Source organism: Streptomyces sp. NPDC006435 (assembly GCF_040612315.1).
GTDB lineage: Bacteria > Actinomycetota > Actinomycetes > Streptomycetales > Streptomycetaceae > Streptomyces.
In genome coordinates, this window is the sequence record NZ_JBEXPY010000020.1 from 1 (window position 1) to 57,671 (window position 57,671).

Consider the following 57,671-nt stretch of genomic DNA (forward strand, 5'->3'; position numbering starts at 1 on the left):
ATGACCTACATCGCCAAGGGCGCAGGCACCGGCCTGTCCAAGATCGGCGACATCACCAAGGGCCTCAAGGGCATCGGCAACATCGAAATCCCCAAGCTGCCGGACAATGCCGTGACGCTGCCCGACGGCTCGACGATGCTGCCCGACGGTACCTTCCACCTGCCCGACGGCACCAAGGTCCCCGACGGGGGCATCGAGCTGCCCAACGGGAGCGTCAAGTTCCCCGACGACGCCCCCGTGCTGCCCGAGGGCACCACCAAGCTCCCCACCGCCGCCGACGACCTCATCCAGTACGTCGACCGCGAGGGCAACCTCCTGGACAAGAACGGCGACGTCGTCCAGTCCGGCAAGGACGCCCTCGAGGAGCCCTCGCCCGACATCAACAACCCCGCCCCGCACACCGACAGCCCCGTCAACAGCCCCGTGAGGGAACCCGTCCCGGCCGGTGTCGGCGCCCGCAACGGCGACGACGTCATCCGCCTGGGCAGCGACCCCGCCGGCCTCGGCGACCTCGGCCGCATCGGCGACGACCTCCCCGGCGGCCAGATCGGCGACAACCTCCCCGGCGGCAACGCGGGCAACAACATCCCCACCGGGCACATCGGCGACAACCTGCCCCGCGGACAGGTCGGCGACAACCTCCCCGGCGGCCGCGCCGACGACCTCGGCCACACCCCCTCCAACAGCCACGAACCCCCCACCGGCGGACACGGCAACGACGGACCCGGCGGACACAACGACGGACCCAACACCCACCCCTCCGACGGCAGCCACAACAACGGCGGCCACCAGGACCCGCCCAACACCGGCGGCCACGGCAACGACGGACCCGGCAACCACAACGACGGACCCGGCGGAGGCGGACACAACGACGGCCCCGGCGACGGCCCCGGCAGCGGCGGCGACCACACCCCGGACAACACCGGCGGCCACGGCGACGGACCCGGCGCGCCCGACGAGCACGTCAGCAGCCTCGACCGTCCGCCGTCGGAACCGTTGTCCGCGGTCAGGCCGGACGGCGCGCGCTACGTCGACGAGCCCACCCCGCACGCGGGACGGGTCTACGACGAGATCCGGGCCACCCCCGACTCGGTGGACATTCCGGCGATCTCCAGGAACACCGGCATCGACCCGTCCGTGTTGCAGCGGGTCAAGACGCATCTGTTCCGCACCGAGCACGTGGTCGTCGCGGAGAAGGGCGTGGCCAGGGAGGGGCTCTTCACCCCGCGCGACGACATCGGCGATCTCTGGCAGGCGGCCGGGCAGCGTAGCCTGGAGCCGGACGAGGCGCTCAAACTCCAGCGCCTCATCGCTCACGAGTACATGGAAAGCCACCTCATGGAGGCAGGTCTCCCCTACGTGTTCGACAACGCGAATTCGTGGGAGGTCGACATGGTGAACGGTGTCGCCGACGGCCATTACCGCGCCTGGCCCGAGAGCTGGGCGGACGCGGGGGCCCACGAGCTCACGGTGAGTGAGCGCAGGGGCGGGTTCGCCCAGTGGGAGGGGCTGGGGCTCGATGCGCCGAAGATCGAACTGGCCACCGACCTCTCGAACATCGACGAGGTGATGGAGGCTGCCTTCCAGGAGCTCCGTTCGAAGGGACTGGACCTTTAAATGACCGATGGATCGACGCTCGCCCTGCTGGAGAGGTTGCGCGCGGCCGACTGGTCCGGCGACTGGGACCACGCCTTCGAGCACGCGCAGTCCCGCCGGCTGCTGATGCACGAGTACCTTCGACGGGCCGCGCTGTGGGCCCAGGCGTACGGTGCCGAGGCCGAATGGCCCTTCTTCGACGTCGCGCAATACGCCGACAAGGACTTCCGGCTCCCGCCGGAGCTCGCCGCGGAGCTCGACGCGTGCCTCAAGAAGGTCGCGTACGGCGCCCGGAAGACCTGTGGGGCCGCGGTGCGGCTCGCGGCGCTCCGCGAGCGGGGCGATGCCGCGCTGCCGGACCTGCCCGACCTCTACGAGCCCCTGGTCCTCTTCTACGAGCGGGGGGGCGAGTTCCTCCGGGACGGGGCCGGGCTCCTCGACCTGACCGGTGTGTCCGTCAGGCCCCGCGGTCTGCAGAACCACCTCGCGGACCGGCCCTTCCTCACGTTCGACGGGCATGTGCTGGACGCCCTGGACGCCAAGGGCCGGATCTCCTACCACGTGGCGGCCGACCGTTCGGGGCCCGTCCTGCGACGGCGTCTGCTCAGGTCGGAGCAGCACGACGAGGCGTTCACGCCGGAGTTGCGCTGGGAGCCGACGGATCTGCTCCGGCTCGCCGACGAGAAGCGGACCGACACCGTCTACGCGCAGATCGGTGACATCGAGGCGGCGGAGCTCCTCCAGGCGGCTTTCCGGGGCGTCTCGGGATCCTGACGACGGCGCCGTGGTGAAGGCTGTTCGTCAGGGCCCGCGACGCGCGACGCCCCCTCGCCCTGCTCGGCCTCACATGATCACGAAACGGACGTCACTCGACTTCGCCGAAGCCCTGGCGGTTGGGTGACCTCCGAAGAACCGGAATTCCTGGCTAGATCATGTTGAAGAACGAGCACGACGGCCACGCCTACGACGAGGACCAGGCCTACCAGGGTGGTGAGGGCCCTGTCGACGACATGCCCCGTCATGAACGACGAGCGTGTGATGTTCATGGTGCGGAAGCGGTTGATGATGCCCTCGGTCATGTCCTGGCAGACCGCGATCGAGGTCGACATGGCCCCGGCGGCCACGCCCATGGTGATGACGCCGGGCGTCGGATACCCCAGATACGCGTTCGGGCCGAGCAGCGCGAACACGGATCCGGCCAGACCCCGAAGATCTTCGGTGGAGGATACTGGCGAACGTTCCTTCCCTCGGCCCGCCAGCAGAGGACCTCCATGCAGATCGCCGACTTCTTTCAGGAACTCTGGCCCCCCTCGTTCGGGACCCCGAGGGGAAGCCTGCGGGATTTCCTCGCGCCGGACCCGTACGAGGACTCCGAGCGGATCACGGGATATCTGATCGGGGGGTACGAGGTCCTCAACATCATGGGGTCCTCCAAGGATGTGCTCGGCACCGGCAGGACCGTGCTCGGTGGCGACTCGGTCTTCTCCGACGGGGAGTGGATCTGGCGGGGGGACCTCTGGTTCTACGTCCGGACACATCACGTGGAGCTTCCCGAGGAGTTCCTCGCCCGCATCCGGCAGCACGGCTGTCTGGTGCCCGCCAAGGACCGGCACCGGGTGATCGAGATCGCCAGGTACGTCGCCGCCAATCTCTGACCGGTCGCTCCGGCCACCGGGTGCCGGAATCCCCGGCACCCGGCCGCGAACGGACTGCGGCGGTCGGCTGTCGCCGGGATCGGGGCCGTCGCGTTCATCAGGAGCTGCATCTGAAGGGATTCGATCTGAAGTGAGTACTGAGCTGCCGCGCGCGGTCCTGGAGCGGTTGCGCGCGGTCGACTGGTACGGCGACTGGGACGCGGCCAGCGGTCACTCGCGTTCCCGCGCCCTGCTGATGCGGGAGTACATGCGTCGCGCCGCGCTGTGGGCCCAGGCATGCGGCGCCGAGGAGAAGTGGCCCTTCTTCGACGTCACCGAGTTCGTCGACCCGGCGTTCCGGCCGGCCCCGGAGGTCGAGTCCGAGCTGGAGGATTACGTGGCGCACAACGTCGGCACGCCGTCCACGGCGAGGACGTGCCGAGGTGCCGTGCACTGGGCCGCGCTGCGGGAGCGGGGCGGGGTCGGCCTCCCGGACCTGCCGGACCCGTACGAGCCGTTGCTGCTCATGTACGAGCGGGGCGGCGGCTACTCGATCGAGGAGTTCATCGACCTGTACGGAGTGATGATCCCGTACGGCAACTTCGAGTCCAACCTCAACGCCGAGCCGTTCCTCACCCTGGCCCCGAGCACACTCGACACCCTCGATACCGAAGCGGCCGGCAGGATCACGTACTACGCGAGGGTCGGTGAGGGATATCCGCGCAGCAGCCCACGCGGCATCCTGCGGCGGCGTCTCGTCGGCCGGGAGGCGGAGACGCACGACGAGGCCTTCACCCGTGATCTCCGCTGGGAGCCGACCGAATACCTCCGACTGTACGAACTCGGACACAACGACATCGACCACGTGCAGATCTCCGAGCGGGAGGCTGCCGCGTTCATCGAATCGACGGTGGAGAAGCTCACCGGCCCCCGGTGAGCCGACGGCCTGCCGGTGACACTGCCGGGCCGTCGACCGGGGCGCCCAGGGATCCTGGCGGAGGGTCATGTCATGGTCGGGGGCTCCCTCGTGGGGGCGGAGCCCCCGGGAACGCGAAACGGGGTCCGGCCGAATCGGCCGGACCCCCCTCGTTTTCCCCCTCCGTCAGGGCTTCCCGATCCCCCCAGATCCCTCCCCGGAAGCACCCGACGCCAGATACGACTCGGCGGGGTGCCGAACGGTTGCACGCCTTGACGATCTCTTTACCCAGGGGACAAAAAACGCCTGTCGGCAGGCGTTTTCGGTGTATCGGGCGGCCGCTTCGGCGAGGACCTCGGCGCCGTCGCGGGCCCAGAGAGCCTCGTTCCGAGGGCCGGCGGTCGCGGGGCACCGCGCCGCCACTCGACGGGCCGGGTCCTGAGTGCTGTCCTCCGTCTGTGCGGCGCCTGTACGGTGTGCGTTCCGCCAGATCGCCAGAAAGGTGCCGAACGTGTCCCGTTCCCGTGTCCTCGCCTTCCCCCTCATAGCCCTCGCGGGAGCCGCGTTCGCCCTGGCCGGTTGTTCGTCGGACGGCGGCAGCTCCGGAAAGGAAGCAGTGTCCGATGGTACGGCGGGTGCGTCGGCCGATGCCGGTAAGGGCGACGGCGATGCCGGGGCGGGCAAGGGTTCCGCGCGCCTCACCTACACCGGGGGCGCCAGCGGCGAGGCGTCCATCGGGGAGGTGAGCTGCGCGGTACTGGGCGGGAAGCTGACCGCCGTCAACGCGCCTGACAACACCGGGAGTTCCGACCCGGCGAAGCCGTCCTTCAGTGCCCTCCTGAGCGACGGCAAGGCGATGACCACGTTTGTCACGGCGGACGGCAAGACGTATCTGCACGCCTCCTCGCCCGGGATCACCAGCCGGCAGAGCGGCGGGACCTGGGTCGTCACGGTGGCCGGGCTGAGTATGGGGCCGACCGACCTGAAGGGTGACTCGATCACCGTCGACGGCAGCATCACCTGCGGGTCCGTCGCCGGGATGTAGAGCCGCCGCCCCGTCCCCGGGGCCCGGACCGCACAGCCGGGCCCCGGGAGGAAACACGTTCAGCAGGCGTGTTCGGCGTACCGGGCCGCCACCTCGGCGAGGACCTCGGCGCCGTCGCGGGCCCAGAGGCCCTCGTTGAAGATCTCCACCTCGATCGGACCGTCGAAGCCGGTGGCCCCGACCAGCGAGCGGAAGGACCGGAAGTCCACCGCGCCGTCGCCGAGTTGGCCCCGGCCCAGCAGGACACCGGCCGGGAGCGGGGTGATCCAGTCGGCCAGCTGGAAGGAGTGGATGCGGCCGCCCGCACCCGCGCGGGCGATCTGCGCGGGCGCCTGGTCGTCCCACCAGATGTGGTACGTGTCGACGACCACGCCGACCTGTTCGGCGGGGAAGCGTTCCGCGATGTCCAGCGCCTGGGACAGGGTGGAGACGACGCAGCGGTCCGAGGCGAACATCGGGTGCAGCGGTTCGATCGCGAGGCGCACGCCGCGTTCGGCCGCGTACGGGGCCAGTTCCCCCAGTGCGTCCGCGACGCGTTCGCGGGCGCCGTTCAGGTCCTTGCTGCCTGCCGGGAGTCCGCCGGAGACCAGGACCAGGGTGTCCGTGGACAGGGCCGCCGCCTCGTCGATCGCGGCGCGGTTGTCGTCCAGGGCGCGGGCCCGTTCCGCCGGGTCGAGCGCGGTGAAGAAGCCGCCCCGGCAGAGGCTGGTGACGGCGAGGCCGTGGTCGGCGAGGAGGGCGGCGGCGCGCTCGACGCCGTACTCCTGGACGGGGCCCCGCCACAGGCCGACCTTGTCGATGCCCGCCTTCGCGCACCCCTCGGCCAGTTCGGGCAGGGACCACTGCTTGATGGTCTCCTGGTTGATGGAGAGACGGCCGTCGCTCATCGGGTGCCTCCGTTGACCGTGAGAAGTGCGCGCATCCGGGATTCGGCCAGTTCCGGGTCGGGGAACAGGCCCAGCCGGTCGGCGAGTTCGTACGCCTTCGCCAGGTGCGGCAGCGAGCGGGCGGACTGGAGCCCGCCGACCATGGTGAAGTGGTCCTGGTGGCCGGCCAGCCAGGCCAGGAACACGACACCCGTCTTGTAGAAGCGGGTGGGTGCCTGGAAGAGGTGGCGGGACAGTTCGACCGTGGGGTCGAGGAGGTTCCGGAACCCCTGGACGTCGCCGGTGTCCAGCACCCGTACCGCGTGGGCGGCCAGCGGGCCCAGCGGGTCGAAGATGCCGAGCAGGGCGTGGCTGAAGCCCTGCTCGTCGCCCGCGATCAGTTCGGGGTAGTTGAAGTCGTCGCCGGTGTAGCAGCGCACCCCGCCCGGGAGGCGGCGGCGGACGTCGATCTCGCGCTCCGCGTCGAGCAGGGAGATCTTGATGCCGTCGACCTTGTCCGGGTGCTCCGCGATGACCTTCAGGAACGTGTCGGTGGCGGCGTCGAGGTCCGAGGAGCCCCAGTAGCCGTCCAGCGCGGGGTCGAACATCGGGCCCAGCCAGTGCAGGACGACCGGTTCGGACGCCTGGCGCAGCAGGTGCGCGTACGTCTCCAGGTAGTCCTCGGGCCCCTTCGCCGCCGCGGCGAGCGCGCGGGAGGCCATCAGGATGGCCTGGGCGCCGCTCTCCTCGACGAGGGCGAGCTGCTCCTCGTACGCGGCGCGGACCTCGGCGAGGGTCGCGGGGCCGGTGAGCTGGTCGGTGCCGACGCCGCAGGCGATGCGGCCGCCGACGGCCTTCGCCTCGGCGGCGGAGCGGCGGATCAGTTCGGCCGCGCCGGCCCAGTCCAGGCCCATGCCGCGCTGGGCGGTGTCCATCGCCTCGGCGACGCCGAGGCCGTGCGACCAGAGGTGACGGCGGAAGGCGAGGGTGGCGTCCCAGTCGACGGCCGCCGGGGAGTCGGGGCTGATGTCGGCGTACGGGTCGGCGACGACGTGGGCCGCCGAGAAGACCGTGCGGGAGGCGAGCGGGCCGGCGCCGGGGGCCAGGTCGAGCGGTGTGGTGCGGGGCTCGTACGGGCCCTGCGGGAGGTGGATGGTCATACGCGGATCAGCTCCGGTGCGCGGTGCGGGAGGCGGGTCGTCGCGGGGAAGGCCCCGGGTTCCGGGTCGGGCGGGCGGCCGTCCCGGAGGCGGATCCGGGACGGCCGTGCGGGAGGGCGGACGTCACAGGGACAGCTCGGGGACGTCGAGGCGGCGGCCCTCCGCGTGGGACTTCAGGCCCAGCTCGGCGAGCTGCACGCCGCGGGCACCGGCCATCAGGTCCCAGCCGTACGGCTCGTCGAGCACGACGTGGCGCAGGAAGAGCTCCCACTGGGCCTTGAAGCCGTTGTCGAAGACGGCGTTGTCGGGGACTTCCTGCCACTGGTCGCGGAAGGACTCGGTGACCGGGAGGTCGGGGTTCCAGACCGGCTTGGGGGTGGCCGAGCGGTGCTGGACGCGGCAGTTGCGCAGGCCGGCGACGGCGGAGCCGTGCGTGCCGTCCACCTGGAACTCGACGAGCTCGTCGCGGTTGACGCGGACCGCCCAGGAGGAGTTGATCTGCGCGACCGCGCCGCTCTCCAGCTGGAAGACGCCGTACGCGGCGTCGTCGGCGGTGGCGGCGTACGGCTTGCCCTGCTCGTCCCAGCGCTGCGGGATGTGCGTCTGGACGTGCGCCTGGACGGTGGTGACCCGGCCGAACAGCTCGTGGAGCACGTACTCCCAGTGCGGGAACATGTCGACGACGATGCCGCCGCCGTCCTCCGCGCGGTAGTTCCAGGAGGGGCGCTGGGCCTCCTGCCAGTCGCCCTCGAAGACCCAGTAGCCGAACTCGCCGCGCACGGAGAGGATCTCGCCGAAGAAGCCGCCGTCGATGAGGCGCTTCAGCTTCAGCAGGCCCGGCAGGAAGATCTTGTCCTGGACGACGCCGTGCTTGATGCCGGCGTCGCGGGCGATGCGGGCCAGTTCCAGGGCGCCCTCGACGTCCGTGGCGGTGGGCTTCTCGGTGTAGACGTGCTTGCCCGCCGCGATCGCCTTCTTGATCGCCTCGACGCGGGCCGAGGTGACCTGGGCGTCGAAGTAGATGTCGATGCTGTCGTCGGCGAGCACCGCGTCGAGGTCGGTGGACCACTCGGTCAGGCCGTGCTTCGCGGCCAGCTCCTCCAGCGCGTGGGCGCGGCGGCCGACCAGCACGGGCTCGGGCCACAGCACGTCCCCGTCGCCGAGATCGAGGCCGCCCTGCTCGCGGATCGCGAGGATCGAGCGCACCAGGTGCTGCCGGTACCCCATGCGACCCGTGACGCCGTTCATGGCGATGCGCACTGTCCTGCGTGTCACGAAACTTCCTCCATGCAACCGTAGCAAGCGCTTTCTATCGGGGATGACGCTAGCCTGCCGACAGCAATCCGGACAAGAGGGGGCTCCCCGGCAGCTCCTCCCGCTCCCCGTCCCCCCACGTCACTCCTCGGAGGAAAGCGATGACAGTCACCCTGGCGGATGTGGCGGCCCGCGCCCGGGTGTCCCCGGCGACCGTCTCCCGCGTGCTGAACGGCAACTACCCCGTGGCCGCGTCCACCCGGGAGCGGGTGCTGCGCGCGGTGGACGACCTGGACTACGTGCTCAACGGCCCGGCGAGCTCGCTCGCGGCGGCCACGTCCGACCTGGTCGGCATCCTGGTCAACGACATCGCCGACCCGTTCTTCGGGATCATGGCGGGGGCGGCGCAGACCGAGATCGGCGGGCCGGGGGACGGTTCGGGCCGGGCGGGCGGCGAGAAGCTCGCCGTGGTCTGCAACACCGGCGGCTCGCCCGAGCGCGAGCTCACCTACCTCACCCTGCTCCAGCGCCAGCGCGCCGCGGCCGTGGTGCTGACCGGGGGCGCCGTGGAGGACCCGGCGCACCGGGCCGCGATGTCCGCCAAGCTGACCCGGCTCGCGGACGCGGGCACCCGGGTGGTGCTGTGCGGGCGGCCCCCGCTGCCGGACAACGAGGCGGTCGTGGCCACACTGGCCTTCGACAACCGGGGCGGGGGCCGTCGCCTCACCGAGCACCTGCTCGCGCTGGGCCACCGGCGGATCGGCTACGTCGCGGGCCCCTCGGAGCGCACGACGACCCGCCACCGCCTGGAGGGACACCTGGAGGCGATGCGCGCGGCGGGACTCGTCGGCGCCGCCGCGGACACGGGGACGCCCCCGCCCGGCGGGTACGAGGACCGGCTCGTCGTCCACGGCCCCTACGACCGGCGGTCGGGCTACGACGCCACGGTCGAACTCCTGCGCCGTGAACCGGAGGTGACGGCCGTCGTCGCCGCGAACGACACGGTGGCGCTGGGCGCGAGCGCGGCGATCCGGGACCGCGGGCTGCGCATCCCCGAGGACGTCTCGGTGGCGGGCTTCGACGACCTGCCGTTCTCGGTGGACGCGGTGCCGGCGCTGACGACGGTACGGCTGCCGCTCTTCGAGGCGGGGGCGCGGGCGGGGCGGCTGGCCATGGGCAAGGAGAACCCGCCGCCCGGCGGGATCGCCACGATCCCGGCCGAGCTGATGGTCCGCGGCTCGACGGCACCGCCCCGGGGGCGGTGAGCGCGCGAATTCCGGTGAGCGGGCGGGGAGTTCCGGTGAGTTCACGCGGATTCCGGTGAGCGGGCGGGGAGTTCCGGTGAGTTCACGCGGATTCCGGTGAGCGGGTGGGGAGTTCTGGTGAGTTCACGCGGATTCTGGTGAGTGGGTGGGGGGGTTCTGGTCTTCCGGTACCAGCCCCCGCCCCGGTGACAGGCCCGCCACGGCACCCGCAACGGCCCCGGACCCGCCCCCGCGACGGCGCCCGCAACGCTCCTGACACGCCCTCGACCAGGGCTTTTCCGGAGCTCTTCCAGTACTCGACCGGTACTCGACCGGTGTTGTACCGGGGCCCGTCCCGGTCTCCGTCCGGGTTCCGGCAGAAAGATGGGGGCGTTGCCCCCATGCCTTGCGGAGCCTCCACCGGAAGTATGGGGTTCGGCGGACCGGTCGGTGCCGGCGCCGGACCGAGGAGGTGCGATGACGGAGATCGATACGGGCGGCAACGAACGGCTGTGCGTCTCTTCCGCGTCACGCCCGTCCGCGGCAGCGGGACACCCCGCCGATGCGGTCGGCCTGCTGGAGGCCGAGCGGCCCGCGACGCCCGAGGTCTCCGAGGCCCCCGGGGCCCCCGGGGCCTCCTGGGCGGACGGCCCGTGGTGGCAGCCCGCGCTGACCGGGGAGCAGTCCCGCACCCGCATCCCTGACTGGGCGCTGTTCGTCCGGGACGCGGTATCCGCCGCCCCCGAGAGGGCGGAGATCTCCGACGAGGAGGACCGGCCGGGGCTGCGCGGGTTCGAGTGCGTCCTCGCCCCGTTCACCGCCTGCGCGGCGCGGCGGATGCTGGACGGGTTACCCCCGCGGGTGGGCAGGTGCGCCGATCTGGACGCCGTGCGCGACGACTTCGAGCGCCATCTGGCCCGGCGGCTCGCCCGGCTCGCCGCCCGGACCCTGGTCCTGGAGCTGCACACGGCGCGGCGGGACGGCCGGCTCACCGGGGCGGCCTCCGAGGACCGGTTCACGGACTTCCTGCGGCTGACCGGTTCCCGGTCCGGGCTGGCCGCGCTCTGCACCGCGTACCCCGTACTGGCCCGGATCCTGGCGCGTGCCGCGCTCGACGCCGCCGCCGCGCTGGCCGAGATGCTCGTACGGTTCGCCGCGGACCGTCCGGCGCTGCCGGGCGTCCGCATCGTCCCCGGAGGAACCCCGTCCCAGGGGGATTCCTCCGGGGCGGGCACGGACGCCGGGCGGCTGGTGGGGGTCGTGCCGGGGGCCGGGGACGGCCACCGGGGCGGGCGCACCGTGATGCTGCTCCGGTTCGAGGACGGCACCCGGCTGGTCTACAAGCCGCGCCCGCTCGCCGCGCACCGGCATTTCAACGAGCTGGTCCAGTGGTTCAACGCGCTGCCCGGCACGCCCGGCCTGCGTACGCTCGCCCTGCTGGACCGGGGGCCGTACGGCTGGGTGGAGTTCGTCGCGGAACGGCCCTGCCGCTCGGCCCGTCAGATCGAGGTCTTCTACCGGCGCCAGGGGGCCCTGCTGGCCCTGCTGCACGTGCTGGACGGCACCGACCTGCACCACGAGAACCTGATCGCGGACGGGGAGCACCCGGTGCTCGTCGACGTCGAGACGCTGTTCCACCCGCCGCTGCCCGCCGCGGCCTCGGACGACCCGGCGGCCCGCGCCCTGCACGACTCGGTGCACCGGGTGGGGCTGCTGCCGCAACTGCTCGTCGGGGACGAGACGGCGCTCGACATGTCCGGGATCGGCGGCGGACAGGCGGCCGACTCCCCGGTCCGCAGCGCCGACTGGGCCGACGCGGGGACCGACCGGATGCGGCTGGTGCGCCGGACCGCCCGGTTCGGCGAGTCGGCCAACCGGCCCCGGCTGACCGGAACGCCCGCCGACCCGTCCGCCTTCACCCGCGCACTGTGCACCGGATTCCGCGCCGGATACACCGCGATCAAGGCGGCCCGTGCCGAACTCCTGCGCCCCGGCAGCCTGTTGGAACGTTTCGCGCACGACGAGGTGCGGGTGGTGGCACGGCCCACCTGGGTGTACTCCTCGCTCCTGGACGAATCCACGCACCCGGACCTGATGAGGGACGCCACCGAACGGCACGAGGTGCTCGCGCTGCTGGGCACCGACGCACTGGGCTCCTCCGCGCTGCCCGACCTGCTGGACGAGGAGATCGCCCAGCTCTGGGCGGGGGACGTGCCCCTGTTCACCGCCGTGCCCGAACGCACCGACCTGTGGAGCGGGAACGGCCGGCTGCTGCCCGGGACGCTCGCCCGGACGGGACTGTCCCTGGTCCGGGAGAAGCTGACGGCCATGGACACGGTGGACCGGCAGGACCAGGAGCGGATCATCCGCGCCGCGATGGTGACCACCTCCCGCGAACCCGCCCACATCGCCGGTCCCGGCCCGCGCCGGGCCCGTACGGCCGCGACCGCGCCGGAACCGGAGCAACTGCTCGCGGCGGCCCGCTCGGTCGGCGACCAACTGGTCTCCCAGGCCTACTCAGGGCCCACCCGGCTGAACTGGATCGGCCTGGAACTGCTCGGCGAGCGCTACTGGCGGCTGGGCCCGATGGCCGCCGACGTGGCGGGCGGCTACACCGGTACGGCGTGCTTCCTCGCCCAGCTCGCCTCGCTCACCGGGGCGGACCGGTACGCGGCGGCGGCCCGGGACGCGCTGGCGCCCCTCGCCGGGCTGCTGGACGCGCTGCACTCCCGCCCGGACGACCTGGGCCCGGTGGGCTCGGGCGCGTTCGCCGGGCTCGGCGGCATCGCGTACGTACTGGCCCAGGTCTCGGACACGCTGGACGACCCACACCTCGGCGAACTGGTGCTGCCCGCACTGCGGTTGACCGGTGCCGCGGCGAGTGCCGAGAGCGAGTACGGGGTGCGCGGGGGCACGGCCGGCGGGCTGGTCGGTCTGCTCGCCGGGTACCGGACCACCGGACGGGCCGATGTGTGGCGCGGGGCGGAACGCTGCGCCGGGCTGCTGCGCGAGGCGCCGTTGCCGGACGCGCCGGGGTTCGCCGACGGGTCCGCCGGGATCGGCTGGGCGCTGCTGCGCTTCGCCGAGGCGGGCGGCGGCGAACCGTACCGCACCTCGGGGCTCGCCGCGCTGCGGGCCGCGACCGGTGCGGTGGGCCCGGACGTCTCCTGGTGCCGGGGCCGGACCGGCGTGGCACTGGCCGTGCTGGACAGCCCGGCGGCGCGGACCGACCCGACGCTGTCCGCCTGGGCGCGCGAGGCGGCGGCGGACATCGCGCGGTCCGAGCCGCCGCCGGACGACAGCCTGTGCCACGGCGAGCTCGGCGTCCTCGAACTGCTGCGCCTCGGCGAGCCCTCGGGCGCGCGCACCCGCTGGGTGGAGCGGGCCGGGGCACTGCTCGCGGCGGCCGACCGGGCGAAGCCGCGCTGCGGCACCCCCGGCCAGGTACCGCACCCGGGGCTGCTGACCGGTCTCGCGGGCATCGGGCACGGGCTGCTGCGGGCGGGCTTCCCCGACCGGGTGCCGTCGCTGCTGCTGCTCGCCGGACCCACCGCACCCGCCGCACCCCACTGACCACCCTCACGCCCTTCCTCCCCCGTCCCTCCCCTCCGTTCCTCCCCTCCGTTCCCTCTCTCCCGTTCCTTCTCCTCCGTTCCTCCTCCCTCGCACCGCTCACCACCGCACGGTTCACGGAACGACAACCCCCTACAGAAGAGGCAGAGATCATGCAGAGCACCGAAGCTTCCGCCATCCTCTCCAGCGACTCCATGGACGACTTCGCCGACGAGCACCCCGCCGGCAGGATCACCCTGGGTGCGAGCGGCAGACTCGCTCTGCGCAGCAGCATCCTCAGCTCCACGGACGGCAACAACGGCTGCACCACGGACCTGCCGTGGACCACCATGACCTGGAACTGACTTAACTCCTTTTCAGATCAAGAGATTTGACGCGCTGACCGGCGGGCAGTGCCTCGAGTAGCCTGCGTACATGCGTGCCACTTCGTCGGTGATTGTCGGGCGAGCCGCTGAGACCGGCCTGCTGAGCGACGCCCTGGACACCACATCCCGGTGTTCGGGGCGTGCGGTCTTCTTCGTGGGGGACGCGGGCATCGGCAAATCACGGCTGGCGGGCGAGTGCGCCTACCGGGCGTACGAGCGCGGCATGCCGGTGCTGCGCGGCAGGGCCACGTCGACCGGGCTCGTGGTGCCGTTCCGCCCGTTGATCGAGGCGCTGTCCTCACGGTTCCGGGCGGCCGGCACGCCCACCGACCCGGAGCTGGACCCGTACCGTCCGGCGCTGGCCCGGCTGGTGCCGGAGTGGCGCCAGGGCTCCTCCCCCGGCTATCCGGAGACGGTGGTCGAGCTGGCGGAGGCGCTGCTGCGGCTGCTGTCGGTGCTCGGCCAGGAACGCGGCTGCGTGATCCTGCTGGAGGACCTGCACGACTCCGACACCGAGACGATCGCGGTGGTGGAGTACGTCATCGACAACGTGGCGGACCTGCCGGTACTGCTGCTGGGGACCCTGCGTCCGGAGCCCGGCGTCGCCCTGGACCTGGTGCGTTCGGCGGAGCAGCGGCAGGTCGCCACCGTGCGCGAGCTGGCCCCGCTCGGCGACGCGGACGTGCGGGAGATGGCCGCCTCGTGCCTGGAGGCCGACCCGGACGAGGTGCCGCGGACCACCCACGAACGGCTGGCCGGGCGGGCGGGCGGCAATCCGTACCTGGTCGAGGTGCTGCTCGCCGACCTGCTCGACTCCGGCCAGCTGCGCCGCGCCGGGGACCGGTGGGAGGAGCACGTCAACCCGGACGCCTCGGTGCCGACCGGGGTGGTGCGCAGCTGGTCGCGGCGGCTGGACCGGTTCGACGAACCGGTGCGCGAACTGCTCCTGTGCGCGGCCACGCTGGGCAGCCGGTTCTCGGTGACCGTGCTCCAGACCGTCACCGGTTTCGACGACCGCACGCTCTTCAGCCATCTGCGTTCCGCCGTCGAGGCGAACATCATCGCCCCCGACGGGGCGGACCCCGACCGCTACACCTTCCGGCACGCGCTGACCGCCGAGGCCCTGGTGGCCTCGCTGGCACCGGCCGAGCGGGCCGCCACGGCCCGTCGCGCGGCCCTGTCGCTGGCCGCCGTGGTGCATGAACTCGGTGATGAGCAGCGGCAGTTGATGGCGACCTTGCAACTCGCCGGGGGCGACCGGCACGGTGCCGCCCGGCAGTTCGCCGCCGTCGGCCGCCGGATGCTGACGGCGGGTGCGTCCGGTTCCGCCGTCATCCTGCTGGAGCGGGCCCGTTCGCTCGCCCACGAGAGCGATCTGCGGAGCGTCACGGAGTCGCTCGCGGTCGCCCATGCCGAGGCCGGTGAGCTCGACACGGCCCTGGCGCTGACCGGGGAGCTCCCGCCGGTGCCCCCGCGCTCGGACGCCTCCGAGCAGCGCGGGGAGACCCACATCAAGATCGCCTGGGCGGCCGTGATGGCGGAGCGGATGGAGGAGGCGGCCGGGCAGATCCGGGCCGCGCGGGGCGTTCTCGGTACGGCCGTCCGCCCCGAGCAGCAGGCGGCGCTCGACGTGGTGGACGGCCATCTGGCCCTGCTGCCCGGCCATGCCGACCACGGACAGCAGGGGCGCGCGCAGGACGCGGCGCGCCGGGCCGCTGCCGTCGCGGAGGAACGCAGCCTTCCCGTGGTGGCCTGCCAGGCGTGGCAGTTACTGGCACTGCTGTCGCGGGAGCGCGGCTTCGACGAGGCCGACGCGTGCCTGGAACGGATGCTCGCGGTGTCCGAGCAGCACTCCCTGCCGGTGTGGCGGGTGGAGGCGCTGGTCCGGCTCGGCGCCAACACGTTCATGCGCACCGGTGACCCGGCCCGGCTGGAGACGGCCCGCACCGCCGCCCAGTCGCTGGGTGCGCTGGTGCCGACCCAGACCGTGGACGGGCTGCTCGCCATGAACGCGGTGATGCGCGGCGAGTGGGACGGGGCGCACGAGATCATCGAGCGTTCGGTGGCCGCCAGCGCGCGGGTCCGCAATCTGGGGGCGCACCGCTACCTGCTGCTGGCCTCGGCGACGCTCGCCGCGCACCGGGGCCGAAGACGGGACCTGGACCGGGCCATGGTCCGGTTCCGCCGGGCGGGCGGCGAGGAGTCCTTGCTCGTACCGCTGCAACTGGGGCTCTGCCGTGCCTTCGCTGCGCTGCTGGAGGAGGACCGCGAGCGTGCGCTGGCCGATCTCGACACCTCGCTGGCCTGGGAGCGCGAGAACCCCAGTTTCTTCTATCTGAGCGGGCGTTACGGCCTGCGTCCGCTGCTGCGGGTCCTCGACGGGCGGGACGGCCGGGCGGAGCTCGGCACGATTCTGGAGAGCCCCGGCGCGGACCTGGCGTGGAACCAGCTGTTCCTGCGGCTGGCCGACGGTGTCCTGCACGGCCGGGAGGGCGACACGGAGCGCGCCGCCCGGACGGTCCGCTCCGCCGTCGCCGATGCCGTCGCCTTCCCCCTCGCCCGCCACCTGGGGCTGCGGCTGGTCGCCGGCGCGGCGCTCGCCGAGAAGTGGGGCGAGCCGGTGAGCTGGCTGCGGGCGTCGGAGGAGTACTTCTACGGGGCGGGCATCCAGCCGGTCGCGGCGGCGTGCCGGGCGGAACTGCGGCAGGCGGGGGCCAGCGTCGGGCAGCACCGGGGCGGCTGGGACCGCATCCCGGCCGCCCTGCGGACGAGCGGTGTGACGCCGCGCGAGTACGAGGTCTTCGTCCTGCTGGCGGAGCGTCCGGGCAACCAGCAGATAGCCCGACGGCTGTCCATCTCGCCACGCACGGTGGAGAAGCACATGGCGAGCCTGCTGAACAAGACGGGGCGCGCGGACCGGGCGGCCCTGTGCGAGTTCTCCGCCGAGTGCGCGGCGGAACGCGACTGAGCGGCGGAGCACACCCGGACGACGGGGGCCGACGGGGTGGCGGACGGAGTGCCGGGCGGGGCGACGGGATACGGGACGGCGAGGCGGTGGGCGGGGTGACGGGGTGACGGGGTGACGGGCGGTGCTTCGAGGGGCCCGTGATGTCCCTGTCAGGTACGGAGTACGGGCGTGCGGGCCCAACATGGGGGTGCGGAGCGGTTTTGGTCGGGCGCCGTTACGGAACATGCGGGTCCGGCCCCGATGTGGGGGTCGCCGTTCCCGGCGGACCATCCAGGGACATGCCCGGCAAGCCACCCAGTCCCCCGTTCTTCGGAGGCCCGTCCATGACCCGACACCCCACCCGCACCCCGTCGTCCGGTGCGCTGAGTCTCTCGGTCCTCGGACCGCTCTCCGGGTACCGGGACGGGCGGCCGCTGCTCCTCGGGCCGCGCAAGCAGCGGCTGGTCCTGGCCATGCTGCTCAGCCGGCCCAACACTCCGGTACCGGTGGACGTGCTCACCGACGCGGTGTGGCCGGACGCGCCGCCCCGTACGGCGCGCAAGAACCTCCAGGTGTACATCAGTTCCGCGCGGGCGCTGCTCGGCGCGCGATGTCCCGGCGGGCCGGACGGCGACGGCGACGGCGGGGAGCGGCTGGTGCACTCCTTCGGCGGTTATCTGCTGCGGGTCGGCGAGGACGAGCTGGACACCCTGCGGTTCCGTTCACTGGCCGCGGCCGGCCGGCGGGCCGCCGACGACGGCGATCCGCGGGCCGCCGCCGGTCTGCTGCGCCGGGCGCTGGACCTGTGGCAGGGGCCGCCGATGCACGATCTGCGGGACTCGCCGGAGGTGGCCGCGGAGGCGGAGCGGCTGGAGGCCCGGTGCCTGACCGTGCACGAGGACTGGGCCGAGACGGAGATCTCGCTTGGGCGGGCGCCCGCCGTCGTGGACGGGCTGCGGGACCTCGCCGAACAGCACCCCCTGCGCGAACGCGTCCGGGCCGCGTGGATGGACGCCCTGCACCGGACCGGCCGCCGGGCCGAGGCGCTCGCCGTGTACGACGACTACCGCCAGTTGCTGGCGAGGGAGTTGGGCCTGGAGCCGGGGGCGGCCATCGCCGCCCGGCACCGTGCGATGCTGACCGGCCGGGACGGCGCGGACCGGCCGAGGGCGGCGGTCCCGGCGCGCCGGGCCGAGTCGCTGCGGACGGTGCTGCCCGCCGGGACGCCCGACTTCACCGGCCGGGGCGAGCAGTTGCGGGAGCTGCTGGACGTCCTGGGCGGGGAGAACGGCCGGGTGGTGGCGGTCACCGGGGCCGCGGGGACCGGGAAGACGGCCCTCGCGGTGCAGGCGGCGCATCTGCTGGCGGAGCGGTTCCCGGACGGCCGGATCCACATCCGGGTCCGTGACGAGCAGGGGGCGGTGCGCCCCGCGTCGGCGCTCGTCGGCGAACTGGCCCGGCTGACCGGCGACCCGCACCGGGCGGAGCCGATGACGGACCCGGAGCACTGGCGGCACTGGCTGGCCACGCACCGTTCGCTGGTCGTGCTCGACGACGTGCCGGACGAGGCGGCGGTACGGGCCCTGCTGCCGGGCACCGGCGGCAGTTCGTTCGTCCTGACGGCGCGCGGTCAGCTGGCCGGGCTCGCGCCGGTGCACCGGATCGCGCTGCCGCCGCTGGCCCCCGCCGAGGCGCTGGCGCTGCTGGGCCGGCTGATCGGGGCGGGGCGGGTGGGCCTGGACCGGGCCGCCGCCCTGCGCATGGCCGACGCCTGCGGGCTGCTTCCGCTGGCGGTGCGGGTGAGCGGGATGCGGCTGGCGGTGCTGCGGCACCTGCCGCTGGCCGAGTACGCGGAACGGCTGGCCGATCCGGCCGGGGCGCTGGACGAGTTGGTGGCCGGTGACATCTCGGTACGGGACCGGCTGGCCTCCGGCTGGCGGGACCTGTCGCCCGGGAGCGGACTGGCGCTGACCCGGCTGGCCTCCGCCGTCCACGAGGGGCCGTTCACCCTGCCGGAGGCCATGACGGCGCTCGGCTGCGGCGAGCGGCAGGCGCTGCGGGTGGTGGAGTCGCTGATCGACGCCGGGGCGGTGACCTCCCCCAGCGGCGAGGTCACCGCGCACTCCGTGCTGTACGAACTGCCGCGCCTGACGGGGCTGTACGCCCGCGAACTCACCGCCGCGGGGCCGGAGCCGGTCCCGGAGCCGGTCCAGGTGTCGGTCCCGGGGGCGGTCCAGGGGCGGACCCAGGGGTCGGTCCCGGGGCCCGTACCGGAGCCCGACGGACCGGCGGCCCGCGCCGCGATACCGGTGGGCTGACCCGGGCCGGATCAGCCCACCGCACCCGGCACACGCCGATCGCCCCGCACCGTACGGTGCGGGGCGATCGGCTCCGTCGCGGCGGTGCGGCGACCGTTCGTCACCCCAGCGTCAACACGTCCAGCAGGTCGGGGCGTTCGTCCGGTGCGGCGAACACCGTGTGGAGGGCGAGGAGGACGCCCGCCGCCCCGGTCGCGAGGTCGGCGGAGAAGCGGCGCAGCCGTGCGCCCGGGACCAGCAGCCGGTCCTGTTCGGCGACCAGGTGCCAGGAGAGGTTGCGCACCGAGTCCAGCACCTCGGGGCCCGGTTCGCCGCCCGCGAGCCGGTGGGCGGTGGCGACCAGACCGCTGCGGCCCCGGAAGAGTCCCGGTTCGCGGACGAACTCCAGGACGCACCCCTGTCCGATGCCCGGCAGCAGCGCGGCGAGCGCCGGGTCCTCCCGGTGGGCCAGGTAGCGCTGCGCGACCAGGGCCACGCCGCTGCTTCCCTGGTCCAGGTAGAGCAGATGGCGCTTGCCGTCCTTCACCTGCACGCTGCCGCCCGGCATGGTCACGCAGTGCCCGGCCTCCTTGGTGAGTGCCGCGCCCGCGGCGTCCAGCAGCCAGCCCTCACCGGTGCGTCCGTACAGTTCGAGCTGGAGGAGCGCGGTTCCGCAGAGGCCGGTCAGCAGTCCGGCGGAGTGCGGGGCGGTCAGGCCGTCGACGTCCTCGCCGCGGACCAGCGAGTCGAGTTCCCAGGCGGTCCGCAGGGCCCGGTCGAGCAGTTCCTGATCGGGCGTTCCGTCGTCGCCTGCGCCTTCGGAGGCGAGCCGCAGGGCCGCCAGTGCCGTTCCCGCCCTGCCGGTGAGCAGGTCGGCCGAGGCGGAGGCGGGGGCCCGCAGCGCCCGGTCGAGCAGTTCGCGTCCTTCCTCGCGGCGGCCGAGCCGGGACAGCACCAGCGCGATGCCGGGCAGCCCGTCGAACAGCCCGCCGGGGGCGTCCGGAGCGCGGCGGGACGCCGTGCGTGCCAGCCAGTCGACGTGCTCCTCGGGGACGGCGGCGCCGACCCGGTCCAGGGCGTACAGCACCCCGGCGGCACCGTGCGCGGCACAGGCGCCGCCGGTGGCGAAGCCCGTCAGGTCGCCGGGGTGGAGCCGGTCGGTGCGGTCCGGGGTGGCCCCGGACCGGATGCCGGCGACGAGCCGTTCGCGAATGCCGGGCCAGTCGGGCACCGGGCCGCGCAGCAGCGCGTCCACGGTCGGTTCGCCGCTGTCGTCCGGGAGGCCGTGGGCGAGTGCGGCCGGTCGTGGCGGCCCCGCGTCGGGGCCCAGCCGGTACCGGGCACGGGCCCAGCGTTCCAGGGTGAGGATCTTGCCCCGGTCGTGTTCGGCCACCTCCAGCAGCGGCATCAGGGTGTGCAGCCAGATCGCCCAGAGCCCGTAGGCGTCCGCCTCGGCCCCGCTCCGGTTGAAGTCGGGCGGCGCCTGGAGCCCGGGGGCACCCGCCAGCGGGGTGTCCGGGTCGTCGAGATCGGTGGCGTACTCGAAGTCGATCAGGACCACCCGGCCGTCGGGGCGGATGATGACGTTGGCGGGGTGCACGTCCGCGAACCGCAGCCCGCGGGCGTGGATGCGGTCGAGGGCCCGGCCGAGCCCGTCCGCGACGGACTGCGCCCAGCGGGAGTAGGCGTCGAGTTCGGCGGGGGTGCGTTCGCCGCGCGCCAGTGCGAAACGTTCGACGATCTCGTTGAACAGGGTGGCGCCCTCGACGTACTCCTCGATCAGGAAGTGGTGCTCCCAGACCGTGCGGACCCCGTACACCTCGGGCACGCAGTCGAGTCCGGCGAGCCGGCTCAGGGCCCGGTGCTCACGGTGCAGCCGGGTGACGGCGTCGTGCCCGGCGGGGTCGAGTCCGGAGTGCGGCCGGGCCTCGCGCAGCACCACCTGCTGCTTGGTGGTGCGGTGCTCGGCCAGGTAGATGCCGCCCGCGCTGGAGAACTGGAGTGCCTTGGTGACCACGTACGGGAAGTCGTCGTCGCGGGCGGCGGCGCGGGCGGCGAGGTGGGGGCGCAGCGGCTCGGGGACGGTGACCCACTCCGGTATCCGGAAGGCCACGCCCCGGGTGTCGGGGACGAGTTCGCCGGACGGGTGGCGCATCGCGCGGACCCGTTCCCCCTCCTCGTCCCGGCACCAGAGTTCGACGAACGCGCCGTAGCGGACGTACACGGGAGAGTTCCCGATCCGCAGGTCGCTGAGGATGTACGGTCCGCTGCGCCCCTCCAGTGCCTCGCTCAGGGCGTCGAGCAGCTTCAGGAGCGCGGGCTCGTCCTCGGGGTAGACGGTGATGAACTTCCCCGCGCTGGACCGGCTCATGTACTTCGCCGACATCAGCCGCAGGGCACGGCTGCTGCGCAGGAACTTGAACGTCACGCCCTGTTCCAGGCAGATGCGGGCGGTGTCGGCGAGGGTGCGCTCGGCCTCCTCCGGCACGGTGGAGATGTGGATCTTCCAGCCCTGCTCGGGCAGTTCGGCGGACGCGGGGTGCAGCACGGTCCACAGGCCGGTGGTGCCGCGCCGCCAGCCGGCGGGCGGTTCGGCGCGGTCGAGCGGGTAGCGGGTCTCCTCGTCGGGCAGCCGGGCCGGGGTCTCGTAGTAGCGGCGGTCGGCGAGGCAGTACAGCTGGGTCTCCTGGATGCCGGGCACGGCATACCTCCTGTGGTTCGTGGTCAGGGGTGGGGGCTGCCGGCCCCGGTGCGGTCCTCGGGGGGCCCGGTGCGGTCCTCGGGGGTTCCGTGCGCGAGGACCTCGTCCGCGGAGGAGTCGCGGGAGTCGCGGGAACCTGACGGCTCGGGCGGCCCTGACGGCTCGGAAGAGCCGGAGCGCCTGGACGCCTCCGCCGCCTCGACCGCCTCCGGGCCGGGCCGGGCGGACGGGGCGAACGTGACGACGGCGGCGGACACGGCGAGAACCCCGGCGATCGCCCCGAACGTCGTCCGGCTGCCGAAGGCGGTGAGGAGCGCGCCCCCGGCCAGCGGACCGAACGGCTGGACCAGTGAGGACAGGAAGCCGGCCGCGCTCTGCACCCTGCCCACCCGATTGCCGGGGGTGACGACCAGCAGGGTGGAGAGGAAGCCGATGCTGGCCACGGTGGACAGGCACATGCAGGCGGCGCAGAGCAGCCCGGCGAACAACGGGACCCGGATCCAGGCCAGGGCGAGGGCGCTCGCCACACAGAGCCAGCAGGTTGCGGTGATCAGCGCCCAGGTGTGCCGTTCGGGGCGAAGCCGGGGCGCGAGGAGCGCGCCGACGAGGGCCCCGGCCGAGATGAAGGTGACCACGGTGCCGCCGCCGAGCCCGGACTTCCCGCCGCCCGAGAAGACGGTCAGCGCAGTGAACGTCAGGGCACCGAAGGCGAAGTTCATGCCGAGTCCGAAGACGAGGAGCACGGTCCGCAGATAGGGCAGCCGCCACAGGAACGAGAGCCCGGCGGTCAACTCGGCCTTGCTGAAAGCCGATCCGGCCTTGGTCTCGGCCCTGGACCGGGTGCGCACCAGGGCCACGCAGATGGTGGACAGCAGGAGCCCGACGGCCTCGGCGAGGAACGGCAGGACCGGGTGCAGCCCGAACAGGGCGCCCCCGACCATCGGCCCCACCAGCCGCGCGGTGGCGGTACGGGCCTGGAGCCGGGCGGTCGCGGTCCCCATGTCGTCGGGGGGCACGACGGCCCGCATCAGCCCGAACGCGGCGGGCCCGTAGAGGCTGCCGATGACGGCGCCCGCGACCGCGACCAGCAGGACCAGGGGCAGCGGTACGTGTCCGGCCCACACGGCCACGACGAGGGCGCCGACGGCGCAGAAACTGCCCAGGTCGCACAGGCGCATCAGCCTGCGTCGCTCCACCCGGTCGGCCATCACCCCGCCGGGCAGCATGGTGATCAGGAGCGCGGCGATGGACACCGTGCCGATCGCACCGGCCTGTACGGCCGATCCGGTCTCGCGGAGCACGAGGAGCGGCAGGGCCAGCGCGGTCATCTGGGTGCCGAGAACGGCGAACAGACCGCTCATCCACAGCAGTCGGAAGTCCCGGTTGGTTCGTAACGAGGCGGCCATCGTCGGCTCCCGGTCGGTGATTCGGGGACAGGGCCCGGCCGGTGGCCCGGCTGAGGCGACGGTCCGGCAGGGGCGGGGCCCGGTGAACGCGGGACCGGTGAATGCGGAGCCCGGCCCGGAAAATCGAGGCGGGGCGGTCTCCTGATCACGGAGCCGCCCCGTTTCGGCCGACCGGGCGCCACCGGGGAAGCTTCCTTCCCCGGGTGGCGCCACGATCCGGTCGTCAGCCCTTACTGGTCCGACATGACGACGCTGACGACGCTGACGCAGCTGCCGGTGCCGGTGCCGGGCTCGATGGTGGCGGCGGTCTCCTGGAGGTCCAGCACGGAGTGCGCCTCGACCTCGGGGGTCTCGTTCTCGTCGCCGGCCGGCTTGGTGTTCTCAGCCATGGTGGTCTCCGTCCACTCGTACGACTCTGTGGTCCGGTCGTTCCGGGGCGGGCCCGGTTCTTCCGGTTGCGGTCGGCGGGTGCCTGCCGCTGACCAGAAAGTTAGGAGCCCCGGCCTGGCAAACGGTTCGACGCCGGTATGGCGGCGGTATCGCGGCAGTTCACCGGCGGTCGGACGGGGTCGTACGGGTGGTTCGCGGTCCTGGTGGCGGTCCGCCGGACCCGGTCCGGCCTGCGGCCATACCGGTTCCGAACCGGTTGTGGACCGGTGCCGAACCGCCCGGCGGGACGCTGTACCCGCGCACGGCGGCCGCGCGCCGCACCCCTACGCCCGAAGGAGGCGGCCGGTGGAACTCGCCGAACTCGTCGGACTGCGGCCGGTCCCGGCCGGTGGAGTGCTGGTCACCCTCACCCGCCGCTGCCCGCTGCGCTGTTCGCACTGCTCGACCGGCTCCGGGCCGTGGGTGCGGGAGGAACCGGAGGCGGACGCGCTGGAGCGCTTCGTCTCCTCGTTCGCCGCCGCCGACCGGCCCGACGTGATGATGCTGACCGGGGGCGAACCGCTGCTCCGGCCAAACCTGGTGGCCTCGCTCGCCCGCTCCGCACGGGCCGCCGGCACCCGGACCGCGCTGCTCAGCGGCATGTTCTTCGCCCGGTCCCGAGGACTTTCGGCGCCGATGCGGCGGGTGGTGCGCACGCTCGACCACTTCTCCGCCAGCCTCGACCTGCCGCACGAGCGGGAGGTGCCCCGGGCCGCGGTGTTCCGCGCGGTGCGCGAGATCCGCGAGCTGGGGGTGGCGGTCAGCTTCCACCTCACCGGGACCGGCGAGGACGACCCGTATCTCGCGGACGTCACCGCGGACATCGACCGGACCTTCGGCGGAACGGTGCCGTCCCTGGTCAACGAGGTGCGGCCGTTCGGCCGGGCGGCGTCCTGGGCCCGTCCGGCGCGGACCGTGCCGGACGGCGGGGGCGCGCTGCCGTGCGCGATGGCCGCTTGGCCGGTGGTCGCCTTCGACGGCACGGTGCTGGCCTGCTGCAACCAGGACACCGTGGACCGCCGCCCCGTACCGCCCCATCTGCGGCTCGGCCACATCGCCCGGGACGACTGGTCCGCCGTACGGACGCGGGCGCTCGGGTCGCCGCTGCTGCGGCTCGTGCGCACGGTCGGCCCGGCCCATCTGCGCCGGCGCTGGTCGCCCGGCACCCCGGCCGGTTCCTACTGCGGGGACTGCCGGAGGCTGGGCGAACTGCCGGAGGTGGTCGCCGCGGCCGACGCCCTGGCCTCGGGCGCCGCGGGCGCGCTCCTCGACCTGACCGCCGCCCGCCGACAGCACGACCAGGGGCCGGTGACGCTGGTGCGCCGCCACGGCTGCGCCGCGTACGCCGACCTGGTGGCGGCCCCGGACGGCGACGACCGGTCCCCGCGCCCCGCGGCGGACGGCGGCCGGCCCCCGTACCCGGCCCCGGACGGCGGCCGGCCCCCGCACCGGGCGGCGGAAGGCGTCGGGACATGAGTCCCGCAGCGCAGCCGCCGGGACGCACCGCGGAACCGGCGGCGGGGCCTCTCGCGGCGTCGGTTCCCGGACGGACCCCACCGGCTCCCGGCCGGGCATCCCGCCCCGCCCGGGACACCGCCCCGTCCGCCGCCGCCCGGACACAGGGGGCGCGCGGCGGCGGGCGCGGGCTCTCGGCCTCCGAACGGCTGCGGGTCAAACTCGCCTTCGCCGAACCGGCGTTGCGCGCATCGGCGGCCGGACTGTGGCGGCCCGAGGGGCTGCTGCCCCGCTACCGGGCCTACCTGTGCGCGATGCACACGGTCATCCGGGCCTCCGTACCTCTGATGGAGCGGGCCGCCGAACGGGCCGGGCTGCTGGCCCGGCGCGGCGACCCGCTGGGCGCGCCGCTGGCCGCCTACCTGGACGGGCACATCCGGGAGGAGGCGGAGCACGACGCCTGGTTGCTGGAGGACCTGACGGCGGCGGGCAGCGGCCCCGGGGCCGCGCTGGACCCGGTCCCGCCGCCGCTCGTCGCCTCCCTGGCGGGGGCCCAGTACTACTGGATCGAGCACCACCACCCGGTGGCGCTGCTCGGTTACATCGCCGTGCTGGAGGGGCACGCCCCGGCGGCGGGGCTCGCGCCCCGGCTGGCCCGGCTGACCGGGCTGCCCGCCGCGGCCTTCCGCACCGTGCACGAGCACGCGCGGCTCGACGACGGCCATGCCGACGAACTGCACGCGCTGCTCGACCGGTTGCCGCTGTCGCGGGGCCAGGAGGCGGCCGTGGCCGTCAGCGCCCTGCACACCACGGACGCGCTCACCCAGTTGTTCGTCCGGCTCGGGCGCACCGGACCGGCGCCGCCGGTGCGGGGAGCCGGGCGGTCCGTCTCGATGGAAGGCCAGACATGACCGAACCACCGGACCGGCTCGCCGTGCTGTACGGCGCCGGGTTCGCCGTCGATCTGCTCACCGACGAACAGCGGCAGGTGCTGAACGACCTCGCACCGGAGGAACTCACCGTGCTGCTCGACATCAAGAGCCGGCTCGACGCCGTGGGGCCCGAGGTGCAGGCGCACGGCGAGATCGCGGGCGGCGCCCTGTTCTGAGGCCGCCCACCTGGCTCCGGGCCGGCCGACGACCGCCGACCGCCCCCGGGGCCGCCCGGGTCCTGCCCGTCGGGACCCGTCGCACGGCGGGCCGGTTCCCGTGACCCGGCCCGCCGCCCCGGCCGGGCCAAGCAGAGAGGAAGCGCTGATGAACTGCACATCGTGCCGGCACGAGCTGCCCGCCGCCGCACGGTTCTGCCCGTCCTGCGGCACCCCGTGCCCGTCGCCCGTCGCCGCGGCACCGGAGGACGAACGCAAACTGGTCACCGCGGTCTTCTGCGACCTGGTGGGCTCCACGGCGCTGTCCGGACTGCTGGACCCGGAGACCCTGCGGACCGTGACGCTGCGCTACTTCGCGGTGATGAGCGAGCAGATCGAGGCGCACGGCGGCACTCCGGAGAAGTTCATCGGCGACGCCGTGATGGCGGTGTTCGGGGTGCCGGTGATGCGTGAGGACGACGCGCGGCGGGCGCTCGCCGCGGCGCTCGGCATGCGGGAGGCGCTGGCGGGGCTGAACACCGAGCTCGAAGCCACCCTGGGCATCCGGCTCGACATCCGGATCGGCGTCAACACCGGTCAGGTGGTGGCGAGTTCGGATGCCAGCACCCGACAGGCGCTGATCTCGGGCGAGACGGTGAACGTGGCGGCCAGGCTGGAGCAGAACGCGGCGGCCGGCGAGATCCTGATCGGCCCGCAGACCCTGGAGGCCGCCGGTCCGACGGTGGTCGTGCAGGAGACGGGCCCGCTGCGGCTCAAGGGCAAGACCGACAGCGTGCACGCGTACCGGCTGATCGCGCTCGGCGCCGACGACCCGGAGCTGCTGCGCCGTTTCGACGTGCCGTTCATCGGCCGGGCCGCGGAACGGGCGGCGCTGGACGAGGCCCTGGAGCACACGGCGCGCGGGGCCGGTCCGGGGCTGATCCGCCTCGTCGGCGACGCCGGGATCGGCAAGACCCGTCTGGCGCGCGAGTGGCTGACCGGCCTGGACGGCCCCGGGCGGCCGGTCGTCGGCACCGGCCGCTGCCGCAGCTACGGGGACCACGGCACCCTGGCGCCGCTGGCCGACGCGGTACGGGAGGTGCTCGGCTCGCCCGTCGCGCAGGAAGCACTGCGGGGGGCGCTTCGGGGAGCACTTCAGGATGCACCGGCCGGGGCGTCCGGACGGTCCGTACGGTCCGGGGCCGCGGTGGCGGACGCATGGGCGCTGCTGCGCGGCGGTCTGCTGCACGACGGCACGCCCAACGCCCCGTTCGAGGACATGTGCGCCGCGCTGGTCACCGTGCTGTCCCGGACGGCGGGGCGGCGGCCGGTGCTGCTGGTCATCGACGACTGGCACTGGGCCGAACCGCTGCTGGTGCGGACGGTGAACCGGCTGGCCGGGCCGCTGGGCCGGGCGGGCGGGCTCATCGTGTGTCCGGGCCGCCCGGACGGACCCCCGGCCGCCGCCGACCCGGCCGCGGGCCCGGCCCGGATCCTGCCGCTGACCGGCCTGCCGCGCGCCGAGGCCGCACTGCTGATCCGTGAACTGACGGGCCCGGCCCCGGGGGTGGCCCCGGACGGCCTGGACTCCCGTGTTCGCATCCCCCGCCCCCGTACCCCGCACTCCTCCGGCTCCGGCTCCGGCTCCGGTGGCCACGACCTGTACGACCGGGCCGAGGGAAACCCCCTCTACCTGGAACAGCTCCTCGTCCCGTCGGGCCCGGCGCCGGAGGGGGCACGGGACGTGGACGTACGGGGCGCGGCCCTGCCGCCGACCCTCCAGGCGCTGCTGGGGGCCAGGATCGGCGCGCTGGAGCGGACCGAACGCACCACCCTGGACCTGGCCGCGGTCGTCGGCCGGGACTTCACCGCGCCGGAACTCGTCCGGCTGACCCGGGCGGCCCGGGAGGCGGAGAGCACGACCCGGCCCGCCCCGGCCGCGCACCCCGACGGGTCCGTCCCGGATGACGACCGGGGCCGGGTGGCCCGCGCGCTGGCCCGGCTGCGCGGACGCCGGCTGGTCGAGACCGCGCCGGGCGGCGAACCGGGCGCGGGCCGGCACCGGTTCAGCAGCGGCCTGGTCCAGGAGGTGGCGTACGCCTCGCTGTCGAAGCGGGCCAAGGCCGAGCGGCACGCCTGGGCGTCCGAGCTGCCCAGCGTGACGGCGGCGGGCGAGGCGGCGGTCGGCGGGCATCTGGAGCGGGCGTACCGGTACCGCACCGAGCTGGGCCTGGCCGACGACCGGGCCGCCGCCCTGCGGGCCCGGGCCGCCGCCGCGCTCGCCTCGGCCGGTGCGCAGGCCCTGGCCCGTTCCGATCTGCACTGGGCGCAGGGCCTGTTGGAGCGTGCCGTGGCCCTGTACCCGTCCGGTGACCCGGCCGCGGCACCGGCGTTGCGGCGGCTCGGCGAGGTGCGTCTGGCGCTCGGCCGTTCCGAGGACGGGGAGCGCCTGTTGCGGCAGGTGCTGGCCATCGGGACCGCGCCGGTGGAGGCCGCGCACGCCCGGCTCGCGCTGGCGGTGCTGGACCCGGCCTCGGTGAGCGTGTCGGCCACGGCCCGGTCGGTGCTGCCGCTCTTCGAGTCCGCCGGGGACTGGGTCGGGCAGGCGCGGGCCCGGTTGCGGCTGGCGCAGCGGCTGCAGCTGGCGGGTCGGCACGAGGAGGCCGACCGCGATCTGACCCTGGCCCTGGACCACGCGGTGCGGGCCGAGGCGGAGCCGGAGCGGGCGGCGGCGCTCGGTGCCATCGGGATCTCGCTGTGGCGCGGCCCGGAGCCGGTACCGGTCGCGGTGACCCGCTGCCGCGACCTGCTCGCCGCGCACGGCGCCGGCCGTCCGGCCGTCCGGACCACGCTGAACTGCCCGCTGGCCGTGCTGTACGCGCTCCACGACCGGGCGGACCGGGCCCGGGAGTGCCTGGCCGAGTCGGAGCAACTGGCCGACGAGCTGGGGTACGCGGAGGCGGAGGTATTCCTCCCGGTGTTCCGGGCGACGGTCGAGTCGCTGCTCGGGTGCACCGGCCCGGCCCTGGACCTGCTCGTCCGGGCGGACCGGGCGGCGGAGCGCGGCGGGGCCCGGTCCATGCGGCCGGCCATCGCGCTGGAGGCGGCCCGGCTGCTGCTCGACGACGACCGGCCCGGCGAGACGGGTCCGTGGCTCGAAGGGGTCGGGGAGGAGGGGTCGTTGCCGCACGCGGACCGGGTGGACCTCGCGGGGCTGCGGGCCCGGCTGGCGGCGGGGGCCGGGAACGCGGAGGCGGCCCTGCGCCACGCGGACCGTGCCGTGCGGGACTCCCTGCTGACCGACTCCCCGCTGGTACGGGCCACCGCGTCGCTGGACCGGGCGCGGACGCTGGCGTCGCTGGGCGACGCGGCGGGGGCCTCGGCGGCGGCGCGGGAGGCCCGGGAGGGGTTCGCGGAGAAGGGACATCTGCCGGGCGAGCGGTGGGCCGCACGGCTCGTCGCCGGACCGGCGGCGGCCACGACGGAGAAGAGCTGAGGATGACGACCACGGACACGGCACCGGGGCCGGGACCGGGACTGACCTGGAGTCTGCGGGGACGCGGACCGGACGACGTGGCGGTCCTGGCGGACCCGGGCCCGGGCCCGGGGAACGGGGCCGTACCGGGCACCGGGCGGGGCGTACGGGTCTGCGTGGTGGACTCGGGCGTCGAACGCGACCATCCGGGCGTCGGCCCGGTCGCGGGCTCATGGGTGGTGCTCAAGGACCCGGAGACCGGCGGGACCGAGGTGCGGCCGACCGACACCGGGGACTCCTGCGGGCACGGCACCGCCTGCGCGGGCATCATCCGGCGGACCGCCCCGGAGTGCGAACTGCACAGCGTACGGGTGCTGGGCGAGCGGTTCTCCGGGACCGGGGACGTGCTGCTGGCCGGGTTGCGCTGGGCGGTCGAGCAGGGCTTCGACGTGGTGAACCTGTCGTTGTCCACCACCCGGGCCCGGTTCGCCGAGGAGCTGCACTCGCTGGCCGACCGCGCCTACTTCAACCGCACGGTCGTCGTCGCCTCGGCGCACAACTCCCCGGTGGAGAGCTACCCGTGGCGGTTCGCCTCGGTGATCTCCGTGGGCAGCCACCAGGAGGAGGACCCGGACCTGCACCTCTACAACCCCGAACCGCCGGTGGAGTTCTTCGCCCCCGGCCAGAACGTGACGGTGCCGTGGCTGGGCGGCACCTCGATCCGCACCACCGGGAACAGCTTCGCGACCCCGTACATCAGCGGACTGTGCGCGCGTCTCCTCTCGTCCCATCCGAGGATGACGGCCTTCCAGCTCAAGAACGCCCTTTATCTCTCCGCGGCCAACGTGCGGTTCGGTCCGCGGCTTCCCACCCCGGCAGGAGAGGTCTGCGATGACTCCGAGAACTGAACCAGCGTCCGCGTCAGGGTCCGCCGCGGAAACGGTCCCGCCGGTCGACCCGCACCGGCGCGAGCTCCTCCAGTCCATCGTCGACGTGGCCCGCGCGATCTTCGGCGCGGAGGCCAGTTCGGTCTTCCTGCTGGACGAGGAGGCCGACGAGCTGGTCTTCCAGGCGGTGTCGGGCCGGGGCGAGGAGTTCCTGGTGGGCCGCAGGTTCCCGGCCGGCCGCGGGATCGCGGGCTGGGTGGCGACGTCCGGCGAGCCGATGGTGGTGGACGACCTCACCAGGGACACCTCGTTCGACCGTTCGCTCGCCGAGTCCACCGAGTTCGTGCCCGACTCCCTGATGGCGGCCCCGCTGATCAGCGACGGGCGGGTGCTCGGCGTACTGGAGGTGCTCGACCCGTCGCCGCGCGCCCGGACGGACATGCGGGAACTGGACCTGCTCGCCATGTTCGCCCGGCAGGCCGCGGCGGCGCTGCGGATGGCGTCGTACGCCCCGGCCGCCACCGGCGCGCAGGGGCTCGGCACGGGGCTGGGGCCGCGTCAGCGTGCGGACGCGCTGAGGCTGCTGGGTAGTCTGGAGCAGCTGCTCCGGGAGCCCTGCTGAGCCCCGGGGGCAGGACGCCGCCGACGGAAGGACCATGCAGGTGAAGTTCGCCTTCTCCACCCTCGGAGTGCCGGGGCTGCCCATCGCCGACGTCGTCCGCCTCGCCGTCGACCACGGTTACCAGGGGGTGGAGCTGCGGGCGCACCCGGAGGAACCGGTGCACCCGGGCCTCTCCGCCTCCGAACGGGCCGCCGTGGTCGAGGAGTTCGAGAAGGGCGGCGTGCGGATCCTGACCGTCGCCGGGTACGTCAGGGCCGCCGCCGAGGGCGACGACGCGCCCGTGCTGGAGGAGCTGGCCGGGCTGGTGGACCTGGCGCACGACCTGGGCGCGGAGAACGTCCGGGTCTTCCCGGGCGGCGGCGGCCTGCCCCCCGCCGAGGCCGACGCGAACGCCGCCCGCCGCCTGGCCGCCGCCGCCCCGCACGCCACCGACCGCAACGTGCGCATCCTGCTGGAGACCCACGACTCCCACCGCTCCGGCGCGGACGTGGCCCGAATCGTCGGAACGGTCGGCCACGCCCGGATCGGCGCCCTGTGGGACATCATGCACACCTGGCTGGCGGACGAGTCCCCGTCCGCGAGCCACGCGGTACTGGCCCCGTACCTGGGCTACGTCCAGGTGAAGGACATCGCCTCCCCCGAGGACACCGAACCCCTCCCCCTGGGAGCCGGGGCACTCCCCCTGGCCGCCTGCCTGGCCACCCTGGACCCGGACAGCTGGGTCTGCTGGGAATACGAAAAACGCTGGCACCCGACCGCGGCAGAACTGCCCACCCTCCTGGCCGCAGGCCGCGAACACCTGCTGAGCCTGGACGCGACGCGGGGGCGGTGACCCTTTCCGCCACGCCCTGCCGGCTCCGGCCGTCGGGGATGTCCTCGATGCCGTACCACGCCAGTCCGGGTATGGACGTGGGACAGTCCGGCCCCATCAGCCGGTGACCAGGGAGACAACAGCGTGGGCGACAACCAGCAGACCATCACCGAGGACCAGCGACGCCGGACCGAACTGATCTGGGACTACCACCTCATGGGCCACCGGCCACGGCCCGTCGACGTGGCGATCGGACTGGGCAGCCACGACCTCGGCGTCGCAACGGCCTCCGCCGACCTCTACCACCACGGCCTGTTCCCGACCCTGGTGTTCACCGGCGGCAACAGCCCCACAACCCGAGCCCGCTTCCCCCGCGGCGAGGCCGTCCACTTCCGCGAGCACGCTCTCGAACTCGGCGTCCCCGACGAAGCGATCCTCGTCGAGCCGAATGCCACGAACACCGGCCAGAACATCACCCTCACCCGCGACCTGCTGGCAGCCGCCGGCATCCACCCGACGTCGGTACTGCTGGTCTCCAAGCCCTACATGGAAAGGCGGTCCTTTGCCACCGCCCGCAAACTGTGGCCCGACGTCGAGATCATGTGCGCGTCGGAACCGCTGGCGCTGGATGACTACTTCAAGAGCATTGGCGACGAGAAGCTCGTGGTGGACATGCTCGTCGGCGACCTCCAGCGGGTGATCGAGTACCCGAAGCGGGGCTTCGCGATCGCCCAGGACATCCCGGAGGACGTGCATGCCGCATACGAGTCCCTCATCCGCGACGGCTTCACCAGCCGTCTCATTTCCTGACCTGCCGGACGAACGAGCCACTGGAAGAGAACCATGACGGCACAGCCCAGGAAGGGGCCCCTGCGCGGATGGGGGCATTCCGCTCTGCTGTGGAACAGACCCAAGCCTTCATCTTGCGGACCGAGTCCAGCCATGAGGAAGAACTGTCGAGACGAAGGCGGCCTGAGATAATCGCTCTGCCCGGGCTCCCTATCCACCCCCAGGGAGAGCACCCCTTATGCCCCTCATGTCGGAATTTTTGGAAGTAAGTAAAATCGGCACCCTGCCGCGATAACGTCGCAGGTCACGAACTGTGGTCCCCGCGCGTGCGGGGGTGGTCCCTTGCCCAGGTCACAGGCAACGGCCCCGGTTCCGGTGGTCCCCGCGCGTGCGGGGGTGGTCCCCAGGATCACGACTTCGGCCGTCGCGCTCACGGGTGGTCCCCGCGCGTGCGGGGGTGGTCCCGTTTCGTCAGGACCCTTCACAGAAGGGGCAGTGTGGTCCCCGCGCGTGCGGGGGTGGTCCCGGCGGAATCGTCCCGGTCTGGAACAAGGTGGCGTGGTCCCCGCGCGTGCGGGGGTGGTCCCAATCCGGCGTGTCGCCCTGGAAACCTTGAAATGTGGTCCCCGCGCGTGCGGGGGTGGTCCCGGACTCCATCCGCGACCCCGAGGAGAATCAACGTGGTCCCCGCGCGTGCGGGGGTGGTCCCAGCTCCTCGACCGGCAGGCCGCGGACCCGGAAGTGGTCCCCGCGCGTGCGGGGGTGGTCCCGATGCGAGCCGAGCGGTGATGCCGGTCCCTCGGTGGTCCCCGCGCGTGCGGGGGTGGTCCCTCACGTGGGTCGACGACTTCCCCGGCGCCGTTGTGGTCCCCGCGCGTGCGGGGGTGGTCCCGACGTGGATCTCCCGCCGGTGTGTGGACTCCGGTGGTCCCCGCGCGTGCGGGGGTGGTCCCGACGTGGATCTCCCGCCGGTGTGTGGACTCCGGTGGTCCCCGCGCGTGCGGGGGTGGTCCCGCCCTGTAGCCTCAGCATCGCTCACACCGGAAGTGGTCCCCGCGCGTGCGGGGGGGTCCCAGGTTGCGGACCGCGCTGCCGACCTGGCTGGCGTGGTCCCCGCACGTGCGGGGGTGGTCCTGGGTTGTCCGAGTCCTGCCCCTTCGCCCAGTGGTGGTCCCACGCGTACGAGCGTCCGCCTTTTCGTGGGCTGTTCCGCCCGATGGGTCCGCCATATGACGTGCACCTCCGAGGTGTGCCTTCGCCTGGAGCAACAGCGGTTCGTGCCTGACAGCGGGTGGCCCAGCAGAGGCTGGCAGGTCAGCAGGTGGAGCGAATCATCACGGCGAGGTGAGCACTGGCGACGCCGGTGACGGCCGGCTCTGCCCGAGATCGCGGTATCCCCACGACTCGTACAGTCGGTGGACGGTCCCGTCACCGGCCGACTCTCTTTCATGTGGGTGTTGCCCAGCGCCCCTGCTTGGCCTCTGCGAAGGCGCCCGCCAGTCTGATCGGTTCATCACCCGGTTTTGCCACGGTGCGGGTCGTAAACCGAGACGTGGGCCGCCCTGCTGGGCAGATCCGTCGTGTGTCGCCCGTGAGGACACGTAACTTCTATTCCTCAACCGGAGTGACCGAGCGCAGCATGACCGAGAACACGGGCGAGTCGGCAAACGGCTGCTGGTCGCCCAGCTTTCGGTAGCCCCAAGCCTCATAGACGGCTTGGACAGCGCCATCTCCATTGAGGGGATTGACGAGCAGTGTCACGCGCTCCTCAGTCCGGGGAGACAGCCATGCCTCATGCAGTTGCCACGCGATACCCCGGCCTCGCCATGCCTTACGCACCACGATTTCGTTCAGTGCGACGGTGCGCTTCCCGGTTTCGGCCGTCAAGGTGGCAGGCAGGGGTGAGAGCATGCTGTTCCACCACTTGGTGTCCGGCGCCAGCGTCGTACCGAAGCAGAATCCGACGACGTCGTCGTCTTCATACCCCAGCACTGCCGTCCAGCCGGGCCGGGACGCGTATGCGGCCAGCCGCTCGTCGAAACGGTCCACATCGTAGAAGGGGCCTGTGAGCCCGAAGTCGCGTTGGCGCACTTCCACGTGAGCATCAAGGATGTGCTGCCGGATGTTGGGCAGGTCCTTGGCTGTGTAGTGAACGACGTCGACTGTCACGGGCGTGTTCCTCCTTCGGCACAACGGTCGACCCATTCGACCGCGATGCGGGACTTGGGGGCTGTGCGGGTCAGCCCTCGGCCAAACTGTTGCAGAAGGTCGCCTGTCCGCCCAGTGATCTGCTTGCCCCGTGCAGGCAGATAGGGAAGCACTGTCGCGTAAGCCTGTTCGAGCTCGCCCTGAGCCAGCTGGCTGAGAGCGAGGTTCAGCCCGTAGTAGGTGCGGTTTCGGCGGTACTCCGGGCGTAGCCGCGCCAGCGTGCGGTGCAGGCGGGCCTCACTCTCTGCGTGCATGCCCAGCCGTCCGAGGGTCAGGGCGGACAGGCCGTCCAGTTCTGCTCGGTCGAAGAACGCCATCCAGGGAGCACGTACCTTGTCCTGGTCTGCTCGCTCGTAAGCCTTCTCGGCATTCTCCAGGCTGCGCAGGGCAAGCGTGGGGTTGCCGATCGCGGATTGGATGCCTGCCAGGCGGGCACTGGCGAGAGAGTGGAAAAGGGGGTCCTGTCGGCAGATGTACTGCCTGGTCCCGGCCTCGGCCGCGGCCAGGGCGTCGGGCAGGTGGCGTTGCTGGAAGGACAGAAGCGCGGCGTGGCCCCACAAGCGCATCTGCATCTCGCTGCTCCCGGCCATCCCAGCCATCTTCATCGCCTGATTCAGATGGCCGCTCGCACGTTGGGGTTCCCGTGAGTCAACAGCCGCCCAGAGGGCGGTTCCGGTGAACGCGGCAGCGAGGTAGTACAGCCGCTGACGTACGCGGGTGGCTGCGTGGCCGACGGCTTGCAGATCGAGTGCGTGCTGAGCATGGGCCAGAGCGCGAGTCTCAAGCGTCACGTTTATGCCCGACTCGTTGTCAGCCTGCACGAGTTCCACGAAGTTGCGCTCAAGGCGGTCGGCGTCGGTCATGCCCACCCGGCGGGAGCCGTTTGACGGTGCGGCCGGCAGCAGGGCAGCCGCTGCCAGGGAAGCGGTAGCAGTGGTGAAGGCGCGTCGCCGCAAAGGGTCCTCCGCAGGTGCTGGCGTTTGCCCGGGGGGAGGGATGAAGCCCAGCTCCTCCGCGGTGACTCCAAATTCTTCTTCGAGTACGACGCGCTGTCTCGCATGCGGCCATCGGGTTTTTCCGGTTAGCCAATTCCGAACGTGGCGGTCGGTCAACTTCCCTACCTGCCCAGTCAGGTCTTCGATCCGCTGGTTCAGGCGGTCCGCTAACTCGTCCTGCTTCAACCCAGCACGTTCCATGCGAGCCGCAAGGTGCGGATTCCCCGTCATGCATCCACGGTAGAACGTCCAGCGATGGCGCGGAGGTAAAAATTTCCGGTCGGACGCGCTGAGCCAACAGCCGCAATTACCTGTCAGCGCTGTGCAGCGGTGCGGTTATCTCTTCTCGGAGCCTCGCCGTGTCGTTCGCGGCCGGGGCCTCTTCCTCGCCAAATCCATGGTCGACGCGTGGGTGTCAGCCCTGACAGCACAGCGACTTGGTGCTCCCTCTCCCTGGCCGAAGGACCCAACACGATGGAATCCGACGCGGCGCCGCCGCTCGTCTCGCACAAGACACGTCTGTCACTCCCAGCCGATCCCAGCGCGTTGAAAATTGCCCGCCTTGACGGTGCAGACGTACGGACTCCGGCCGAGCTGAATCCCAGAGCATTCGTGCACTCCAGTGCGGACCGGCGGTTGGCGGCCACCCACTGGCTGCTCAGCGCGGCCCCGGACATGCGAGAGGCCCGCGCTCAGTGGGCGGCGGAGGGCATCACGCTCCTGCGATGCGGTGCGGTGTTCACCGCGGTCCGTATCCGGGCCGACATCGTGCAGGCTGCCGCCGACGCCGAGGACCCCGAGCGCATCGACGCCTACCTGAAGGAAGTGCTCCGGGGCGGTCCGGTGTTCATCGACACGTCCTCCCAGCGGTACTACGTACTCGTTCCGGCGAGCATGTCGCGGCTGCCGCAATGGGCCGGCTCGGTACCGGGCGCCGAGTGTCTCGGCCCTGGCTGCTTCCTCGGCGTCCCGAACCCGCAGCGGACCGAGCCGGAACTGTCCAGGTCCTACTGGTGCGCGCCGATGGACGGCCCCGGAGCCCTGTGCAGCCCGAATGCTGTCGCGCTGCTCGTCGCCTACGGCAGCCACCGGCGAAGCGTCAGGCAGCGCCTGGTGGTGGAGGCGAAGGAGGACGGCCGTGGATAGGCCGACAGAGGAGGCCGCCGAGTCGACGTACCTGACGTTGCTGGACCACACGTTGGCGTGTGCGGCCTGCCTCTCTGGTGCGCCGTGCGAGCGAGAGCGAACGCTGAAGCGCGCATGCAGGTTCTTCTGCATGCGTGGCGTCCGGGTGTTCTCGGGGCCGGGCCGGTGACCATGTCGCCCGCTGCCCCGCGCTGGGACCATCCCGTGAGGAGGGCGGACCAGCCCTTCGACCCCGCCCGGCTCAACTGGATGCTCGGCAAGGTCCAGCGGTGGCAGCCGTGCGTGGACGGTGACCTCCTCGACGACGTCGCGGCCGTGCTCGACAACTACGTGCCCAGCGAGGACGAGGCCGAAGTCCTCGCGACGCGGCTGCGCGGCCACCTGCGGCGCATGGTGCAACTCGCGGTCACCTCGCAGGTCGACCAACAGGATCCGGAGGTCGCTGACCTCGTGAAGCGCGCACAGGACGCCCGGTCGACGGCGCTGGGCGAGGACCACTCCGAAGCTGTCGGGCACCTGCGGCAACTGGCCTGGACGCTCGATGCGTTCCTGGAGCGCCTGGTCGAGAACCAGTGCCTCCGGGAGAGGCCATGAGGAACACGCAGATCTCTGCCGGGCGGCTCGGATGCTTTCCGGCCTGGCCGTCAGGCAGGTACAACCCCCGGTCCGGGGCAGGGCTCCGGTCGTCGGTCTTCCCATAAGGATCCCGCCCCGGACCGGGTTGTTCAGAGTCCGACCACCAACAAGAAGGAGAATCATGACTGCCACCTCGGACCGGGCGCGGGAAGCGTTCCCGCTCTCCTGCGGTCGGCTGCCGTTCAGCACGGAGCGCCCGTCCGAGCCGGAGACACGGCCCTGGGCGCTGCGATTCGCCCGTGTCCCGGACTCGACCGGTGCCGTTGCCGTTCCGGACGCGTTCTACGACCGGGACCGCCAGGTCAGCATCTCCCACGACGGGGGCCTGCTGACGTGCATGGCCAACACGCACTCGCCGACGGTGCCGGACGGGTCGATGACCAACCCGCCGCAGCTGGATGAAGGGCCGAAGGACTGACTCATGTCTCTGCCCGTCCTGGTGATCGCGACCGACGACGACTGGCCGACTGATCGCGTCGTGGCCGAGTTGACCGGCCGTGAAGTCGAGGTGTTCCGCATGGACACCGCGGACTTCCCCCAGCACTTGGGGATGACGGCCCGGATCGCCCGAGAGCACGGGTGGGCGGGCGAACTGGTCACCGCTCGACGAACGGTGGACCTGTCCCGGGTCGGCGCGGTGTACTACCGCGCCCCCGGGGCGTTCCAGTTCCCCGACGGTATGACCGGGCCCGAGGAGCGGTTCGCCGCGTCTCAGGCCCGTGCCGGGCTCGGCGGTGTGCTGTCCGCCCTGGAGTGCCGGTGGGTCAACCACCCGACGTTCATGGCCCGCGCCGAGTACAAGCCGGTGCAGCTCGAAGCGGCCCGGGCGTCCGGGCTGCGGATCCCGCCCACGCTGATCACGAACCGCCCGCAGGCGGTCCGCGACTTCGCGGCAGCCGTTCACGGCCCGCTGATCTGCAAGCCCGTGCCGTCGCCGGTGCTGATCGAGGACGGCCGGCTGAAGACCGTCTACACCCGGCTCCTCACCACGGAGGACCTCGCCGACCTGCGCGGCATCGAGACCACCGCCCACCTGTTCCAGGCCTGGATCGGCAAGAGCCACGAGGTCCGGCTGACGGTCGTCGGGGAGCGGATGTTCGCCGCCGAAGTCCACGCGGGAAGCGAGGCCGCGCACGTGGACTGGCGGTCCGACTACGGTTCGCTGACCTACAGCACGACGGACGTTCCCGAGGACATCGCCGCAGGGATGCGCCTCCTGATGGACCGGCTGCATCTCTCCTATGGGGCCGCCGACTTCATCGTCGACCCCGGTGGCCGATGGTGGTTCCTGGAGGTGAATCCGTGCGGGCAGTGGGACTGGATCCAAGGGGCGACCGGCCTTCCGATCGCCGCAGCAATCGCCGACGAACTGCAAGGAGTAAGCACCTGATGGACTGGAAACCGCAGGCTGCCGCACTGGCCCGCACGGCGGTGCGCCCGTCCTCCCCCTGGTACCAGCCGGTCGCGGACACGCCCCGGCATCTGTGTGTGCCGGCCTGGTTCACCGCGGGCCCCGAGGGATGGACGCGGACCGATGGGCCCGCGGACGAGGAAACGTGGACGAGGGCCGCGTACACGGACCAGACCCTCGTTACCCAGGTCGGCCCGCACCACGCCGACCGGGCCGGTCCCCGGCCGGTGACCGGGGCACCCACCTCGTCCAGCACACTGCCGAGCCTCGTGGTCAGCATGCTCACGCTCGGGGAACTGAGCGAAGGACACCGCCTCCTCGATGTCGGAACCGGCACCGGCTACAGCTCCGCGCTGGCGTGCGCACGGCTCGGGGACAGCGCCGTGACCACCGTGGACGTCGACCGCTACCTGACCGAGGCGGCCGCCGACCGCCTCGCCTCCATCGGGCGCCGCCCGATGGTGGTCGCCCAGGACGCGACGGAGGAACTGCCCGACGAGTACGACCGGATCGTCTCCATGGTGTCCGTGCCCCGCATCCCCACATCCTGGCTGTCCGCGCTTCGGCCGGAGGGACGCCTGGTGACGACCATCGCGGGAACCGGGCTGATCCTGACCGCCGACAAGACCGACGACGGCGGGGCCACCGGCCGGATCGAGTGGGACCGGGCGGCGTTCATGCAGACCCGGTCCGGTGCCGACTACCCGCCTCGACTCGACGCCCTGTTCCAGAAGATCCGTGCCCAGGAGGGCGAGGACGTCGATGTCTCGCCGTTCCCGGTGCTCGACGTCATGCAGGCCTGGGAGGTGTGGTCGGCCCTCACCCTGCACGCCCCCGGCATCGAGCATCGGACCGGTATCGACGACAACGGCACCCGGACGTCGTGGATGCTGCACACGGACGGCTCCTGGGCGCGCGCCGAGACCACGCCGGATACCCGCACGGCGACCGTTCACCAGGGTGGCCCGCGCCGCCTGTACGACCTCCTGGACCAGATCCGCTGGCACTGGATCGAGAACGGTGAACTGCCCGTCTACGGAGCACGGGTGGCCATCGCACCGGACGGGACGACGACTCTGTCCCGTGGGGGCTGGACCCTCACCTTGTGACCGGGCGAGAATTTTTTGCCCGGGACTGCGCAGACTGGACGATCACGAGCAGGGAAGGGGAGCCCCGTGAATGACGATCCGTTGGACGAGTGGGCCGCACACCGGGATGCCCACCGACCCGCGCGCGGTGCACGCAGGGCAGTTCCTCTCGGTGAGGGCCCCGCGCGAGGTGGTCACGTCGACCCGGCTGCGCCGCGCGGGATGCTGGAGTGGGACGGGCACCAGTGGGTTCCTTCCGGCGTAGCCGAAGACCGTGCCGCGGCCCTGGAGGAGACTGGCCCCCGGAACGCGGCGGAGCGTGTTCGCCTCCCGCCGTCCAGTGCGCTGCCATCTGCTCCGGAGCCGTGGCGGCCCACCGAGGAGTTCTGGCGCCCCTGATCCGACAACGCGGCGACCCGGCCTCCGAAGGGGGAAGACCGGGGCCGCTTGTGAGGGATGAGGTTCCCCGCGCTTGCGGGGGTGGCCCCTGGTTGACGATCAGGGCAAGGAGGGGTCGTTCGTAGTCCCCGCGCGTGCGGAGGTGCTCCGCGCTCGGTGTGGAACCGGGTGGCTTCGCAGTGGTGCTCCCCACGAGGTTGGGACATTCCGCCCTGCTGCGGAGAAGGTCCAAACCTTCAGCTTGCGGAGTGAGTTCGGCCATGAGGAGCGGCTGTTGCGGTGAAGGCGACCTGAGATAATCGCTCCACACAGACCTCTACCTACCACCCAAAAAGAATCTACCTTTTAGGCACTATGCCGGAATTTTTGAAAGTAAGTAAAAATCACTCCCTGCCGCTATGAAGCCGCAGGTCACGAACTGTGGTCCCCGCGCGTGCGGGGGTGGTCCCATGTCCCAGGGCTCATCCACGGCCAGCCGGGCGTGGTCCCCGCGCGTGCGGGGGTGGTCCCCAGGCGGCGGACCCGATCGTCGTTGCGGGCGTGTGGTCCCCGCGCGTGCGGGGGTGGTCCCAACTCACGAGCAGCTGCCTTGCGGTTCTTCTCGTGGTCCCCGCGCGTGCGGGGGTGGTCCCAGCGACGGGTCGGCCGAGGCCCTGGACGACGAGTGGTCCCCGCGCGTGCGGGGGTGGTCCCACCGCCACGTCCCCGGCGCCCTCGATGTCGCCGTGGTCCCCGCGCGTGCGGGGGTGGTCCCGGTGACGTGCCGCAAGGGGCCGTCGAGATCGCGTGGTCCCCGCGCGTGCGGGGGTGGTCCCGCTTCCTCGCATCGCCCCGCTCAGCTCGAACAGTGGTCCCCGCGCGTGCGGGGGTGGTCCCCAGACCTTGTACTCCGCGCGCATCCCGGGCGGGTGGTCCCCGCGCGTGCGGGGGTGGTCCCTTGGTGAAAAGGTCGCCGCTTTCACCTCCGAGGTGGTCCCCGCGCGTGCGGGGGTAGTCCCATCACGCCGCCGACGATCAGCGCGCCGACGACGTGGTCCCCGCGCGTGCGGGGGTGGTCCCCCTCAACTGCCCACGGCCCCGCTGGCGATCGAGTGGTCCCCGCGCGTGCGGGGGTGGTCCCTTCCGCTCCGCCTGGGCTCCCACGAAGAGCGGGTGGTCCCCGCGCGTGCGGGGGTGGTCCCTGGGTCCAGCACGCGTCCGACCGGGGGTTGGGCGGGACGGGTGGTCCCCGCGCGTGCGGGGGTGGCCCCGTAGGGCCGTACGAGGTGGTCCTGATAGCCCTGTGATCCCTGCACGTGTGGGGTCGGCCCGTCTCCGGTGACTGCTCCGAGCGCCCCGCTGGCCGACCTCGTACACCTTGGCCGTCATCGTCGTCAGGGCTTCCAATCGCGTGGGTACGGTGCCGGCCTCGCCAAGGCGGGCAGCGAGCACGGCCGGTCATGAACGCGGACCGTGGCGCCGGGACCAGTCGCACCGGGCATGTCGTACGTCCTCGACTCCCCCGGCGCCATGGGTTGTTGGCAGCGATCGCACCTCATCGGCGGGCCTCCCGCCACGCCCGGGTGAGCCGGGTCGCAACCGAACACGGCGCGCGTCGGCAGGCAGCGCACGCACAGGTGTGGCCCAACAGAGTGCGGTACTCGGTATCGCCGACCTCACCCGCCGGTGTCCGGTCCGGTACGGAGATGGCCATCACACCGTTCCCGAGCGAGGACAAGCCGCATCTTCGAGCGCGGCTTGCAGGGCTGCGGGCTCCGTCGTCCACACCTCGGTAGTCGGACAGACGCGCCAGCAGGGGCCAGGCCCCTGGGTGCGCCTGTCCGGCGGGATGACCAATTGGGCGCCATCGCCAAGTACACGAGTGCCGGCCACGTCCCACCCGGCAGCCTTCCCCAGCGGGACAAACCAATACAACGCGGCCGACAGAGGGTCTTCGAGGACGGCTCCGGACCGGCTGCCGAGAACGGCGAGTGCGTCGAGCCCGACACTGCGGGGAACCCGGATCGCATCCCAGGTGCGGCCGACCTTTTCGAGGCGGCAAGCTCTTGCAGTACGGACATCAGGTGGGTTCATCGCTGTGACTCCTTGGGGCCCCGTGCTGGCAGTACACCAAGACTGGCCCTCACCAGGATCCTCAGCGAGGACTTTCAGAGGTCTTTTCCCGACACAGAAGAGGGCTTTCATGCCGTCGTAAGGGTGATAGCTGGCATCTGGAAGGGCCTGGCATGACACTGATGTGAGAGACCGTCATGGAGGTTCCGCATGTCGCAGCCCGCAAGCAACATCCGTCTCCGATCAGCTCGCCACGCCGCGGGCTACCGCTCCCAACAGGAGCTGGCCACCGCCCTCGGCGTCGGCGTCCGACAGGTCCGGCGCTGGGAGTCCGAGAACCCGCCGTGGCCTCATCCGGACCTCCAGCAGGCTCTCACCGAGTTGCTCGGGCAGGACATGGAATCGCTCGGGTTCACGCCTCCGGTCGGCCGGGACCGGCCAGACCCTGTACGGCGTTCCCTGGCCGGTGCGTCCGTGGCCGCTGCCGGGCTGGCCACCGTGCCGATGCAGTCCGCAACTGTCGTTCAACCAGCTTCCGTAGCAGCGGACTTCGAGTCGGTGACTCGTTCGCATCGACGCCTGTACTGGTCCGTCGCGCCCGCCACCCTGCACCCTGCAGCCGTTGCTCACGCCACTCTCGGATGCACACTGCTGACCGAAACAGCCGGGCAGACCCGCCGTGCTGTCGCTGCGGCACTCGCCGAGTCGTACCTTCTGGCCGGACGCATCGAGTTCTTCGACCTTCGCGAAGGGGACCGAGCAGGAAAGACACTCCTGCTCGCACTCCAGGCTGCCGGACAGGCGGATGATCCGCTGCTCGGAAGCGCGATCCTCGCCCACTCCGCGTTCATTCCGGCATGGGAGGGAGAGAGGGAAGCAGCTGCGGAACGCATGGTGGCCGCCCGCACATACGCCCGCCGAGGCCACGCCTCGGCCGACCTGCTGGCGTGGCTGGACGCGGTGGAGGCCGAATGCGAGACCAGGTGCGGCAACACCCGAACCGCCCTGCACCTGATCGGACACGCCGAAGACACCCTCGCCGCAGGTTCTGAGCACGCGACACCCCAGTGGTTGGACTGGTTCACCGCTGTGCGGCTCGCAGCGTTCAAGGGAAACATCCAGTTGAAGGCAGGCCATCTGCCCCAGGCCCGGACAACACTGCTCGGGGTCATCGAAGAGCTGCCGGCCACCGAGGACAAGCAACGCACCGTCGTCTACGGCGATCTCGCCGCAGTCGAAGCGGCGGCAGGAAACCCTGATCAAGCATGCGAGTACGCGCGCCTGGCCCTCGATCAGCTGGAGATCACCTGGTACGCGATGGGCATGGACCGTGTCCGGGAGGTACGCCGGTCCCTGGCCCCGCACCAGCACGAGCAGTGCGTGCGGGACCTGGACGATCGACTGTACGGGTGGTCGACGACGGTCAGTGCGCTCGCTCGTTGAACTTCGCGATAAACCCGGCCAGTTCACTCAGTGACTCGATGCGGAACGTCGGCAGCTCACGAGCCTCGGCCGTGTGCCACTGGATCGTGCCCCATGGCCCGCGATGGATCAGCGCGGTATGCATTCCGGCGGCGACGGCGGGGCGCAGGTCGTTGTCGACGCGGTCGCCGACGTACAGGATCTCTCCGGGCTCGTACGGGACGGCTTCGGCCACCCGTACGAAGAATTCGGGGTCGGGCTTGCTGGCGCCCCAGTCGTCCGAGGTACCGATCAGGTCGACGTCGTCGGTGAACAACTCCCGCAGGATTCCCCCGGCGCGGACGGTCTGGTTCCCCGCAATGCCGAGCCACAGCCCAGCGGCTCGAAGCTGTGCGAGGGCCGGGCGGACATCGGGGTACAGGTCGGTCTCGTCGAAGTGCTCCGCCCGCCCGGCCCGCGCACGCTTCTCGCGCTCCTCGTAGAGGTCGAAGCCCGGACGGAACTCCTGGAACGTCTCCCGATAGTCCCGCCCTTGGGCGATGACAGCGCCGAACATGGCGGCGAACGTGTGCCGCGGCACACCGAGCCAATCGGCCCAGGTGCCGTACTCGCGAGTCTCGTCCACCAGACACTCACCGACATCGAACACCGCTGCACGAATCATGGGGCGCATCCTATGCGGGCAAACGAAACCGCCCCTGTTCTGGCCGAAGCCGAGCAGGAAACGAGACAAAGCAGAAGCCTCGCACGCAGGGATGCCCTCTATCTTGCACATCCCGGCCCTCAAGACCATCGAGCGGTTCTGCATGTCGGCCGTCGCGCAAGCGGTTCTTGCACATGCTGATCCCACGCCGAGGTCCGCGACTTCAACCCTCAACCAACCGACGCCCACCACTCCTGACCCCATGTCGCTTTCGCCCTGAGCATGGATATGGACGCGCCATCCGTCCAGGACCAGCAGAGCGCGTCGACCACTCTCACGCCAAGGGCCTGGACCTCCATCCCGCGCACGGCCAACTGCCCCAGCTCCTCGAACACCTTCATGCGCAGGTCGATTTCACCCGGCCGAGCGGTTCGGACTGAGATAATCGCTCCACACGCGTCTCCACCTAACACTTGAACAGAATGCCCCTTTTAGGCACCATGTCGGAATCTTTGGAAGTAAGTAAAAATCGCACCCTGCCGCGATAAAGCAGCAGGTCACGAACTGTGGTCCCCGCGCGTGCGGGGGTGGTCCCACCGATCCCGCGTTCGCCCGCGACGACGACGGGTGGTCCCCGCGCGTGCGGGGGTGGTCCCCCGGTGAACGGGCATGCTCATGCGGTGTGGGCGTGGTCCCCGCGCGTGCGGGGGTGGTCCCCAGTAGATGACGGTGGTGATGGGGAGGGCGAGGTGGTCCCCGCGCGTGCGGGGGTGGTCCCGATCTTGTACGCCTTGATCACACGATCGGGTTGTGGTCCCCGCGCGTGCGGGGGTGGTCCCTTCGCGACCGGCGGTCAGGTGACCGGCGCGGCGTGGTCCCCGCGCGTGCGGGGGTGGTCCCATGGCCCGGGTGCTCTCGCGGACGGCGGTGCGGTGGTCCCCGCGCGTGCGGGGGTGGTCCCTGCTTCGTCCGCGAGAGCCCCGGCACGCCGGTGTGGTCCCCGCGCGTGCGGGGGTGGTCCCGACACGACGACCGCCGCCCTCGCCCCCGTCCGGTGGTCCCCGCGCGTGCGGGGGTGGTCCTGGTCGGTAGCCGCGGGAACCGGGCGTCGGTGAGTGGTCCCCGCGCGTGCGGGGGTGGTCCCACTCTTCCTCCTGATCAGGGTCGGTTGGCCCCGTGGTCCCCGCGCGTGCGGGGGTGGTCCCGGATCCGCGCTGATCGGGAAGAACGCGGTCTAGTGGTCCCCGCGCGTGCGGGGGTGGTCCCTGCTACTCGCCGTTCAGCTCGTACACGCTCGGGTGGTCCCCGCGCGTGCGGGGGTGGTCCCTCCTTGCACCAGTAGTCGTAGGACAGCAGCATGTGGTCCCCGCGCGTGCGGGGGTGGTCCCGGTGTGGTGGATCTCCGGAACAGCACCCTCCTGTGGTCCCCGCGCGTGCGGGGGTGGTCCGCTCTGCGGGGAGCGGCAGCAATGGTGCTGGCGAGGAAGGGAGAATGGCCGGTATGACGAACTGCAGGAAGTGTGGGGGACAAAAGCGCCGGTGGCCTCGGTCCTGTCCTCATTGTCGGCACGGCGCGGACCGTGCGGAGACGGCTGTCGATGCCGGTGAACTGGCGCTGGAAACAGGACTGTTCAGGCTGATCGGACGGGGAATAGCCGGCACGGTTCGGCTCCTGGTGCGCGCTTTCGACTGATACTGACAAGGGCGAGCCGCGGGGCGGGAGTTGTCTGCTCTGTCAGTGTCTCCCCGTAGCGTCCGGGGTCATGGAAGACGTTGTGAAGATCGTTGTCGAGCGCCGGTACGCCTCGGACCCCATCGACTACGAGCGTCTCGTCTCGCTGGTCGAGTCCACCGGGGAACGCGTCGTGCTCACCGAGCAGGGTGTGCCGGTGAGTGTGTTGCTTCCGGCGGGGAAGATCGCCGAGTTGGAGCATTGGGTCCGTGTCCCCTTTCCCTCTCCCGGGCCGGAGGCCCAGAGCGAAGGGGAGGGAGAGGAAGAGGGGGCGGACGGGGGCGTGCGGGACGTCGGGCGGCTTCGGGTCGAGCCGCTGGCCGAGCCGGAGGAGTACGGGCCCTACACCCGGTACGTGCGTGCCGACGGGCGGCGGGTGAGTTTTGCCCGGGGTGGGGCAATCGTGGCCGTGCAGTTGGGTGCCGATGAGGTGGCGTGGCTGGAGGACAGGGCCATGCATGTGCGCCAGGGGTACATGAGCCCTAAGCAGGCGGCGGCGTTCGAGGAGTTTCTGGCCCGGCAGCCGCCGGTCGGGGAGCAGTGAGCCCGTGCTACCGGCCGGTCGACGTGACCGGCTGAGGGGTGTCCGTGCCCGCTTCGGGGGTGGTCTCCGGTACCGGTACGGAGCGCGGCCTGCGCGTTCCGGCCAGGGACGTCAGGGCCACCCCACCCACCAGCAGTGCCGCCGCGCACCACCGCAGCGGGCTCACCGACTCCCCCAGCAGCAGTGCGGCCGAGGACATCCCGAAGACCGGGACGAGCAGGGTGAACGGGGCCACCGACGACGCCGGGTGCCGGCTCAGCAGGTAGCCCCAGGCCCCGAAGCCGAACACGGTCGTGATCCAGGCGACGTAGACGATGATGCCGACGCCGCTCCAGTCGAGTGCGGCCAGCGCCTCCGCGTCGCGGTCCCAGCCCTCGAAGAGGAGGGAGAGGCCGAGCAGCGGGAGCACGGGCACGGTCGAGACCCAGACCATGAAGTTGAGCGGGTCCGGCGGGGCCGCCTTGCGGGTCAGTACGTTGGACACGCCCCAGCAGGCCGCCGCCGCGATCACCAGGACGAAGGCGAGCACGGGTCCGTTCGCCCCCTCGTCGACCGCGGCGACCCCGATGCCCGCGAGGGCCACCCCCATCCCCAGCACCCGCACCCTCCCCGGGCGCTCGCCGAGTGCGACGGCGGCGAAGAGCGCGGTGAAGACCGCCTGGACCTGGAGCACGAGGGACGACAGGCCGGCGGGCATCCCCCGGTCCATGCCGATGAACAGCAGCCCGAACTTCGCCACCCCGAGGGCCAGCCCGACGCCCACGATCCACTTCCAGGCCACCTTGGGCCGGCCGACGAAGAAGACCGCGGGAAGCGCGGCGGCCAGGAAGCGCAGGGCCGAGAAGAGCAGTGGCGGGAAGTGCCCGAGGCCGATCTCGATGACGACGAAATTGACACCCCAGACGGCGGCCACCAGGGCGGCCAGGGCGATGTGGAGGGGACGCATGCACCGAGGATCACCCGCACCGACCATGTAGCACCAGCACGGATTTCTTCATGGTGGAATTGAGCATTGCTGATGAATCGCCGAGGAGACGCCGATCGGACGGTGTCGAATCGTCGAGGGGCTCCGCAAGGACGACCCCCGCCTCCGGGAGGTTCCGGTGCTCGATCTGGCCAGGCTGCGCGCCCTGCACGCGGTCTCCGTACACGGTTCCGTCGCGGCTGCCGCCGCCGCGCTCGGCTACACCCCGTCGGCGGTCTCGCAGCAGATCACCAAGCTGGAGCGGGAGACCCGCACGACGCTCCTGGAACGCCGCGGGCGCGGTGTCGCGCTGACCGAGGAGGCGCTCCATCTGGCCGCGACGGCCCAGCAGTTGCTGGCGATCGTGGAGCGTGCCGAGACGACGCTGGAGGAGCGCAGGGGGCTGCCGACCGGGCGGCTGTCGATCGGTGCGTTCGCGTCCGCCGCGCGCGGGCTGCTGCCCGGTGTGCTGGCGGAACTGGACCGGGACCATCCGGCCCTGGAGGTACGGCTGACCGAGGTGGACCCGCACCTCTCGGTCGACCTGGTGGCCAAGGGCGTGATCGATCTGGCGGTCGCGCACGACTGGGACATCGCCCCGCTGCCCGCGCCGGAGGGCGTGGCGCAGGCGGTGATCGGTGACGACCGCTGCGATCTGCTGGTGCCCGAGGGGCATCGCCTCGCCGGGCGGGACGGGGTGCGGCGCGAGGAGCTGGCGAAGGAGCGGTGGATCTGCCAGCCGCCGGGGACCGTCTGCCACGACTGGCTCGTACGGACGCTGCGCACGGCGGGTTACGAGCCGGACATCCGGCACCAGGCGGAGGAGAACCACACCCAGCTGGCCCTGCTCGCCGCGGGTCTCGGGGTCGCGATGATCCCGAGACTGGGGCGGGGCGCGCTGCCCGAGGGAGTGGTGGCGGTGCCGCTCGATCCCGTACCGGTGCGGAGGCTGTACGCGCTGTGGCGCACGGAGGCGGCCCGGCGTCCCGCGATCACGGCGGCGGTGGCCGCACTCCAGGGGCACGGGGTCTCGGTGGGCCTGGCCCCGCCCGGCCTCTCTTGATCCACCGGGAAGAGCCGGGCCCGCCTGATCCTGCTTGACCCGGCGGGAAGGACCGGGCCCGCCTGATCCCGCTCGATCCGTCGGGAAGGACCGGCCCCCCGCCCCCGCTCGATCCGTCGGGAGGGGCCGGGCCCGCCCGGTCCCGTCTGCCCCGATCCGGCCCGGTCCGGCGGCGACGGGCCGGGGCCAAAACGGTCCGGACCCTTGACCGGAAGTTATTTTCTGGATATCCGTGCTCCTTGGAAGTTTCTTTCACCACCCTCTCGTCCCCGAGCAAGGCCGAAGGAGCTCACGTGCACCACCGCCCCTCCAGACGCACCCTCCTCACCGCCACCGCCGCGACGGTCGCAGCCGTCGCCACGGGCGCGGGCGTCGCCCCCGGCGCCGTCGCAGCCCCGCGGGCCGCGAGCAGCGGCCAAGGCGGCGGGCACCACAATTCAGCCGCCACCACCGCACGGCTCAAGCGGATCATCTCCGGGATGACCCTGGAGGAGAAGGTCGGGCAGCTCTTCGTGATGCGGGTGTACGGGCACTCCGCCACCGAGCCCGACCAGGCCGACATCGACGCCAACCTGGCCGAGATCGGGGTCCGCACCGCCGCCGAGATGATCGCCAAGTACCACGTCGGCGGGATCATCTACTTCGCCTGGGCGCACAACACCCGCGACCCGCACCAGATCGCCGACCTCTCCAACGGCATCCAGCGCGCCGGTCTCGCCGGCCCCACCCCGCTGCCGCTGCTCGTCTCCACCGACCAGGAGCACGGCATCGTCTGCCGGGTCGGCGAGCCCGCCACCCTGATGCCGGGCGCGATGGCGCTGGGCGCGGGCGGCTCGCGCTCCGACACCCGCCGGGCCGGGCAGATCGCGGGCGCCGAGCTGGCCGCGATGGGCATCAACCAGAACTACGCCCCGGACGCCGACGTCAACGTCAACCCGGCCAACCCGGTCATCGGCGTACGCTCCTTCGGCTCCGACCCGCAGTCGGTGGCCGCGATGGTCGCCGCGCAGGTGAAGGGGTACCAGAGCAGCGGTATCGCCTCGACGGCCAAGCACTTCCCGGGCCACGGCGACACCAGCACCGACAGCCACACCGGGCTGCCCGTCATCAACCACACCCGCGAGCAGTGGGCGGAGCTGGACGCGCCGCCGTTCCGGGCCGCGATCGCCGCGGGCATCGACTCGATCATGACCGCGCACATCGTCGTCCCGGCCCTGGACCCGGCGGAGGACCCGGCCACGCTGTCCCACCCGATCCTCACCGGCATCCTGCGCGAGGAGCTCGGTTACGACGGCGTCGTGGTGACCGACGCGCTCGGCATGGAGGGGGTGCGGACGAAGTACGGCGACGACCGCGTGCCGGTCCTCGCCCTGAAGGCGGGTGTCGACCAGCTGCTCAACCCGCCGAGCCTGGATGTCGCCTGGAACGCCGTCCTGGCGGCCGTGAAGAACGGCGAACTGACCGAGGACCGGCTCGACGAATCGATCCTGCGCGTCCTGCGGCTGAAGGCGAAGCTCGGGCTGTTCGACGACCCGTTCGTCAGCCGCCGGGAAGTGGACCGTACCGTCGGCACCCGGGCGCACCTCGCCGCCGCCGACCGGATCGCCGAGCGCACCACCACCCTGCTCGCCAACGAGGGCGCGGTGCTGCCGCTCTCCCGCCGCTCCCACAAGAACCTGCTGGTGGTCGGCGCCGACCCGGCCTCCCCGTCCGGTACCACGGGACCGCCGACCACCACCCTGGCCACCGCCTTCGGCGAGCTGGGGTACGCGGCGACCGCCCTGTCCACCGGTACCGCACCCAACAAGGCGAAGATCGACGAGGCGGTGGCGGCGGCGCAGGGGAAGGACGCCGTGGTCGTGGCGACGTACAACGTCTCGGCGACCAGCTCGCAGCGCACCCTGGTGAGCACCCTGGCCGCGACCGGCGTCCCGGTGATCACGGTTGCGATCCGCAACCCGTACGACATCGCCCGGCTGGCCGGGACCGGGTTCGTGGCGAACCTGGCCACGTACTCCTGGACCGACGTCGAGCTCCGGGCCGCCGCCCGGGTCATCGCGGGCCGCGTCGAGCCGCGGGGCACCCTGCCGGTGCCGGTGCAGCGCGCGGACGATCCGACGCGGGTGCTGTACCCGGTGGGGTACGGCCTGGAGTACTGAGCCCCCGGGCGCCGAGGCGCCCTCATGCGTTGCGGAACGAAGGACGGCGCGCGGGACCACCCGGTCCCGCGCACCGTCCTTCGTCATGTCCGCCGGGCGTGGCCCGGCGCCCCGTCCGGAGCCCGCACCTCACCTCCACGATGTGAGGTGCGTCACGCTTTAATTTCCAATTAAGGTGGCATGTCCGATCACGACCACCTTGATGCGTTTTGCTCAAAGTTGACGCCTGCTCACGTTGTGCGCGAAGGTCACGGAACCCCCTCCCCACACCCTTAATTCCGTCACGACCTGGAGTTCTCGATGTGTCGCGCAACCCTCTTTTCTCCTGCGCGCATTCGCCGTTCGATCACGTGAGGCGACCCCGAACCCCCGCACGTTGATCAACTTTTGTCGAACTGCCCGGACAAGGAGCTCGGAGCACGTGGGCTTTCAGCAATTCACGTCGCGCACGCCGGAAGAAGAATTCTCCCCGCGGTCGGCACCCGGCCGGGTTCCCTCCAGGGAGGAACGGGTCTTCGGAAAGGTGTCCGCTTCCCGTCGGGACGGTCAGGGCGCCCGTCCGACCGATATCGAACTCTTCGAGCCCTTCGAATCCTTTGAATCCTTTGAATCCTTCGAGGAAACCGCTCCCCTGCCGGGAATTCCCGCGCAGTCCGTACCGTCCATACCATCCGCGCCGTCGTCCCCGTCCCGGCCGGCTCCGGCCGTCCGCAGATCCGCCCGGCGTTCCACGAGGAGGCGGAAGCAGTCCCCCGCACTGCTCATCGGCACGGTGACGGTGGGAATCGGCGCCGCGATATCGGTCTCCCTGGTCTGCGAGGCGTTCACCGCGCGGCACTCCGACTTCGGCGCCCCGGTCTCCACCACCCTCTCCTCCCGGGACTCCGCCACGCCGTCACCCTCCTCCTCGTCCACCGCCGCGCCCACCGGTACGGCACGTCCGGCCCAGAAACCGGCCCACACCCGGGTCACTCGGTCCACGGCCGAAACGCCGCCACCCGCGACGTCGTCCCCGACGCCGCCCGCGGCCCCCTCCACTCCGGCCGGTCCGCCGGCTCACACCCCGTCACCCCCGCGGGATGAGACCCGCACGGCGGGCCGGCCGGACCTCTCCCTGGGAAGCACGGGCCGTGAGGTCGAGGACCTCCAGCGGAGGCTGCAACAGCTCTACCTGTACCTGGGCAGCACCGACGGAAATTTCACGACGGCCGTGGAAGTCGCGCTGAGCCGTTATCAGAAGGCCCGGAACATTCCCGAGAAGCCGGGCGTCTACGGGCCACTGACCCGAGCAACCCTGCGGGCGGAGACCGAATCCGCCGGCCGGGATTCCCACGGATACGAAGACTCGGGCCGATACGGGAACTCCCCTCGGTACGGGACTCCGGACCTGCACGGGAACCCAGATCCGTACGGGAACCCAGATCCGTACCGGAACACGGGCCCACACGGAAACCCGGATCCGTACGGAAAGCCGGACCCGCACAAGGACTCGTACCCCTACGGGAATCCGGCTCCGCACGACGATTCGGTCCCGTATCTCGATTACGCCCTGTTCCAGGGGCGGTGAGGAACGGGGACGGGAAACCCGCTCCCCGTCCCCCTGCCCGCACTCCCCTCCCCGTTCTCCGACCGCGCAGGCGAGTTCCTTCGTCGTGCCCGGACGCGTCCCTCCCGAAGAAAGACAAGGACCAAGATCATGCACGTCACCGGAAGAACTGCCGGGCGTACCGGCAGCGCACTCGCCGTGCTCCTCTCCCTCGGACTGCTCGGCACCGGCGCCGGCAGTGCCTTCGCGACCCCCGTCGCCGCCACCGACGGCGAGGCGAAGTACTGCCCGTCCTCCGGGAAGCTTCCGGGCATCGGCAACAGCCCGCAGTTCATCGACGGCAACGTGGCCCTCTTCGCCGGGGGCGACTACACCGTCGACGGCGCGTCCGCGGAGGCGGAGGGGCTGCTCGTCGTCAAGGGCGACGCGACGTTCGCCAAGACCTCGGGCGGCATCTTCAACGTCGGCCGGGCCGGGGCCGGATCCGGCATCCTGCCGGACGGGGGCGAGGTGATGCTCGCGGTCGGCGGCGACCTGACGATCGCCAAGGGCACGAAGGTGGACGTCGGCCACGGCGTCACGTCGAAGTCCGGCTACGGCGGCGCCGTCCAGGTCGGGAAGGAGATCGACGAGAAGGGCGAACTGGAGACGAACGGCGGGAAGCGCTCGTCCGGCCTGGGGGCCGACCGCGCCCTCAGCCCCTACCAGTCCTTCGACAGGACCATCGGCGACGAGTCGTCCTCCCTCGGGAAGCTGAAGGCCACCGGCACCAGCGTGCGTGAGGGCGAGACGGTCACCTTCAAGAGCACCGGCGCGGGCAACGGCAACATCCAGGTCTTCGAGATCCCGGCCGCCGAACTCGACGGCGCCTCGTCGTTCGTGTTCAAGTCCATCCCCGACGGCGACTCCGTCGCGGTCAACGTGACGGGCTCCCACGCGGTGTCGATATCGCCGATGTCCGTGGGCTTCAACGACGACCGCGTCGACGTCTACAGCTCCGCCGGCTTCGGCGATGCCGCCTCGCGGATCCTGTACAACTTCGAGGGCTCCACCTCGCTCACCCTCGGCGGCGGCGGGAACTTCATGGGCTCGATCCTCGCCCCCAAGGCCTCCGCGGACTTCACCGCGAGCACCAACGGGCGGGTGTACGTCGGCGGGGACATGAAGACCCACGGCACGGGCAACGAGAGCCACAACTACCCGTGGAACGGCTCCCCGGCCTTCACCTGCAAGCCCGGGCCCTCCGAGCCCGGCACCCCGACGCCGAAGCCGTCCGAGCCCGAGCAGCCGTCGCAGCCGCCGACCGGGCCCGGCACCCCGACCCCCTCGGCCTCGCAGCCGGGCACGCCGACGCCGGAGCCGTCCGGGTCCGAGGAGTCCCCGACGCCGGTGCCCACCCCGTCCGCGCCCACCTCGGAGCCGAAGGACGAGGGCGGCTTCCTCGCCAGCACCGGTGCGCAGGTCGGCGTCTACGCGACCGCCGCGGCCGTCCTCGGCGTGCTCGGCGCGGGCCTGCTCATGTTCACGCGTCGCCGGCGCGGCCAGAACCAGGGCTAGAAGCAGGGCCGGAAACAGGGCCGGGCCGGGGTGTACGCGCACTCGACTTCGCGCGTACGCCCCGGCCCGGACCCATCGCAGGAGGGCCCGTCACGGGAAGACCCGTTACGGGAGAGCCCGTTGCGGGAGCCCGTCGCGGGAGGACTGCTACGGGAGGACTGCTACGGGCGCAGTTCCCGCTCGTTCATCACGTCCTGCCTGTCCAGCCGGGCGTCGAACTTCGCGAGCGGCTTCGCCTTCGCCGGGTCGTCCTGCACGGCGGCCGGGGCGACGCCCGCCCAGCGCAGGATGGCCGCGGTGGCCTTGGCCCGGTCCGCCTCTTCGAGCCCGGCCACGTTGGCGCCGTGGTTGCCGCCGGGCACGGTCATGACGTAGCTGTCACGGGAGCCCGCGCCGGGCCGGAAGCGCTCCGAACCCCACGGGTCGTTCTCCCCGTAGACGTACAGCATCTGGTTGGCGTGCCGCTTGACCCACTTGTCGACGTCGCGCATCACCGACGGCTGGAACCGCATCGGGATGGACCGCGGCACGAAGTTGCGCGGCGGCTGGTACCCGTACCGGCTCAGGTTGCCGAGCCACGGCTGCTCGATGTCGGGCGAACCGAGCTGGGTGCCCGCCTGGTAGTAGTACGGGGTGTACCGCTCCAGGCCCTGGTCCGCATAGGCGGAGAAGCCGGAGATCGAGTCGATCGAGTCCCAGATCTCCTGGTCGGACGCGGAGGCGGCGTCGGCCGGGATCGTGTCGCAGTCGGACAGCAGGCTGTACTGCCAGAACGCCCAGACGTAGTCCATGACGACGGCCTCGTACGCCCGGTCCAGCGAACCGGTGATGTCGAAGGTGTAGCCGTTCGCCGCGGCGTACTCCTCGTACTTCTTCTCCAGCGGCTCGCGGCGCACCAGCGCCTCGCGCTGCACCCCGTTCAGCCGGTCGCGGCACTCCTTGGTGCCGACGTTCTCGAAGAACCGGTCGTAGGCCGAGTCCTCCTTGTCCACCACGTCGTTGGGCGCGACGTACGCGACGACGCCGTCCATGTCCCGGGGGTAGAAGCGCTCGAAGTACGTGGCGGTCATGCCGCCCTTGGAGCCGCCGGTGGTCAGCCAGTTCTTGGTGTAGATCTGCTTCAGGGCGGTGAAGACCCGGTGCTGGTCGCTGGCGGCCTGCCAGATGTCGAGCTTGGACCAGTCGGCGGGCGCCGGGCGGGACGGGGTGAAGAACCGGTACTCCAGCGAGACCTGGTTGCCGTCGACGATCCGGGTCGGCTCGGAGCGGCTGGGGTTGGTGGAGACGTTGTACCCGCTGGTGTAGAAGACCGTCGGGCGCGACGTGTCCTTGTGCAGCAGGGTGATGCGCTGCTGGAAGGTGCCCTTCCACGGGCGCCGGTGGTCGACCGGCTGGGTGTAGTTGAGGACGAAGTAGCGGTAGCCCGCGTAGGGCTTCTCCTCTATGAGGCTCATCCCGGGAATGGCCAGGATGCGGTCCTTGATGTCGGTGGCGGTGCCGTCCTCGACGGCCCGGCTCACCGGCCCGGCCGGTTCCGCGGCGGTGGCCGCCCCGGCCGAGGCGCCCGTCGCGCCCACCGTGCCGACGAGCACCGCGAGCGACAGGAACCCTCTGAGCGCCTTGCGCATACACCCTCCCCAAGATTCACAACGTTCGCCGTGAACCTAGCGGGGCGGCACCCCCGCCGCCAGACCCTGACGGGGCCGATCGGCCGCGGGGCGTTCCGTCGTCAGCAGAGGATCCAGCCGGTGGAGGCCGATCCGCCCGAGATCCTGGCCGAGGCCCTGACGCACCTGTTCAGCGCGTGGACCGTCACCGGGCCCGCCTGCTTGGTGTACTTGCCCCGGTCGGTGACGGGGCTGCCGCCGCGCGCCTGGATGGTCACGGACATCGAGCGGCGCGGCCCCGGCTTCTTGGCGACGGCCATCGCGCAGGCGTAGGAACGGTTCTTGTAGACGTGCAGTTTGCCGGTCTTGAACGGGACCGTCTTCGCCAGGCGCCCGGTGCAGGCCGACACGGCGTCGGCGCTGCCGACGGCGGGGCCGCCGAGGACGAGGCCGAGGGCGACCGCCAGCGGCAGGGCGATCGAACGCGCCACTCTCCCGAAGCCCTCGGCCCCGCCGGTGACCTCGCCGGCTCTCCCACCCCCGAGGGATGAACCGGCTATTTCGGCCTTCCCGGACTTGACGGCCCTTTTGCTCACCAGTAACCCCATCGCCAATCGAACATTTACACCTCGGCCCGGTACACACGCATACACGCGTACGACGCAGGAGTCCATCCGAAGGTTGCATCCGGCGAGCCACCCCCCTGGGCAACCGAATCGCCACAACATGGCTCCAACAGGACAGAGCCATACGAAAGGCAGGAACTGTCATGCTTCAACTCCGCATCGCGCAGGGGTCCCGGAGCCGGCGCGCCCTCGGCCGGACGCTGCTCGCCGCCGCTCTGCTCACCGCCGTCACCGCGGTCCCGGCCGTGGCGGCGGCCCCACGGACACCGCAGGCGTCAAAAGCCCCGCAGACACCGCAGGCGCAGCGGGCGCAGCAGGCGCCTGCGGCGGCGCACGGGGGCATCGGTACCCCGGCGTACCAGCAGGTCGCCCACTTCTACGGCGCCTACATCGACGCCGTCTCGGCGGAGGGCGGCGGTGAACTCGCCGCCTCCCTGCGGAAGTTCTACCTGACCCCGCAGTTGCGCTCCCGGCTGGACGCCTGGGAGCGGCGCAACCACGCGGACGGGGTGCTCCGCGCCCAGAACGTCCCGCTCGCCCTGCGGGTCACCCCGGGCGACAGCGCCACCGGTCACACCTGGTCGACGGTGCGGCTCACCTGGAGCCGCGGCGAGCACCCCACGTACTCGTACCTGACCGTGCGGTCGGACCTGGCGACCGGCCGGATCTCCGACATCGGCGACTGAGCTCCCGTACCGGACCGCGCAGGACCGCACGGGGCCGCCGCCGGAAGCACCCGGCGGCGGCCCCGTGCGGTCGGGCCCCGGCGGTCCCGGTGGCGGCCCCGTTCCCTCAGACCCCGGCGGGCTCGTCCTCCCCGATGAAGGTGCGCCACAGCACGGCGTAGCGCCCGTCCTCGGCGAGGAGTTCGTCGTGCGTGCCGTCCTCGACGACCCGGCCGTGGTCCATCACCACGACCCGGTCGGCACGGGCGGCCGTGGTCAGCCGGTGGGCGACGACCAGGGTGGTGCGGCGGCCGGCGAGGCGGTCGGTCGCCTGGTTGACCAGTGCCTCGCTGGCCAGGTCCAGGGAGGCGGTCGCCTCGTCGAGCAGCAGGACGTCCGGGTCGACGAGTTCGGCGCGGGCCAGTGCGATCAGCTGGCGCTGGCCGGCCGAGAGGTTGCGGCCCCGCTCGGCGACCTCGTGCAGGTAGCCGCCGTCCAGGGTGGCGATCATGTCGTGGGCGCCGACCGCCCGCGCCGCCGCCTCCACCTCGGCGTCGGTGGCCTCGGGCCGCCCGTACGCGATGGCGTCGCGGACCGTGCCCGCGAAGAGGTACGCCTCCTGCGGCACCACCCCGAGCCGGTGCCGGTA

Annotated in this window: 45 protein-coding genes, 2 pseudogenes and 3 CRISPR repeat arrays (1 of these 50 running past the window's edge); of the genes and pseudogenes, 31 read left to right on the forward strand and 16 right to left on the reverse strand. The window is 72.1% G+C overall.

The genetic code is table 11. The annotated features are described in order from the left end of the window. Positions 1 to 1,617, forward strand: a pseudogene (locus tag ABZZ04_RS20225) (hypothetical protein); the annotation flags it as partial. Next, a complete protein-coding gene (locus ABZZ04_RS20230) occupies positions 1,618 to 2,370 on the forward strand; it encodes a hypothetical protein (RefSeq protein WP_356933582.1) in 753 nt (250 codons plus the stop codon). Between the two features lie 77 nt (positions 2,371 to 2,447). Here the strand turns inward: ABZZ04_RS20230 and ABZZ04_RS20235 are convergent, their stop codons facing one another. Next, positions 2,448 to 2,786 carry a hypothetical protein gene (locus ABZZ04_RS20235; RefSeq protein ID WP_356933583.1) on the reverse strand — a complete coding sequence of 113 codons (339 nt, stop codon included), beginning with the start codon at positions 2,784 to 2,786 and terminating at the stop codon, positions 2,448 to 2,450. Between the two features lie 81 nt (positions 2,787 to 2,867). Here ABZZ04_RS20235 and ABZZ04_RS20240 point away from each other — a divergent pair, with 81 nt between their 5' ends. The 3 genes from ABZZ04_RS20240 (at position 2,868) to ABZZ04_RS20250 (ending at position 5,191) form a co-directional block, all read left to right on the forward strand. Continuing rightward, positions 2,868 to 3,251 (forward strand): hypothetical protein, encoded by a 384-nt coding sequence (locus ABZZ04_RS20240; protein ID WP_356933584.1) that lies wholly within the window; start codon positions 2,868 to 2,870, stop codon positions 3,249 to 3,251. 130 nt (positions 3,252 to 3,381) lie between these two features. Next, the gene (locus tag ABZZ04_RS20245; RefSeq protein WP_356933585.1) at positions 3,382 to 4,167 is read left to right on the forward strand and encodes a hypothetical protein; all 786 of its coding nucleotides are present in this window, start codon (positions 3,382 to 3,384) and stop codon (positions 4,165 to 4,167) included. Between the two features lie 490 nt (positions 4,168 to 4,657). Then, a complete protein-coding gene (locus ABZZ04_RS20250) occupies positions 4,658 to 5,191 on the forward strand; it encodes a hypothetical protein (RefSeq protein ID WP_356933586.1) in 534 nt (177 codons plus the stop codon). 59 nt (positions 5,192 to 5,250) lie between these two features. On the opposite strand, the gene ABZZ04_RS20255 is transcribed toward ABZZ04_RS20250, so the two are convergent. The 3 genes from ABZZ04_RS20255 to ABZZ04_RS20265 form a co-directional block, all read right to left on the reverse strand. Next, complete coding sequence (locus ABZZ04_RS20255) at positions 5,251 to 6,078, reverse strand: sugar phosphate isomerase/epimerase family protein (protein WP_356933587.1); 828 nt, start codon at positions 6,076 to 6,078, stop codon at positions 5,251 to 5,253. Further along, on the reverse strand, positions 6,075 to 7,217 hold the full coding sequence (locus tag ABZZ04_RS20260; RefSeq protein WP_356933588.1) for a dihydrodipicolinate synthase family protein: 1,143 nt from the start codon (positions 7,215 to 7,217) through the stop codon (positions 6,075 to 6,077). Before ABZZ04_RS20260 ends, ABZZ04_RS20255 begins: the two co-directional genes overlap by 4 nt. Positions 7,218 to 7,340: 123 nt before the next feature. After that, a complete protein-coding gene (locus ABZZ04_RS20265; RefSeq protein WP_356933589.1) occupies positions 7,341 to 8,492 on the reverse strand; it encodes a Gfo/Idh/MocA family oxidoreductase in 1,152 nt (383 codons plus the stop codon). Positions 8,493 to 8,632: 140 nt separating this feature from the next. On the opposite strand from ABZZ04_RS20265, the gene ABZZ04_RS20270 reads away from it, so the two are divergent. The 5 genes from ABZZ04_RS20270 to ABZZ04_RS20290 all read left to right on the forward strand — a co-directional run bounded on the left by ABZZ04_RS20270 (position 8,633) and on the right by ABZZ04_RS20290 (position 18,918). Continuing rightward, the gene (locus ABZZ04_RS20270; protein ID WP_356933590.1) at positions 8,633 to 9,736 is read left to right on the forward strand and encodes a LacI family DNA-binding transcriptional regulator; all 1,104 of its coding nucleotides are present in this window, start codon (positions 8,633 to 8,635) and stop codon (positions 9,734 to 9,736) included. A 456-nt stretch (positions 9,737 to 10,192) separates the two neighbouring features. Beyond that, on the forward strand, positions 10,193 to 13,288 hold the full coding sequence (locus tag ABZZ04_RS20275; protein ID WP_356933591.1) for a type 2 lanthipeptide synthetase LanM family protein: 3,096 nt from the start codon (positions 10,193 to 10,195) through the stop codon (positions 13,286 to 13,288). A gap of 152 nt (positions 13,289 to 13,440) precedes the next feature. Beyond that, positions 13,441 to 13,632: a hypothetical protein gene (locus ABZZ04_RS20280; protein WP_356933592.1), complete on the forward strand. Its 192-nt coding sequence runs from the start codon at positions 13,441 to 13,443 to the stop codon at positions 13,630 to 13,632. Positions 13,633 to 13,702: 70 nt separating this feature from the next. Then, positions 13,703 to 16,621, forward strand: a complete 2,919-nt coding sequence (locus tag ABZZ04_RS20285; RefSeq protein ID WP_356933593.1) for an AAA family ATPase — start codon at positions 13,703 to 13,705, stop codon at positions 16,619 to 16,621. A gap of 323 nt (positions 16,622 to 16,944) precedes the next feature. Beyond that, positions 16,945 to 18,918, forward strand: coding sequence for a BTAD domain-containing putative transcriptional regulator (locus tag ABZZ04_RS20290; RefSeq protein ID WP_356933594.1), 1,974 nt, complete (start codon positions 16,945 to 16,947; stop codon positions 18,916 to 18,918). Between the two features lie 100 nt (positions 18,919 to 19,018). Here the strand turns inward: ABZZ04_RS20290 and lanKC are convergent, their stop codons facing one another. From lanKC to ABZZ04_RS20305, 3 genes are all read right to left on the reverse strand, one after another. Next, entirely contained in the window at positions 19,019 to 21,598 is a 2,580-nt protein-coding gene (gene lanKC / locus ABZZ04_RS20295) for a class III lanthionine synthetase LanKC (protein WP_356933595.1), read from the reverse strand. 23 nt (positions 21,599 to 21,621) lie between these two features. Further along, complete coding sequence (locus ABZZ04_RS20300) at positions 21,622 to 23,004, reverse strand: MFS transporter (RefSeq protein ID WP_356933596.1); 1,383 nt, start codon at positions 23,002 to 23,004, stop codon at positions 21,622 to 21,624. Between the two features lie 230 nt (positions 23,005 to 23,234). Next, entirely contained in the window at positions 23,235 to 23,393 is a 159-nt protein-coding gene (locus ABZZ04_RS20305; protein ID WP_356933597.1) for a hypothetical protein, read from the reverse strand. 346 nt (positions 23,394 to 23,739) lie between these two features. Here ABZZ04_RS20305 and ABZZ04_RS20310 point away from each other — a divergent pair, with 346 nt between their 5' ends. The 8 genes from ABZZ04_RS20310 to ABZZ04_RS20345 all read left to right on the forward strand — a co-directional run bounded on the left by ABZZ04_RS20310 (position 23,740) and on the right by ABZZ04_RS20345 (position 32,580). Continuing rightward, positions 23,740 to 24,909, forward strand: coding sequence for a radical SAM protein (locus tag ABZZ04_RS20310; protein ID WP_356933598.1), 1,170 nt, complete (start codon positions 23,740 to 23,742; stop codon positions 24,907 to 24,909). Continuing rightward, on the forward strand, positions 24,906 to 25,799 hold the full coding sequence (locus tag ABZZ04_RS20315; protein ID WP_356933599.1) for an iron-containing redox enzyme family protein: 894 nt from the start codon (positions 24,906 to 24,908) through the stop codon (positions 25,797 to 25,799). The genes ABZZ04_RS20310 and ABZZ04_RS20315 overlap by 4 nt, the downstream gene beginning before the upstream one ends. After that, a complete protein-coding gene (locus ABZZ04_RS20320) occupies positions 25,796 to 25,996 on the forward strand; it encodes an aroma-sacti cluster domain-containing protein (protein WP_148836333.1) in 201 nt (66 codons plus the stop codon). Before ABZZ04_RS20315 ends, ABZZ04_RS20320 begins: the two co-directional genes overlap by 4 nt. Positions 25,997 to 26,144: 148 nt before the next feature. Continuing rightward, entirely contained in the window at positions 26,145 to 29,471 is a 3,327-nt protein-coding gene (locus tag ABZZ04_RS20325; protein ID WP_356933600.1) for an adenylate/guanylate cyclase domain-containing protein, read from the forward strand. Positions 29,472 to 29,473: 2 nt separating this feature from the next. Continuing rightward, positions 29,474 to 30,358: a S8 family serine peptidase gene (locus ABZZ04_RS20330; RefSeq protein ID WP_356933601.1), complete on the forward strand. Its 885-nt coding sequence runs from the start codon at positions 29,474 to 29,476 to the stop codon at positions 30,356 to 30,358. Beyond that, positions 30,342 to 30,959: a GAF domain-containing protein gene (locus ABZZ04_RS20335; protein ID WP_356933602.1), complete on the forward strand. Its 618-nt coding sequence runs from the start codon at positions 30,342 to 30,344 to the stop codon at positions 30,957 to 30,959. Before ABZZ04_RS20330 ends, ABZZ04_RS20335 begins: the two co-directional genes overlap by 17 nt. A gap of 40 nt (positions 30,960 to 30,999) precedes the next feature. Further along, entirely contained in the window at positions 31,000 to 31,791 is a 792-nt protein-coding gene (locus ABZZ04_RS20340) for a sugar phosphate isomerase/epimerase family protein (protein WP_356933683.1), read from the forward strand. Between the two features lie 123 nt (positions 31,792 to 31,914). Further along, positions 31,915 to 32,580 carry a YdcF family protein gene (locus ABZZ04_RS20345; protein WP_356933603.1) on the forward strand — a complete coding sequence of 222 codons (666 nt, stop codon included), beginning with the start codon at positions 31,915 to 31,917 and terminating at the stop codon, positions 32,578 to 32,580. A 292-nt stretch (positions 32,581 to 32,872) separates the two neighbouring features. After that, a CRISPR array of direct repeats spans positions 32,873 to 33,755; the repeat unit is 29 nt; unit sequence GTGGTCCCCGCGCGTGCGGGGGTGGTCCC. Positions 33,756 to 33,873: 118 nt separating this feature from the next. Here the strand turns inward: ABZZ04_RS20345 and ABZZ04_RS20350 are convergent. From ABZZ04_RS20350 to ABZZ04_RS20360, 3 genes and pseudogenes are all read right to left on the reverse strand, one after another. After that, positions 33,874 to 33,998 (reverse strand): annotated as a pseudogene (locus ABZZ04_RS20350) (GNAT family N-acetyltransferase); the annotation flags it as partial. 169 nt (positions 33,999 to 34,167) lie between these two features. After that, positions 34,168 to 34,728 (reverse strand): GNAT family N-acetyltransferase, encoded by a 561-nt coding sequence (locus ABZZ04_RS20355; protein ID WP_356933604.1) that lies wholly within the window; start codon positions 34,726 to 34,728, stop codon positions 34,168 to 34,170. Then, positions 34,725 to 35,993, reverse strand: coding sequence for a Tat pathway signal protein (locus ABZZ04_RS20360; RefSeq protein ID WP_356933605.1), 1,269 nt, complete (start codon positions 35,991 to 35,993; stop codon positions 34,725 to 34,727). The genes ABZZ04_RS20355 and ABZZ04_RS20360 overlap by 4 nt, the downstream gene beginning before the upstream one ends. Before the next feature lie 381 nt (positions 35,994 to 36,374). Between ABZZ04_RS20360 and ABZZ04_RS20365 the strand changes: the two genes are divergently transcribed. From ABZZ04_RS20365 to ABZZ04_RS20395, 7 genes are all read left to right on the forward strand, one after another. Continuing rightward, entirely contained in the window at positions 36,375 to 36,908 is a 534-nt protein-coding gene (locus ABZZ04_RS20365) for a hypothetical protein (RefSeq protein ID WP_356933606.1), read from the forward strand. 204 nt (positions 36,909 to 37,112) lie between these two features. Further along, entirely contained in the window at positions 37,113 to 37,502 is a 390-nt protein-coding gene (locus tag ABZZ04_RS20370; protein WP_356933607.1) for a DUF6415 family natural product biosynthesis protein, read from the forward strand. A gap of 163 nt (positions 37,503 to 37,665) precedes the next feature. Beyond that, on the forward strand, positions 37,666 to 37,962 hold the full coding sequence (tgmA, locus tag ABZZ04_RS20375) for a putative ATP-grasp-modified RiPP (protein WP_356933608.1): 297 nt from the start codon (positions 37,666 to 37,668) through the stop codon (positions 37,960 to 37,962). 3 nt (positions 37,963 to 37,965) lie between these two features. Beyond that, entirely contained in the window at positions 37,966 to 38,934 is a 969-nt protein-coding gene (tgmB, locus tag ABZZ04_RS20380) for an ATP-grasp ribosomal peptide maturase (protein WP_356933609.1), read from the forward strand. Further along, positions 38,934 to 40,064: a methyltransferase domain-containing protein gene (locus ABZZ04_RS20385; protein WP_356933610.1), complete on the forward strand. Its 1,131-nt coding sequence runs from the start codon at positions 38,934 to 38,936 to the stop codon at positions 40,062 to 40,064. The genes tgmB and ABZZ04_RS20385 overlap by 1 nt, the downstream gene beginning before the upstream one ends. 66 nt (positions 40,065 to 40,130) lie before the next feature. Further along, on the forward strand, positions 40,131 to 40,442 hold the full coding sequence (locus ABZZ04_RS20390) for a DUF6087 family protein (RefSeq protein ID WP_356933611.1): 312 nt from the start codon (positions 40,131 to 40,133) through the stop codon (positions 40,440 to 40,442). Between the two features lie 420 nt (positions 40,443 to 40,862). Beyond that, a CRISPR array of direct repeats spans positions 40,863 to 41,753; the repeat unit is 29 nt; unit sequence GTGGTCCCCGCGCGTGCGGGGGTGGTCCC. A gap of 951 nt (positions 41,754 to 42,704) precedes the next feature. Continuing rightward, a complete protein-coding gene (locus ABZZ04_RS20395; RefSeq protein ID WP_356933612.1) occupies positions 42,705 to 43,937 on the forward strand; it encodes a helix-turn-helix transcriptional regulator in 1,233 nt (410 codons plus the stop codon). Here the strand turns inward: ABZZ04_RS20395 and ABZZ04_RS20400 are convergent. After that, a complete protein-coding gene (locus tag ABZZ04_RS20400; RefSeq protein ID WP_356933684.1) occupies positions 43,918 to 44,580 on the reverse strand; it encodes an HAD family hydrolase in 663 nt (220 codons plus the stop codon). The genes ABZZ04_RS20395 and ABZZ04_RS20400 overlap by 20 nt on opposite strands. A 545-nt stretch (positions 44,581 to 45,125) precedes the next feature. Next, positions 45,126 to 46,008: direct repeats of the CRISPR family, unit length 29 nt; unit sequence GTGGTCCCCGCGCGTGCGGGGGTGGTCCC. A gap of 314 nt (positions 46,009 to 46,322) precedes the next feature. Between ABZZ04_RS20400 and ABZZ04_RS20405 the strand changes: the two genes are divergently transcribed. Then, positions 46,323 to 46,835 carry a type II toxin-antitoxin system Phd/YefM family antitoxin gene (locus ABZZ04_RS20405; RefSeq protein WP_356933613.1) on the forward strand — a complete coding sequence of 171 codons (513 nt, stop codon included), beginning with the start codon at positions 46,323 to 46,325 and terminating at the stop codon, positions 46,833 to 46,835. 7 nt (positions 46,836 to 46,842) lie between these two features. On the opposite strand, the gene ABZZ04_RS20410 is transcribed toward ABZZ04_RS20405, so the two are convergent. Beyond that, positions 46,843 to 47,781, reverse strand: a complete 939-nt coding sequence (locus ABZZ04_RS20410) for an EamA family transporter (protein WP_356933614.1) — start codon at positions 47,779 to 47,781, stop codon at positions 46,843 to 46,845. Between the two features lie 157 nt (positions 47,782 to 47,938). Here ABZZ04_RS20410 and ABZZ04_RS20415 point away from each other — a divergent pair, with 157 nt between their 5' ends. Both ABZZ04_RS20415 and ABZZ04_RS20420 read left to right on the forward strand, forming a co-directional pair. Continuing rightward, complete coding sequence (locus ABZZ04_RS20415; RefSeq protein WP_356933615.1) at positions 47,939 to 48,862, forward strand: LysR substrate-binding domain-containing protein; 924 nt, start codon at positions 47,939 to 47,941, stop codon at positions 48,860 to 48,862. 293 nt (positions 48,863 to 49,155) lie between these two features. After that, positions 49,156 to 51,021, forward strand: coding sequence for a glycoside hydrolase family 3 protein (locus ABZZ04_RS20420; protein ID WP_356933616.1), 1,866 nt, complete (start codon positions 49,156 to 49,158; stop codon positions 51,019 to 51,021). 546 nt (positions 51,022 to 51,567) lie between these two features. Here the strand turns inward: ABZZ04_RS20420 and ABZZ04_RS20425 are convergent. Continuing rightward, a complete protein-coding gene (locus ABZZ04_RS20425; protein ID WP_356933694.1) occupies positions 51,568 to 52,002 on the reverse strand; it encodes a hypothetical protein in 435 nt (144 codons plus the stop codon). 133 nt (positions 52,003 to 52,135) lie between these two features. Between ABZZ04_RS20425 and ABZZ04_RS20430 the strand changes: the two genes are divergently transcribed. Further along, complete coding sequence (locus ABZZ04_RS20430; RefSeq protein WP_356933685.1) at positions 52,136 to 52,588, forward strand: peptidoglycan-binding domain-containing protein; 453 nt, start codon at positions 52,136 to 52,138, stop codon at positions 52,586 to 52,588. 129 nt (positions 52,589 to 52,717) lie between these two features. Then, positions 52,718 to 54,124: a choice-of-anchor A family protein gene (locus ABZZ04_RS20435; RefSeq protein WP_356933617.1), complete on the forward strand. Its 1,407-nt coding sequence runs from the start codon at positions 52,718 to 52,720 to the stop codon at positions 54,122 to 54,124. Positions 54,125 to 54,285: 161 nt separating this feature from the next. Here ABZZ04_RS20435 and ABZZ04_RS20440 read toward each other — a convergent pair whose 3' ends face one another. Together ABZZ04_RS20440 and ABZZ04_RS20445 are read right to left on the reverse strand one after the other, a co-directional pair. Continuing rightward, positions 54,286 to 55,752: a S28 family serine protease gene (locus ABZZ04_RS20440; RefSeq protein ID WP_356933618.1), complete on the reverse strand. Its 1,467-nt coding sequence runs from the start codon at positions 55,750 to 55,752 to the stop codon at positions 54,286 to 54,288. A 101-nt stretch (positions 55,753 to 55,853) separates the two neighbouring features. Beyond that, entirely contained in the window at positions 55,854 to 56,222 is a 369-nt protein-coding gene (locus ABZZ04_RS20445) for a hypothetical protein (protein WP_356933686.1), read from the reverse strand. A 278-nt stretch (positions 56,223 to 56,500) separates the two neighbouring features. Between ABZZ04_RS20445 and ABZZ04_RS20450 the strand changes: the two genes are divergently transcribed. Then, the gene (locus tag ABZZ04_RS20450) at positions 56,501 to 57,043 is read left to right on the forward strand and encodes a hypothetical protein (RefSeq protein WP_356933619.1); all 543 of its coding nucleotides are present in this window, start codon (positions 56,501 to 56,503) and stop codon (positions 57,041 to 57,043) included. A 106-nt stretch (positions 57,044 to 57,149) separates the two neighbouring features. Here ABZZ04_RS20450 and ABZZ04_RS20455 read toward each other — a convergent pair whose 3' ends face one another. Then, positions 57,150 to 57,671 carry the end of an ABC transporter ATP-binding protein gene (locus ABZZ04_RS20455; RefSeq protein ID WP_356933620.1) on the reverse strand. It continues 3,228 nt past the right edge of the window, so only the last 522 of its 3,750 coding nucleotides appear in the window; its start codon lies off the right edge, out of view; the stop codon is at positions 57,150 to 57,152.

What these genes read in the sequence shown, in the direction of transcription:
- ABZZ04_RS20230 (WP_356933582.1), top strand. Translation starts at nt 1,618, where the DNA reads ATGACCGATGGATCGACGCTCGCCCTGCTGGAGAGGTTGCGCGCGGCC.
- ABZZ04_RS20240 (WP_356933584.1), top strand. Translation starts at nt 2,868, where the DNA reads ATGCAGATCGCCGACTTCTTTCAGGAACTCTGGCCCCCCTCGTTCGGG.
- ABZZ04_RS20255 (WP_356933587.1), bottom strand. Translation starts at nt 6,078, where the DNA reads ATGAGCGACGGCCGTCTCTCCATCAACCAGGAGACCATCAAGCAGTGG.
- ABZZ04_RS20260 (WP_356933588.1), bottom strand. Translation starts at nt 7,217, where the DNA reads ATGACCATCCACCTCCCGCAGGGCCCGTACGAGCCCCGCACCACACCG.
- ABZZ04_RS20270 (WP_356933590.1), top strand. Translation starts at nt 8,633, where the DNA reads ATGACAGTCACCCTGGCGGATGTGGCGGCCCGCGCCCGGGTGTCCCCG.
- ABZZ04_RS20275 (WP_356933591.1), top strand. Translation starts at nt 10,193, where the DNA reads ATGACGGAGATCGATACGGGCGGCAACGAACGGCTGTGCGTCTCTTCC.
- ABZZ04_RS20280 (WP_356933592.1), top strand. Translation starts at nt 13,441, where the DNA reads ATGCAGAGCACCGAAGCTTCCGCCATCCTCTCCAGCGACTCCATGGAC.
- ABZZ04_RS20285 (WP_356933593.1), top strand. Translation starts at nt 13,703, where the DNA reads ATGCGTGCCACTTCGTCGGTGATTGTCGGGCGAGCCGCTGAGACCGGC.
- ABZZ04_RS20290 (WP_356933594.1), top strand. Translation starts at nt 16,945, where the DNA reads ATGACCCGACACCCCACCCGCACCCCGTCGTCCGGTGCGCTGAGTCTC.
- ABZZ04_RS20300 (WP_356933596.1), bottom strand. Translation starts at nt 23,004, where the DNA reads ATGGCCGCCTCGTTACGAACCAACCGGGACTTCCGACTGCTGTGGATG.
- ABZZ04_RS20305 (WP_356933597.1), bottom strand. Translation starts at nt 23,393, where the DNA reads ATGGCTGAGAACACCAAGCCGGCCGGCGACGAGAACGAGACCCCCGAG.
- ABZZ04_RS20315 (WP_356933599.1), top strand. Translation starts at nt 24,906, where the DNA reads ATGAGTCCCGCAGCGCAGCCGCCGGGACGCACCGCGGAACCGGCGGCG.
- ABZZ04_RS20320 (WP_148836333.1), top strand. Translation starts at nt 25,796, where the DNA reads ATGACCGAACCACCGGACCGGCTCGCCGTGCTGTACGGCGCCGGGTTC.
- ABZZ04_RS20325 (WP_356933600.1), top strand. Translation starts at nt 26,145, where the DNA reads ATGAACTGCACATCGTGCCGGCACGAGCTGCCCGCCGCCGCACGGTTC.
- ABZZ04_RS20330 (WP_356933601.1), top strand. Translation starts at nt 29,474, where the DNA reads ATGACGACCACGGACACGGCACCGGGGCCGGGACCGGGACTGACCTGG.
- ABZZ04_RS20335 (WP_356933602.1), top strand. Translation starts at nt 30,342, where the DNA reads ATGACTCCGAGAACTGAACCAGCGTCCGCGTCAGGGTCCGCCGCGGAA.
- ABZZ04_RS20360 (WP_356933605.1), bottom strand. Translation starts at nt 35,993, where the DNA reads ATGACGGGGAATCCGCACCTTGCGGCTCGCATGGAACGTGCTGGGTTG.
- tgmA (WP_356933608.1), top strand. Translation starts at nt 37,666, where the DNA reads ATGACTGCCACCTCGGACCGGGCGCGGGAAGCGTTCCCGCTCTCCTGC.
- tgmB (WP_356933609.1), top strand. Translation starts at nt 37,966, where the DNA reads ATGTCTCTGCCCGTCCTGGTGATCGCGACCGACGACGACTGGCCGACT.
- ABZZ04_RS20385 (WP_356933610.1), top strand. Translation starts at nt 38,934, where the DNA reads ATGGACTGGAAACCGCAGGCTGCCGCACTGGCCCGCACGGCGGTGCGC.
- ABZZ04_RS20395 (WP_356933612.1), top strand. Translation starts at nt 42,705, where the DNA reads ATGTCGCAGCCCGCAAGCAACATCCGTCTCCGATCAGCTCGCCACGCC.
- ABZZ04_RS20400 (WP_356933684.1), bottom strand. Translation starts at nt 44,580, where the DNA reads ATGATTCGTGCAGCGGTGTTCGATGTCGGTGAGTGTCTGGTGGACGAG.
- ABZZ04_RS20405 (WP_356933613.1), top strand. Translation starts at nt 46,323, where the DNA reads ATGGAAGACGTTGTGAAGATCGTTGTCGAGCGCCGGTACGCCTCGGAC.
- ABZZ04_RS20410 (WP_356933614.1), bottom strand. Translation starts at nt 47,781, where the DNA reads ATGCGTCCCCTCCACATCGCCCTGGCCGCCCTGGTGGCCGCCGTCTGG.
- ABZZ04_RS20435 (WP_356933617.1), top strand. Translation starts at nt 52,718, where the DNA reads ATGCACGTCACCGGAAGAACTGCCGGGCGTACCGGCAGCGCACTCGCC.
- ABZZ04_RS20440 (WP_356933618.1), bottom strand. Translation starts at nt 55,752, where the DNA reads ATGCGCAAGGCGCTCAGAGGGTTCCTGTCGCTCGCGGTGCTCGTCGGC.
- ABZZ04_RS20450 (WP_356933619.1), top strand. Translation starts at nt 56,501, where the DNA reads ATGCTTCAACTCCGCATCGCGCAGGGGTCCCGGAGCCGGCGCGCCCTC.